General features: G+C 66.9%; 56 protein-coding genes and 1 tRNA gene (1 of these 57 running past the window's edge). 33 read left to right on the forward strand and 24 right to left on the reverse strand.

Going from position 1 to position 54,339, the window contains the following annotated elements:
• Positions 1 to 31: 31 nt before the first annotated feature.
• Positions 32 to 682, reverse strand: coding sequence for a lipoyl(octanoyl) transferase LipB (gene lipB / locus RX333_RS00285; RefSeq protein WP_316012900.1), 651 nt, complete (start codon positions 680 to 682; stop codon positions 32 to 34).
• Between the two features lie 151 nt (positions 683 to 833).
• On the opposite strand from lipB, the gene RX333_RS00290 reads away from it, so the two are divergent.
• From RX333_RS00290 to RX333_RS00325, 8 genes are all read left to right on the forward strand, one after another.
• Positions 834 to 920, forward strand: a tRNA-Leu gene (locus tag RX333_RS00290).
• Between the two features lie 150 nt (positions 921 to 1,070).
• Positions 1,071 to 1,724 (forward strand): protein-L-isoaspartate O-methyltransferase, encoded by a 654-nt coding sequence (locus tag RX333_RS00295; protein ID WP_316012901.1) that lies wholly within the window; start codon positions 1,071 to 1,073, stop codon positions 1,722 to 1,724.
• A gap of 72 nt (positions 1,725 to 1,796) precedes the next feature.
• Positions 1,797 to 3,203, forward strand: coding sequence for a TolC family outer membrane protein (locus tag RX333_RS00300; RefSeq protein WP_316012902.1), 1,407 nt, complete (start codon positions 1,797 to 1,799; stop codon positions 3,201 to 3,203).
• A gap of 37 nt (positions 3,204 to 3,240) precedes the next feature.
• Positions 3,241 to 4,296, forward strand: coding sequence for a hypothetical protein (locus tag RX333_RS00305; RefSeq protein WP_316012903.1), 1,056 nt, complete (start codon positions 3,241 to 3,243; stop codon positions 4,294 to 4,296).
• Positions 4,297 to 4,361: 65 nt separating this feature from the next.
• Positions 4,362 to 7,484, forward strand: a complete 3,123-nt coding sequence (locus tag RX333_RS00310; protein WP_316012904.1) for a valine--tRNA ligase — start codon at positions 4,362 to 4,364, stop codon at positions 7,482 to 7,484.
• Positions 7,481 to 8,590, forward strand: a complete 1,110-nt coding sequence (locus tag RX333_RS00315; protein ID WP_316012905.1) for a pyridoxal phosphate-dependent aminotransferase — start codon at positions 7,481 to 7,483, stop codon at positions 8,588 to 8,590. The genes RX333_RS00310 and RX333_RS00315 overlap by 4 nt, the downstream gene beginning before the upstream one ends.
• Positions 8,591 to 8,823: 233 nt before the next feature.
• Positions 8,824 to 8,973 (forward strand): DUF2256 domain-containing protein, encoded by a 150-nt coding sequence (locus RX333_RS00320; protein ID WP_316013231.1) that lies wholly within the window; start codon positions 8,824 to 8,826, stop codon positions 8,971 to 8,973.
• A 37-nt stretch (positions 8,974 to 9,010) separates the two neighbouring features.
• Entirely contained in the window at positions 9,011 to 10,228 is a 1,218-nt protein-coding gene (locus tag RX333_RS00325; protein ID WP_316012906.1) for an argininosuccinate synthase, read from the forward strand.
• Between the two features lie 18 nt (positions 10,229 to 10,246).
• Here RX333_RS00325 and RX333_RS00330 read toward each other — a convergent pair whose 3' ends face one another.
• Together RX333_RS00330 and RX333_RS00335 are read right to left on the reverse strand one after the other, a co-directional pair.
• Positions 10,247 to 11,968: a methyl-accepting chemotaxis protein gene (locus RX333_RS00330; protein ID WP_316012907.1), complete on the reverse strand. Its 1,722-nt coding sequence runs from the start codon at positions 11,966 to 11,968 to the stop codon at positions 10,247 to 10,249.
• Positions 11,965 to 12,174 carry a hypothetical protein gene (locus tag RX333_RS00335; RefSeq protein ID WP_316012908.1) on the reverse strand — a complete coding sequence of 70 codons (210 nt, stop codon included), beginning with the start codon at positions 12,172 to 12,174 and terminating at the stop codon, positions 11,965 to 11,967. Before RX333_RS00335 ends, RX333_RS00330 begins: the two co-directional genes overlap by 4 nt.
• Before the next feature lie 143 nt (positions 12,175 to 12,317).
• Here RX333_RS00335 and msrA point away from each other — a divergent pair, with 143 nt between their 5' ends.
• Positions 12,318 to 12,908: a peptide-methionine (S)-S-oxide reductase MsrA gene (msrA, locus tag RX333_RS00340; RefSeq protein WP_316012909.1), complete on the forward strand. Its 591-nt coding sequence runs from the start codon at positions 12,318 to 12,320 to the stop codon at positions 12,906 to 12,908.
• Here the strand turns inward: msrA and chrA are convergent.
• Together chrA and RX333_RS00350 are read right to left on the reverse strand one after the other, a co-directional pair.
• Positions 12,905 to 14,113 carry a chromate efflux transporter gene (gene chrA, locus RX333_RS00345; RefSeq protein ID WP_316012910.1) on the reverse strand — a complete coding sequence of 403 codons (1,209 nt, stop codon included), beginning with the start codon at positions 14,111 to 14,113 and terminating at the stop codon, positions 12,905 to 12,907. The genes msrA and chrA overlap by 4 nt on opposite strands.
• Positions 14,110 to 14,442, reverse strand: coding sequence for a sulfurtransferase (locus RX333_RS00350; protein ID WP_316012911.1), 333 nt, complete (start codon positions 14,440 to 14,442; stop codon positions 14,110 to 14,112). Before RX333_RS00350 ends, chrA begins: the two co-directional genes overlap by 4 nt.
• Before the next feature lie 144 nt (positions 14,443 to 14,586).
• On the opposite strand from RX333_RS00350, the gene RX333_RS00355 reads away from it, so the two are divergent.
• Complete coding sequence (locus RX333_RS00355; protein ID WP_316012912.1) at positions 14,587 to 15,186, forward strand: VOC family protein; 600 nt, start codon at positions 14,587 to 14,589, stop codon at positions 15,184 to 15,186.
• Here RX333_RS00355 and RX333_RS00360 read toward each other — a convergent pair.
• Positions 15,183 to 15,473 carry a YggT family protein gene (locus RX333_RS00360; protein WP_316012913.1) on the reverse strand — a complete coding sequence of 97 codons (291 nt, stop codon included), beginning with the start codon at positions 15,471 to 15,473 and terminating at the stop codon, positions 15,183 to 15,185. The genes RX333_RS00355 and RX333_RS00360 overlap by 4 nt on opposite strands.
• Before the next feature lie 199 nt (positions 15,474 to 15,672).
• On the opposite strand from RX333_RS00360, the gene RX333_RS00365 reads away from it, so the two are divergent.
• The 11 genes from RX333_RS00365 to RX333_RS00415 all read left to right on the forward strand — a co-directional run bounded on the left by RX333_RS00365 (position 15,673) and on the right by RX333_RS00415 (position 25,656).
• On the forward strand, positions 15,673 to 17,010 hold the full coding sequence (locus RX333_RS00365; RefSeq protein WP_316012914.1) for an MFS transporter: 1,338 nt from the start codon (positions 15,673 to 15,675) through the stop codon (positions 17,008 to 17,010).
• Positions 17,003 to 17,881, forward strand: a complete 879-nt coding sequence (gene mepA, locus RX333_RS00370; protein WP_316012915.1) for a penicillin-insensitive murein endopeptidase — start codon at positions 17,003 to 17,005, stop codon at positions 17,879 to 17,881. The genes RX333_RS00365 and mepA overlap by 8 nt, the downstream gene beginning before the upstream one ends.
• Positions 17,878 to 18,759 (forward strand): esterase-like activity of phytase family protein, encoded by an 882-nt coding sequence (locus RX333_RS00375; protein WP_316012916.1) that lies wholly within the window; start codon positions 17,878 to 17,880, stop codon positions 18,757 to 18,759. The genes mepA and RX333_RS00375 overlap by 4 nt, the downstream gene beginning before the upstream one ends.
• Before the next feature lie 68 nt (positions 18,760 to 18,827).
• On the forward strand, positions 18,828 to 19,652 hold the full coding sequence (gene dapD, locus RX333_RS00380) for a 2,3,4,5-tetrahydropyridine-2,6-dicarboxylate N-succinyltransferase (protein WP_316012917.1): 825 nt from the start codon (positions 18,828 to 18,830) through the stop codon (positions 19,650 to 19,652).
• A gap of 117 nt (positions 19,653 to 19,769) precedes the next feature.
• On the forward strand, positions 19,770 to 20,093 hold the full coding sequence (locus RX333_RS00385) for a hypothetical protein (protein ID WP_316012918.1): 324 nt from the start codon (positions 19,770 to 19,772) through the stop codon (positions 20,091 to 20,093).
• Between the two features lie 65 nt (positions 20,094 to 20,158).
• On the forward strand, positions 20,159 to 21,055 hold the full coding sequence (locus tag RX333_RS00390; protein ID WP_316012919.1) for an NAD(P)-dependent oxidoreductase: 897 nt from the start codon (positions 20,159 to 20,161) through the stop codon (positions 21,053 to 21,055).
• Complete coding sequence (locus RX333_RS00395; protein WP_316012920.1) at positions 21,052 to 22,098, forward strand: aldo/keto reductase; 1,047 nt, start codon at positions 21,052 to 21,054, stop codon at positions 22,096 to 22,098. The genes RX333_RS00390 and RX333_RS00395 overlap by 4 nt, the downstream gene beginning before the upstream one ends.
• A gap of 10 nt (positions 22,099 to 22,108) precedes the next feature.
• Positions 22,109 to 22,765 carry an HAD hydrolase-like protein gene (locus RX333_RS00400; RefSeq protein WP_316012921.1) on the forward strand — a complete coding sequence of 219 codons (657 nt, stop codon included), beginning with the start codon at positions 22,109 to 22,111 and terminating at the stop codon, positions 22,763 to 22,765.
• Positions 22,762 to 23,217, forward strand: coding sequence for a hypothetical protein (locus tag RX333_RS00405; RefSeq protein ID WP_316012922.1), 456 nt, complete (start codon positions 22,762 to 22,764; stop codon positions 23,215 to 23,217). Before RX333_RS00400 ends, RX333_RS00405 begins: the two co-directional genes overlap by 4 nt.
• The gene (gene dapE / locus RX333_RS00410; RefSeq protein WP_316012923.1) at positions 23,214 to 24,359 is read left to right on the forward strand and encodes a succinyl-diaminopimelate desuccinylase; all 1,146 of its coding nucleotides are present in this window, start codon (positions 23,214 to 23,216) and stop codon (positions 24,357 to 24,359) included. The genes RX333_RS00405 and dapE overlap by 4 nt, the downstream gene beginning before the upstream one ends.
• Before the next feature lie 103 nt (positions 24,360 to 24,462).
• Positions 24,463 to 25,656 carry an alanine--glyoxylate aminotransferase family protein gene (locus tag RX333_RS00415; RefSeq protein ID WP_316012924.1) on the forward strand — a complete coding sequence of 398 codons (1,194 nt, stop codon included), beginning with the start codon at positions 24,463 to 24,465 and terminating at the stop codon, positions 25,654 to 25,656.
• Here RX333_RS00415 and RX333_RS00420 read toward each other — a convergent pair.
• Positions 25,653 to 27,455, reverse strand: coding sequence for a 5'-nucleotidase C-terminal domain-containing protein (locus RX333_RS00420; protein ID WP_316012925.1), 1,803 nt, complete (start codon positions 27,453 to 27,455; stop codon positions 25,653 to 25,655). The genes RX333_RS00415 and RX333_RS00420 overlap by 4 nt on opposite strands.
• Before the next feature lie 110 nt (positions 27,456 to 27,565).
• Between RX333_RS00420 and RX333_RS00425 the strand changes: the two genes are divergently transcribed.
• The 3 genes from RX333_RS00425 (at position 27,566) to RX333_RS00435 (ending at position 30,151) form a co-directional block, all read left to right on the forward strand.
• Positions 27,566 to 28,342: an alpha/beta fold hydrolase gene (locus RX333_RS00425; RefSeq protein ID WP_316012926.1), complete on the forward strand. Its 777-nt coding sequence runs from the start codon at positions 27,566 to 27,568 to the stop codon at positions 28,340 to 28,342.
• Between the two features lie 42 nt (positions 28,343 to 28,384).
• Positions 28,385 to 29,590 (forward strand): serine hydrolase, encoded by a 1,206-nt coding sequence (locus RX333_RS00430; protein ID WP_316012927.1) that lies wholly within the window; start codon positions 28,385 to 28,387, stop codon positions 29,588 to 29,590.
• Positions 29,591 to 29,665: 75 nt separating this feature from the next.
• Positions 29,666 to 30,151, forward strand: a complete 486-nt coding sequence (locus RX333_RS00435) for a VOC family protein (RefSeq protein ID WP_316012928.1) — start codon at positions 29,666 to 29,668, stop codon at positions 30,149 to 30,151.
• A gap of 63 nt (positions 30,152 to 30,214) precedes the next feature.
• Here RX333_RS00435 and RX333_RS00440 read toward each other — a convergent pair whose 3' ends face one another.
• The 9 genes from RX333_RS00440 to RX333_RS00480 all read right to left on the reverse strand — a co-directional run bounded on the left by RX333_RS00440 (position 30,215) and on the right by RX333_RS00480 (position 39,276).
• Entirely contained in the window at positions 30,215 to 32,422 is a 2,208-nt protein-coding gene (locus RX333_RS00440) for a 3-hydroxyacyl-CoA dehydrogenase NAD-binding domain-containing protein (RefSeq protein WP_316012929.1), read from the reverse strand.
• Positions 32,419 to 32,994, reverse strand: coding sequence for an NADAR family protein (locus tag RX333_RS00445; protein ID WP_316012930.1), 576 nt, complete (start codon positions 32,992 to 32,994; stop codon positions 32,419 to 32,421). Before RX333_RS00445 ends, RX333_RS00440 begins: the two co-directional genes overlap by 4 nt.
• Positions 32,991 to 33,431: a DUF4440 domain-containing protein gene (locus RX333_RS00450; RefSeq protein ID WP_316012931.1), complete on the reverse strand. Its 441-nt coding sequence runs from the start codon at positions 33,429 to 33,431 to the stop codon at positions 32,991 to 32,993. Before RX333_RS00450 ends, RX333_RS00445 begins: the two co-directional genes overlap by 4 nt.
• Complete coding sequence (locus RX333_RS00455; protein ID WP_316012932.1) at positions 33,431 to 34,642, reverse strand: acetyl-CoA C-acetyltransferase; 1,212 nt, start codon at positions 34,640 to 34,642, stop codon at positions 33,431 to 33,433. Before RX333_RS00455 ends, RX333_RS00450 begins: the two co-directional genes overlap by 1 nt.
• 14 nt (positions 34,643 to 34,656) lie before the next feature.
• Positions 34,657 to 34,998: a hypothetical protein gene (locus RX333_RS00460; RefSeq protein WP_316012933.1), complete on the reverse strand. Its 342-nt coding sequence runs from the start codon at positions 34,996 to 34,998 to the stop codon at positions 34,657 to 34,659.
• A 46-nt stretch (positions 34,999 to 35,044) separates the two neighbouring features.
• A complete protein-coding gene (locus RX333_RS00465; RefSeq protein WP_316012934.1) occupies positions 35,045 to 35,671 on the reverse strand; it encodes a glutathione S-transferase in 627 nt (208 codons plus the stop codon).
• 96 nt (positions 35,672 to 35,767) lie between these two features.
• Positions 35,768 to 36,892, reverse strand: a complete 1,125-nt coding sequence (locus RX333_RS00470; protein ID WP_316013232.1) for an acyl-CoA dehydrogenase family protein — start codon at positions 36,890 to 36,892, stop codon at positions 35,768 to 35,770.
• Positions 36,893 to 37,046: 154 nt separating this feature from the next.
• Positions 37,047 to 38,819: an acyl-CoA dehydrogenase C-terminal domain-containing protein gene (locus RX333_RS00475; RefSeq protein WP_316012935.1), complete on the reverse strand. Its 1,773-nt coding sequence runs from the start codon at positions 38,817 to 38,819 to the stop codon at positions 37,047 to 37,049.
• Between the two features lie 61 nt (positions 38,820 to 38,880).
• The gene (locus RX333_RS00480) at positions 38,881 to 39,276 is read right to left on the reverse strand and encodes a MerR family DNA-binding transcriptional regulator (RefSeq protein WP_316012936.1); all 396 of its coding nucleotides are present in this window, start codon (positions 39,274 to 39,276) and stop codon (positions 38,881 to 38,883) included.
• A gap of 277 nt (positions 39,277 to 39,553) precedes the next feature.
• Between RX333_RS00480 and RX333_RS00485 the strand changes: the two genes are divergently transcribed.
• Together RX333_RS00485 and RX333_RS00490 are read left to right on the forward strand one after the other, a co-directional pair.
• Complete coding sequence (locus RX333_RS00485; RefSeq protein ID WP_316012937.1) at positions 39,554 to 40,549, forward strand: hypothetical protein; 996 nt, start codon at positions 39,554 to 39,556, stop codon at positions 40,547 to 40,549.
• Positions 40,546 to 41,355 (forward strand): glutamate racemase, encoded by an 810-nt coding sequence (locus RX333_RS00490; RefSeq protein ID WP_316012938.1) that lies wholly within the window; start codon positions 40,546 to 40,548, stop codon positions 41,353 to 41,355. Before RX333_RS00485 ends, RX333_RS00490 begins: the two co-directional genes overlap by 4 nt.
• Here the strand turns inward: RX333_RS00490 and RX333_RS00495 are convergent.
• Positions 41,352 to 41,726 carry a MerR family DNA-binding transcriptional regulator gene (locus tag RX333_RS00495; RefSeq protein ID WP_316012939.1) on the reverse strand — a complete coding sequence of 125 codons (375 nt, stop codon included), beginning with the start codon at positions 41,724 to 41,726 and terminating at the stop codon, positions 41,352 to 41,354. The two genes, RX333_RS00490 and RX333_RS00495, sit on opposite strands and share 4 nt — an antisense overlap.
• Before the next feature lie 142 nt (positions 41,727 to 41,868).
• On the opposite strand from RX333_RS00495, the gene RX333_RS00500 reads away from it, so the two are divergent.
• The 3 genes from RX333_RS00500 (at position 41,869) to RX333_RS00510 (ending at position 43,836) form a co-directional block, all read left to right on the forward strand.
• On the forward strand, positions 41,869 to 42,348 hold the full coding sequence (locus RX333_RS00500) for a PaaI family thioesterase (protein ID WP_316012940.1): 480 nt from the start codon (positions 41,869 to 41,871) through the stop codon (positions 42,346 to 42,348).
• Positions 42,345 to 42,854 carry a PaaI family thioesterase gene (locus tag RX333_RS00505; RefSeq protein ID WP_316012941.1) on the forward strand — a complete coding sequence of 170 codons (510 nt, stop codon included), beginning with the start codon at positions 42,345 to 42,347 and terminating at the stop codon, positions 42,852 to 42,854. The genes RX333_RS00500 and RX333_RS00505 overlap by 4 nt, the downstream gene beginning before the upstream one ends.
• A gap of 73 nt (positions 42,855 to 42,927) precedes the next feature.
• Positions 42,928 to 43,836, forward strand: coding sequence for a DMT family transporter (locus tag RX333_RS00510; protein WP_316012942.1), 909 nt, complete (start codon positions 42,928 to 42,930; stop codon positions 43,834 to 43,836).
• Here the strand turns inward: RX333_RS00510 and RX333_RS00515 are convergent.
• From RX333_RS00515 to RX333_RS00525, 3 genes are read right to left on the reverse strand one after another with little or no spacing between them, the layout of a single operon-like run.
• A complete protein-coding gene (locus RX333_RS00515; protein WP_316012943.1) occupies positions 43,803 to 45,110 on the reverse strand; it encodes an MATE family efflux transporter in 1,308 nt (435 codons plus the stop codon). The two genes, RX333_RS00510 and RX333_RS00515, sit on opposite strands and share 34 nt — an antisense overlap.
• Positions 45,107 to 45,970: a DMT family transporter gene (locus tag RX333_RS00520; RefSeq protein ID WP_316012944.1), complete on the reverse strand. Its 864-nt coding sequence runs from the start codon at positions 45,968 to 45,970 to the stop codon at positions 45,107 to 45,109. Before RX333_RS00520 ends, RX333_RS00515 begins: the two co-directional genes overlap by 4 nt.
• A 44-nt stretch (positions 45,971 to 46,014) precedes the next feature.
• On the reverse strand, positions 46,015 to 47,421 hold the full coding sequence (locus tag RX333_RS00525; protein ID WP_316012945.1) for a PLP-dependent aminotransferase family protein: 1,407 nt from the start codon (positions 47,419 to 47,421) through the stop codon (positions 46,015 to 46,017).
• Positions 47,422 to 47,526: 105 nt separating this feature from the next.
• Here RX333_RS00525 and RX333_RS00530 point away from each other — a divergent pair, with 105 nt between their 5' ends.
• A complete protein-coding gene (locus tag RX333_RS00530) occupies positions 47,527 to 47,715 on the forward strand; it encodes a DUF1127 domain-containing protein (RefSeq protein WP_316012946.1) in 189 nt (62 codons plus the stop codon).
• 71 nt (positions 47,716 to 47,786) lie between these two features.
• Here the strand turns inward: RX333_RS00530 and soxR are convergent, their stop codons facing one another.
• Complete coding sequence (gene soxR, locus RX333_RS00535; RefSeq protein ID WP_316012947.1) at positions 47,787 to 48,233, reverse strand: redox-sensitive transcriptional activator SoxR; 447 nt, start codon at positions 48,231 to 48,233, stop codon at positions 47,787 to 47,789.
• Between the two features lie 400 nt (positions 48,234 to 48,633).
• Between soxR and RX333_RS00540 the strand changes: the two genes are divergently transcribed.
• Together RX333_RS00540 and serA are read left to right on the forward strand one after the other, a co-directional pair.
• A complete protein-coding gene (locus RX333_RS00540; protein WP_316012948.1) occupies positions 48,634 to 49,797 on the forward strand; it encodes a phosphoserine transaminase in 1,164 nt (387 codons plus the stop codon).
• Between the two features lie 107 nt (positions 49,798 to 49,904).
• Entirely contained in the window at positions 49,905 to 51,503 is a 1,599-nt protein-coding gene (gene serA, locus RX333_RS00545; RefSeq protein ID WP_316012949.1) for a phosphoglycerate dehydrogenase, read from the forward strand.
• A gap of 252 nt (positions 51,504 to 51,755) precedes the next feature.
• On the opposite strand, the gene RX333_RS00550 is transcribed toward serA, so the two are convergent.
• The 3 genes from RX333_RS00550 to RX333_RS00560 all read right to left on the reverse strand — a co-directional run bounded on the left by RX333_RS00550 (position 51,756) and on the right by RX333_RS00560 (position 53,964).
• Positions 51,756 to 51,878 (reverse strand): hypothetical protein, encoded by a 123-nt coding sequence (locus RX333_RS00550; protein WP_316012950.1) that lies wholly within the window; start codon positions 51,876 to 51,878, stop codon positions 51,756 to 51,758.
• Positions 51,879 to 51,940: 62 nt separating this feature from the next.
• Positions 51,941 to 52,378: a peptidylprolyl isomerase gene (locus RX333_RS00555; RefSeq protein ID WP_316012951.1), complete on the reverse strand. Its 438-nt coding sequence runs from the start codon at positions 52,376 to 52,378 to the stop codon at positions 51,941 to 51,943.
• A 122-nt stretch (positions 52,379 to 52,500) separates the two neighbouring features.
• A complete protein-coding gene (locus RX333_RS00560; protein ID WP_316012952.1) occupies positions 52,501 to 53,964 on the reverse strand; it encodes a DNA recombination protein RmuC in 1,464 nt (487 codons plus the stop codon).
• Positions 53,965 to 54,072: 108 nt separating this feature from the next.
• Between RX333_RS00560 and RX333_RS00565 the strand changes: the two genes are divergently transcribed.
• Positions 54,073 to 54,339 carry the beginning of an adenylosuccinate synthase gene (locus tag RX333_RS00565; RefSeq protein ID WP_316012953.1) on the forward strand. The gene runs 1,029 nt beyond the window's last position, so only the first 267 of its 1,296 coding nucleotides appear in the window; the start codon lies at positions 54,073 to 54,075; its stop codon lies beyond the right edge, outside the window.

A 54,339-nucleotide genomic window follows, 5' to 3' on the forward strand; every position in this document is an offset into this window, starting at 1 on the left:
CGGCCTCCGGAGCGATCCGGGGGCCGTTTCGCTATCTGCCGAAGACCTGCGTGAAGCGGGACTGCAATGCGACGTCGACATCATCCATCGTCACCGGCAGGCCGAGGTCGACCAGCGAGGTCACGCCGTGACCGGAGATGCCGCACGGCACGATCCCGTCGAAATGGCTCAGGTCCGGCTCGACGTTGATCGAGATGCCGTGGAAGCTGACCCATTTGCGCAAGCGAAGGCCAATGGCCGCGATCTTGTCCTCGCGCATCGTGCCGTCGGGCAGGGGCGGCTTGTCGGGGCGCTCGATCCAGACGCCGACACGGCCGTCTCGCACGTGGCCCGTCAGGCCGAACTCGCCGAGCGTCGCGATCACCCAGGCCTCCAGATCGGCGACGAAGGCGCGCACGTCGCGTCCGCGCGCAGCCAGGTCCAGCATGACGTAGGCCACGCGCTGACCGGGGCCGTGATAGGTGTATTGCCCGCCGCGCTGCGCGGGAAAGACGGGAAAGCGGTCCGGGTCCAGCAGGTCGTCGCGCCGCGCGCTGGTGCCGGCGGTGTAGAGGGGGGGGTGCTCCAGCAGCCAGATCGCCTCGGGCTCCGTGCCCGCGCGGATGGCGGCGACGCGCCGGTCCATCTCCACCACGGCGGTGGGATAGTCGACGGGTTCGGTGGAGGTCATCCAGACAGGCATGATCGGGGACTCCGCGCGCTTGGGCTCGACGCCGATCTAGGCGATTGCGCAGGCGCGTGCCAGTGCCGTGAAGAAATCACGCCCGGAGCCGTTTTTTCCGCTTCACATCCCCGAGGCGGTTCGCTAGGAACCGCTCACCAAGTCAGGATGTGCGGTCGTGGCGGAATTGGTAGACGCGCAGCGTTGAGGTCGCTGTGGGGTAAAACCCGTGGAAGTTCGAGTCTTCTCGACCGCACCAGACACTCCCCCTACATTTTTTTCGGCATGTCGCGGCGCGAGCTTCGGGATCCATCGCGCATATGCCGACGACGACCCTCTGTGGTTGCCCAGCGCGCGGCGCTGTGGCAGATGGATTTCCGACCGATCCCTTTACGAGGACGCATTCGCCATGACCGACTTCAAGGCCGCCCGGACCGCGATGGTGGACTGCCAGATCCGCCCCTCCGACGTCACCCGCTACCCGATCATCCAGGCGATGCTGACCGTCCCGCGCGAGGTGTACCTGCCCAGCGAAGCGCAGGCCGTCGCCTATATGGGCGAGCATGTCGAGATCGCGCCGGGGCGCGTCTGCCTCGACCCGCGGGTCCTGGCCAAGATGATCGACGCGCTGGCGATCCAGCCCACGGACCTGGTGCTCGATATCGGCGCGGGGCTCGGCTACTCCACCGCCGTGATCGCGCGCATCGCCGAAGCCGTGGTCGCGCTGGAGCAGGACGAGGACATGGCCGAGGACGCCGCCGAGACGCTGAGCGCGCAGGGCGTGGACAATGCCGTGGTCGAGACCGGGCCGCTCTCCGAAGGCGCGCCCGAGCATGGACCTTACGACGTTATCCTGATGCAGGGCGGGGCGGAGCGTCTGCCCGACGCGATCGCCGATCAGCTGCGGCCCGACGGGCGGATCATGATGATCGAGATGCGCGGGGCGCTCGGAATCGTGCAGTACGGCGTGAAGGGAACCGCAGGGATCAGCTGGCGGCGCAGCTTTGATGCAACGGCTCCGATCCTTCCGGGCTTCGAGGCCGAGAAAGCGTTTGTGTTCTGATCTCGGCTGCGGTTCAGTCCGTCTAGGTGAACCCGGGGCACCAAACCCGGTGGGACAGTGACGGAGAGAGTGATGACGCGCAGCGCCGGTCGCCTGGCCACGACCCTTTGCATCGCGGCCCTGATGGCTGCAACGGGCCCGCGGGCCGAGACGCTGACGGATGCGATGGTCGCGGCCTATGCCAATTCCCCGACATTGGAGGTGGTTCGCGCAGGGCTACGCGCCGCTGACGAGAACGTGCCGCAGGCGCGTGCCGGGCTGCGCCCGCGCGTGGCGGCGACGGCCGGGGCGACACTGGCGACCAACAACGACCGCTTCTTTGGCGGTCGCGACGATTTCTCGGACCGGCAGACGGTCGGGCTGAACGGGGCCTGGACGATATTCGACGGGGGCGCGACCGATGCGTCGGTCAACGCGGCGCTGGCGGGGGTGAACGCGCAGCGCGCGCAGCTGACCTCGGCCGAGCAGAGCGTGCTGCTCGACACCGTGACGGCCTATCTCGACGTTCGGCGTGATTTGCGCTTCGTCAATCTCGCGCAGAACAACGTGCGGGTGATCTCCCGCCAGCTGCAGGCCGCGTCCGACCGGTTCGAGGTGGGCGAGGTCACGCGGACCGACGTGAGCCAGGCGCGGGCGCGCCTCGCCGCGGCTCGGACGAACCTGGTGTCCAACCAGGGGGCGCTGGAACGCTCCCGCGAGAACTATACAGCCGTAGTCGGTCGCGCGCCGGTCGACCTCGCACCGCCGCCGCCGCTGCCGCAATTACCGTCGAGCGAGGCGGAGGCGATCGAGATCGCCAATGCCACCCATCCGCAACTGGAGGCAGGCCGGGCGCAGGTCCGGGCCGCCGAGTACCGGGTGGAGCAGGCGCGTGCCGCCTATCGCCCGAATGTCGAGGTGAACGGCAACGTCACCTTCGGCAACACCTTCGACAGCGACAGCCCGGTCCGCGCCGGTCAGGTCACTAATCGGTCGAGCCAGGTCGGCGTGCAGGCGAGCCTGCCGCTCTATCAGGGCGGGGCGCTGTCGAGCGGCGTGCGCCAGGCCGTCGCCAATCAGGAGCAGGCGCAGGCACAGCTGAACGAGACGGCGCGGCTGATCCGCCAGCAGGTCGCGATCGCCTGGACGAACCTGGCCGTGGCACGCTCCTCGATCCAGTCGAGCCGCCAGCAGATCACCGCCGCCCGCGTCGCCTTCGAGGGGATCGTGGAGGAGGCGCGGCTGGGCGCGCGCACGACGCTCGACGTGCTCGACACCGAGCAGGACCTGCTGAACGCGCAGTCGAACCTCGTCTCGGCGGAGCGGGACGAGTATGTCGCGGCCTACACGCTGCTGTCCGCGATGGGGCTGCTGACGGTGGATCACCTGAACCTGCCGGTCGATGCCTATAACCCGGACGTCTATTTCCGCGCGGTCGAGGACGGGCCGTTCGCACCAGATCGCGGGGCGATCCTCGACAGGATCCTCGGGCGCAACTAGATTCGGCCCCATAGGATGATTTCGGGGGGAAATCGCGATGAGCAGTGACGACAAGGGCGGGCGTAACGTCGAGGACGTGCTCGCCGCCATCCGCGCACGGGTCCAGGCCGAGGATGCCGGGCTCGGCAAGCGGCCCGACGAGGCGCCGATGCGCCTGGGCGCGGCGCAGCAGGTCGAGGATTCGGAGGAGGTCGCGCCGCTGCGGTTGGATCGGTCTGTAACGCCCGCGACGCCCGCGCCCCTTCGGCTCGACGATCCGGTGAGCGAGACACCGCTGCGGCTGGACACGCCGGCGAAGGCTGCTCCGCTTCGGCTCGACACGCCCGCTCCCGAGGTGGAGGACGTCCCCGAGGCCCCGCATGTCGAGTTGGAGCCGGAGGAGCCAGCTACCGCCGAAGTGCGTCAGCTGTTTCCCCGTCGCGACGAGACGGCAGCACAGATGGCGCCGTCCGGTGACGGCTATGCGGCGGATGAGGCTGCGGAGGCCGAGGATCGCGGGATGGCCGACGAGGCGGAGGACGGGCGCGCGCCGGAACTCGAGGCGGACGCTCCTGCGACCGATGATGAGTGGGAGGAGGCCGCCGCCGACCGCTCCGACGAGGGGTACGATGTCTGGAGCAGTGACGAGGATGCCGACCCGCTGCCCGAGGCCGATGCGTCGCGGGTCGCCGAACTGACGGCCGCCGAACCCGAGCGGGACGAGATCGCCGATGTGGCGAGCGCGGATTACGACGTGTTCGGTCGCCAGGATCCGCCCGACGAGGATGCGGACTCGGCAGTCGCGGCCGTGGAGGGCGACGCGGCACCCGCCGAGGCGGAGTTCCCCGAACCGGCCCTCGTGCCGGAGGCGCTGGCGACGGCGGCCCCCGCGAGCGATGCCCCCGCAGCCGCCGCCGATCCCGACATGATCCGCGCCATCGTCCGCGAGGAACTGGCCGGGCAGGGCGTAGACCGCGATGCGCTGCGCGCGCAGGTCCGCGAGATCATCGCCGAGGAGATCCAGGGCGATTTCGGCAAGGAGCTCGCCCGATCGGTGCGCAAGGCGATCGGCAAGGACATCGTGCGCGCCTTCAAGGATCGCGGCCTCAACTGACGCTTTCCCTTCGCCGCGCGCCCCGCTAAACCCGCGTCCGGGAACCGGACGAGGGATTTGGCGCGATGGCACTGGACAAGAATTTCGACGCGAGCACCAGCGAGGCGGCGATCGCGACCGCCTGGGAAGCGGCGGGCGCCTTCCGCGCGGGCGCGAACAAGTCGCGCGACGAAAGCTTCTGCATCATGATCCCGCCGCCCAACGTGACGGGCAGCCTGCACATGGGCCACGCGTTCAACAATACGTTGCAGGACATCCTCGTCCGCTGGCACCGGATGCGCGGCTTCGACACGCTGTGGCAGCCGGGGCAGGACCATGCGGGCATCGCCACGCAGATGGTGGTGGAGCGTCAGCTTGCCGAACGGGGCGAGAAGGGGCGGCGCGAACTGGGGCGCGAGGCGTTCCTCGACAAGGTCTGGGAGTGGAAGGGCGAGTCCGGCGGGCGCATCATCGAGCAGTTGAAGCGCCTCGGCGCCTCCTGCGACTGGGAGCGCAACGCCTTCACCATGGCGGGCGCGCCCGGCGATCCGCGCACGGGGCATGAGAACTCCCCCGATTTCCATGCCGCGGTCATCAAGACTTTCGTCGAGATGTACGAGAAGGGGCTGATCTATCGCGGCAAGCGGCTGGTCAACTGGGACCCGAAATTCGAGACCGCGATCTCCGACCTCGAAGTGGAGAACCGCGAGGTGCCCGGCCACATGTGGCACTTCAAGTACCCGCTCGCCGGGGGCGAGACCTATGAATATGTCGAGAAGGACGCGGACGGCACCGTCACCCTGCGCGAGACCCGCGACTACATCTCGATCGCCACGACCCGGCCCGAAACCATGCTGGGCGACGGGGCGGTCGCGGTGCATCCCGACGACGAACGCTACGCCCCCATCGTCGGCAAGCTGTGCGAAATCCCGGTCGGGCCGAAGGAGACGCGTCGCCTGATCCCGATCATCACCGACGAGTACCCGGACATGAATTTCGGGTCAGGTGCGGTGAAGATCACCGGCGCGCATGATTTCAACGACTACCAGGTTGCCAAGCGCGGCGGCATCCCGATGTACCGCCTGATGAACACGGTCGCCGCGATGCGCGACGATGGGCTGAGCTATGCCGAGAGCGCGGCGAAGGCGCAGGCGTTCCTAGACGGGGCGGCGTTCACCGAGGCCGAGGTCGATCAGGTGAACCTGGTGCCCGACGAGTATCGCGGGCTGGACCGGTTCGCGGCGCGCGAGGCCATCGTCGCGGCGATCACTGCCGAGGGGCTGGCCGTCATGGTGCCGAACCCGGATGCCGAGAAGGAGCAAGAGGAGGGCGCGGAGCCGGTGCCCGCTACCATCCCGCTCGTCGAGAACAAGCCGATCATGCAGCCATTCGGCGACCGCTCGGGCGTGGTGATCGAGCCGATGCTGACAGACCAGTGGTTCGTGGATGCCGCGAAACTCGCGGGCCCCGCGATGGAGGCCGTCCGCTCGGGCGAAACGCAGATCCTGCCGGAGCGCGACGCCAAGGTCTATTTTCACTGGATGGAGAATATCGAGCCGTGGTGCATTTCGCGCCAGCTCTGGTGGGGGCACCGGGTGCCGGTTTGGTATGGTCTTCCCGTTGTCGAGGCCGTTGATGCGATGTTGGCATCTGACCTGATCGACGGCGATGTGGCTCTGCTTCGCGCCTACGCTGACACCTTACACTTCCATCCCGAGCCATCTGTCTGGCGCTCGGCTCTCTCGGCTGACGAGGCGGTGAATATGATGCGCGACCACTATGCGTCTGCGCGCACTCCTTTTGGTTCGAAAGGCTGGCAAGTTGTCGAAGTAGATTCGCCGACCGATGCCGTTGAAGTCTTTCTGCAGGGCTTGGCGCAAGGCGAGGCAGTCGCACCAGTTTGGCAAGACCCCGACGTCCTCGACACCTGGTTCTCTTCCGGCCTCTGGCCGATGGGCACGCTCGGCTGGCCGGATCAGACCGAGGAGCTGGCGCGCTACTACCCCACCTCCGTCCTCGTGACCGGGTTCGACATCATCTTCTTCTGGGTCGCACGGATGATGATGATGCAAAAGGAGATGGACCCCGCCGCCCGCGCGCCGTTCCACACCGTCTATGTCCACGCGCTCGTCCGTGACGAGAAGGGGCAGAAAATGTCGAAGTCGAAGGGCAACGTGCTCGACCCCTTGGACCTGATCGACCAGTACGGGGCGGATGCGGTGCGCTTCACCCTCACCGCGATGGCGGCGATGGGGCGGGATCTGAAACTCTCGACCCAGCGGATCGAGGGCTACCGCAATTTCGGAACGAAGCTGTGGAACGCCGCCCGCTTCGCCGAGATGAACGAGTGTCGGCCCGAGGGGCGCCCCGAGCCCCGCGCCAAGGTGAACCGCTGGATCGTGGGCGAGACGGCGCGCGCGAAGCTCGCCTTCGACGAGGCGGTCGGGGCCTATCGCTTCAACGATGCGGCGAGCGCGCTCTACGCCCATGTCTGGGGCACGGTCTGCGACTGGTATGTCGAGTTCGCCAAACCCATGCTGCAAGGCGATGACGAGGCGCTGCGGGCCGAGACGCGCGCGACGATGGCCTGGGCCATCGACCAGTGCCTGATCCTGCTGCACCCGATCATGCCCTTCATCACCGAGGAGCTGTGGAAGAGCCTCGCGACCCGCGAGGAGATGCTGGTCACGACCGACTGGCCGGACTATGGCGCGGAGCTGATCGACGCCGAGGCCGATGCCGAGATCGGCTGGATCCGCGCGCTGATCGAGGAGATCCGCTCGGTGCGCGCGGAGATGAACGTGGCGGGCGGGGCCAAGACCGGGCTGGTGCTGGTCGGGGCCGACGATGTCACCCGCCAACGCTTCGAGGACAATCGCGCGCTGGTCGAGCGGTTGGCACGGATCGAGAGCGTCGAATATGCGGACGCCGTGCCGCAGGGCGCGGTGACGCTGGGTGTGGCCGGTGCGACGGTCTGCCTGCCGCTCGCCGGTCTGGTCGACGTGGCGGCGGAGGCGAAGCGGCTCGACAAGGCGCTCGGCAAGCTTGGCAAGGAGATCGGCGGGCTGGAGAAGAAGCTCGGCAACGAGAAGTTCCTCGCCAAGGCGCCCGAAGAGGTCGTGGCCGAACAGCGCGAGCGGCTGGAGGCGGCCGAGACCGAGGCGGAGAAGCTGCGCGCGGCGCAGGCCCGGCTGGACGCGCTGGCATGAGCGCGCGGCTGACCCCGCTGGCCGAGCGTCTGCCCTCCACCGTGCCCTTCGTGGGCCCGGAAACGCAGGAGCGGGCGCGGGGAGCCGCATTCGACGCGCGGCTCGGCGCGAACGAGAGCGGCTTCGGCCCCTCGCCGCGCGCGATCGAGGCGATGGCGCGGGCGGCAGGCGACGCGTGGAAATACGGTGATCCCGAGAACCACGACCTGCGCACGGCCCTTGCCGCGCATTACGGCATCGGCATGGAGAATGTCGTGGTGGGCGAGGGGATCGACGGGCTGCTCGGCTATCTCGTGCGGCTGTTCGTGGAACCGGGCGATGCTGTCGTGACCTCGGCCGGGGCCTACCCGACCTTCAACTACCATGTCGCGGGGTTCGGCGGCGTGCTGCACACCGTGCCCTATCGCGACGATGCCGAGGATCCCGAGGCGTTGATCGCCAAGGCGCGCGAGGTCGGGGCCAAGCTGATCTACTTCGCCAATCCCGACAATCCGATGGGGTCGTGGCATCCGGCGGGTGTTGTGCAGCGGATGATCGAGGCGGTGCCCGAGGGGTGCCTGCTCTGTCTCGACGAGGCTTACGGCGAGTTCGCGCCCGATGGAACGCTGCCGCCGCTCGACATGGGCGATCCGCGCGTGATCCGGATGCGAACCTTCTCGAAGGCCTACGGTATGGCGGGCGCCCGGATCGGCTACGCGTTGGGTGCGGCGGAGGTGATCGGCGCGTTCGACAAGGTGCGCAACCATTTCGGGGTCAACCGCATCGCGCAGGCGGGCGCGCTCGCCGCGCTGGGTGACGGGGCCTGGCTGGCGGAGGTCGTGGCGCGGACACGTGAGGCGCGGGACAGAATCTCGCAACTCGTCGCGGAACTGGGGCTGACGGCTTTGCCGTCCGCCACGAATTTCGTGGCGGTCGACTGCGGCGCTGACGCGGAACGTGCAAAGGCGATTCTCGATTCGCTCATAAGGCGTGGGGTCTTCGTCCGGATGCCCTTCGTCGCACCGCAGAACCGCTGCATCCGCATCTCTACCGGGAACAAAGGTGAACTCGATAAGCTGGAGGTTGAGCTGCGTGACGTGCTCTCAACCTTTCCTAATATTCGGTAAACCGCAGGACCTTTTCTCAATATCTCGTTAACCATTGCGGGCGAATTTTATAAGCATTGTAAAAGACGCCTTAGCGGATTGCCGCAAAACCATTTTTCGAAAACATTTTTTGCTCGCACGGGGGGCGGCGTTTCCACGCCGCCCCCTGCTCTTTCCGGATCGGCGGTCCATGATGGCGGAAAGGATGGCGTCCGCTCGGCGGGTGATTCGAACCGGGGATCGATCGAATGAATATGCGCAAGAAGGCCGACCTGCCGGAGAAGATCTGTGCTGAGTGCAAGCGACCTTTCAGTTGGAGGCGCAAATGGGCGCGCGACTGGGAGGCGGTGCGCTACTGCTCGGAACGGTGCCGCCGTGCTGCTCGCTTGAACCGGTCGGAGTGATCGGCTAGGCGGTTCGCAAAACCCAGTGGAGACCGAGATGAGCGCACCCAAGAAAGTCGTCCTTGCCTATTCCGGGGGCCTCGACACCTCCATCATCCTCAAATGGCTGCAGACGGAATATGGCTGCGAGGTCGTGACCTTCACCGCCGATCTGGGGCAGGGCGAGGAACTGGAACCGGCGCGCAAGAAGGCAGAACTGCTGGGGATCAAGCCGGAGAACATCTTCATCGAGGACGTCCGAGAGGAGTTCGTGCGCGATTTCGTCTTCCCGATGTTCCGGGCGAACGCGGTCTACGAGGGGCTGTACCTGCTGGGCACTTCCATCGCGCGGCCGCTGATCTCCAAGCGTCTGGTGGAGATCGCCGCGGAAACGGGGGCCGATGCCGTGGCGCACGGCGCGACCGGCAAGGGCAACGACCAGGTGCGGTTCGAGCTGTCGGCCTACGCGCTCAACCCCGAGATCAAGGTGATCGCGCCGTGGCGGGAATGGGACCTGACCTCGCGCACCCGGCTGCTGGAATTCGCCGAGGCGCACCAGATCCCGATCGCCAAGGACAAGCGCGGGGAGGCGCCGTTCTCGGTCGATGCCAACCTGCTGCACACCTCGTCGGAAGGGAAGGTGCTGGAGGATCCGGCGCAGGACGCGCCCGACTATGTCTACCAGCGCACAGTCCATCCGGAGGATGCACCCGACACACCCCAGTTCGTCGAGATCACCTTCGAGAAGGGGGATGCCGTCGCCATCGACGGCGAGGCGATGTCGCCCGCCGCGATCCTGACCCGGCTGAACGAGCTCGGCGGCGCGCATGGGTGCGGACGGCTCGACCTGGTGGAGGGGCGCTATGTCGGGATGAAGTCGCGCGGCATCTACGAGACGCCCGGCGGCACGCTCCTGCTCGAGGCCCATCGCGGGATCGAGTCGATCACGCTCGATCGCGGGGCGGCGCATCTGAAGGACGAGCTGATGCCGCGCTATGCCGAGCTGATCTACAATGGCTACTGGTTCAGCCCGGAGCGCGAGATGCTGCAGGCCGCGATCGATCACAGCCAGGCGCGCGTGAACGGGACCGTCCGGCTGAAGCTCTACAAGGGATCCGCCCGGACCGTGGCCCGCTGGTCCGAGGACAGCCTCTATTCCGAGCAGCACGTCACCTTCGAGGAGGATGCGGGCGCCTACGATCAGAAGGACGCCGCCGGGTTCATCAAGATCAACGCGCTGCGACTGAAGCTGCTGGCGGCGCGGGACCGGCGCTAGTCCGACAGGGCCCGCGTCCTAGCTGGCGGCCCGTGTGGCGAGGTCGTCGGCGAGGCCGTCCGTCTGGGGCGATCGCCGGCGGCGGATGAGCTCGAACCGGCTGAGATTGCGTTCGATCGTCGATATCTGGCCGGCGAGCTCCCCCATCGTGCGGGCCGTGCGTTCGGCGACACTGGCGGTCGACTGGACCGAGCTTTCCATCGCCGTTATGGCGGATTCGATCTCGCCCAGGCCGGAATTCTGCTCGCGCGCGGTTTCGGCCACGTCGGCGACCTGGCGGGCCACCGTCTCCGTCTCGCCCGTGATCTCGTTCAGCATGCGGCCCGCGCGTTCGACCATCTCCACTCCGCCGACCATCGTGGCGGAGCTTTCCTCGATGAGTTTGGTGATGTCGCTCGCGGCGTCCGCGCTTCTTTGCGCCAGTCGCCTGACTTCGCTCGCGACCACGGCGAAGCCCTTGCCCGCTTCACCCGCCCGCGCGGCCTCCACCGCGGCGTTCAGCGCCAGCAGGTTGGTCTGGAAGGAAATGGCCTCGATCACGCCGAGGATTTCGCGCATCTCGCCCGAACCCTTGGAAATGCGTCCGACCGAGGCGATGGCCTGATCGGTCACGTCGCCGCCTTCACTGGCCCGCTGCGACAGACGCACCGCCATGTCCTGAACGGATTGCAGCCTGTCGCGGCTGCTGGCCAGCGCTTCGGTGAATTGCTGCGTGGTCGTCGCGGTCTGTTCGATGGCGGCGGCTTGCTGGGCGGCGCGATCCGAGACCGTGTCCGTGTCGTGCAGGACCTTCGATACCGTCTCGCGGGTCAGCTGGACGGTCCGGTCCGTCTCCATCAGGAGATCCTCGAGCGTCTCGGCGGTTCGGTTCGCCGTGGCGGCGATCTCGGCGAATGCGCCGTCCCCCGCGACGGGCATCCGGTGATCGAGCCGACCCTCGGCCAGCGCATCCAGGTGATCGCGCACGCCATCGAGGCTGGCCTCGATGGAGGCGAACATGGCGTTCATCTTGCGAGAGAAACTCTGAAAGACCTCTTCCTCGAAGGTCTCGTCCAGACGGGCGGAGAATCGCCCCTCGGCACCCTCGCTGACGACGCGGGCGAAGGAATCGTCGAATTGGCGCAGGGTTTCGTCGCGGGCCGACTTGGCCTCCTTCGCGAAAAGCATGGCCCGTTCCTCCGCCGCTCTCAGCGCCTCCGCCTCCGCCTGGGCGGTTTGGCGGGCCGCTTCCGTCTGGCGGCGCAGGATGCTGCGCACACGCAAGGCGCCGAGCATCACGCCGACCTGACTGGCCACGAAGACCGCGTGCCACAGGTTGCGTACGATCGAAGCCTCCGTCAGGTAGACCAGCTGCCCCGCGACCAGTGACAGCAGCAGGTGGTGCAGGATTATCACCAGGCCCCCGGTTACGATCGCCAGCCGGTTGTCGAGCCCGCCGATCATCGCCAGGGCGACGAAGAAATACATGTGCATGTCGACCTGGAGCGGGTGCCCGGCATAGATCGCCACCAGAAGCATGGGTTGCGCCGTGATCGCGATGGCGACCGCGATCAGTGCGGAGGTGCCGCGGCGCCTGACGAGCACCAGGGCGGGCAGCGCCACGGCGATCGAAACCAGCGGATAGATCCACCAATCGGGGACGCCGTTGAAGATGGCCAGTCCGGCCAGCGGCAGCGCGTGCAGGGCCGCGAAGACCGGAAGGAAGTGGAGCGGCGCGAAATGTCGGTCGAGCCAAGTCATGCGAGGTCTCCGCAGCCGGTCGGGATGGTGATGGCCAAGAGCACGCGCGCCCCGGCGCCCTCGATCACGCCCATGAGACCCGTCGTGATCGTCGGGCCACGGTCCCAGGTCACGAAGAGGCCGTAGTCGGTCGGCGACGGGCGATGGGTCAGCACCGGGATCGATAGCAACAGCACCGCCTGCAGGAGGATGATCGAATGGCTCACCTTGAAATTCCTTCCCTAGCCTCGCGCCACTCATCCCGCGAAAGGCTTAAGACTTCGTTTCCCGATCCCTTTCACGAGAGCGTGCATTCGCTTGTCGTACGACCGGACGCGACCCACCTGCTTGGGAAACGGGAGGATGACGAATGAAACTGCGACTGATTTTCCTGGCCGCGCTCGGCCTGCAGATCACCAATGCACAGGCGGAGGATCGTCAGACGGCGGTCTTCGCGGGCGGGTGCTTCTGGTGTGTCGAGGCCGATTTCGACAAGCTCGACGGTGTGCTCGCCACCACGTCCGGCTTCGCGGGCGGCACGGTCCCCAATCCCACCTACGAGCAGGTGGTGCGCGAGGATACCGGCCACCGTGAGGTCGTCGAGATCGCCTATGACGCGGAGATCGTCAGCTTCGAGGCGCTGGCGGAGTACCTGCTTCGCACGGTCGATCCGACGGATGCGGGCGGGCAGTTCTGCGATCGCGGCTTCAGCTACACGACGGCGATCTATGCGCAGGATGCCGCGCAGCTCGAGACCGCGCAAGCGGTCGTGGCGGAGCTGCAAGGGGAGCTCGACGCGCCGATCGTGACCGAGATCGTCGATGGCGGACAGTTCTATCCGGCCGAGGACTACCATCAGAACTACTACGAGGAACGGCCCTTGCGGTACCGCTTCTACCGTTCCCGCTGCGGGCGCGATGAGCGGGTCGAGGAGGTCTGGGGCTCGCAGATCGCGGGCTAGATCGCGCCCGCCAGCCACAGGGCGAGGCCGGTCGCGGCCCCGCCGCCAACCAGTGTGAGCACGGACGGGCGCAGTGACCAGGTGACGAGCGCGAAGAGGGCGAGCAGGCCCAGCTTCAGCCCGTCGAGCGTGCCGTCCGGGAAGAGAGCTGCCTCGGCGAGGTAGACGGCGAGGTTCAGCACCACCCCGACCACGGCCGCCGACACACCGGCCAGGGCCTGACGGATCCAGTGCTGGCGCTGCAGGGTCTCGACATGCGGCGCGGCTGCGAGGATCAGCACGAAGCTCGGCACGAAGGTGTAGAAGCAGGCGAGGCTCGCCGTCAGGACGCCGCTCGCCCCTCCGGTATGGCCCGCGAAGAACCCCGCGTAGACGTTCACCAGGATCAGCGGGCCGGGCGTCGCCTCGGCGATGGCGAGGCCGTTGAGCATCTGCTCCGCCGTCAGCCAGCCATAGGTCTCGACCGCGCGGTCGGCGACATAGGGCAGCAGCGCGTAGGCGCCGCCGAAGCTGACGAAGGCGGCGGAGAGGAACAGTTCCGCCACCCCGTCGAACGGATCGCGCCCGAGAGTCAGCCGCACCGCGAGGTAGGTTGCGAGCGTCAGGACGCCGCCGATGCCGATGATGCGGGCCGTGTTCCCGCGTGCCGTGCCCGGCGCGATGTCGGGTTGTGGAACGCGGGGCAGGGCGAAGCCCGCCAGTGCCGCCGCCGCGACGACCAGCGGAAAGGGAAGCCCCGCGAGGGCCAGCGCGAGGAACGCGGCGAGCGCGAGGGCCCTGTGCGGCCATCCGGGCAGCGAGCGCCGCGCCAGCGCGACGACCGCCCGTCCGACGATGACCAGCACTGCGGGCTGAATGCCGTAGAAGATCGCCGAGACGGGGCCGCTATCGCCCTTCGTGGCGGCGATCCAGGCCAGCAGGATCATCAACGCGGCCCCCGGCAGGATGAAGGCGAGCCCCGCCGCGATGCCGCCCCACAGCCCGTGCAGCCGCCAGCCGAGCCAGGTGGCGAGCTGCTGCGCCTCCGGTCCCGGCAGGAGCATGGCCACGTTGAGGCCCCGCTGGAAGCTGTCGGGTGCGACCCAGGCCCGCCGGGTCACGATCTCGTCCTGCATCAGCGCGATCTGGCCCGCGGGGCCGCCGAAGGACAGCAGGCCGATGCGCAGGTAGATCGGCAGCGCGTCGCGCAGGGTGGGGGTGGTCATGCCGGCACCTCCAGATCCGCGCCTGCGGCTCGCAGCGCGGCGAAGCCCCCGCCGACATAGGCCGCGTCGATGCCGTGCATCCGCGCGAGCGCGCAGGCGAAGCGGCTGACCTCGTGGCCATGCACGCAGAAGAAGGCGAGTGCCGAGCGGGTCAGCACCGGGTGCGCGTGGTCGAGCGTGTAGGGATCGATCCACTCGGCCCCGGCGATGGCGTGACTGGAGGCCGTGCGGGCCTGCGCCTTTCGCACGTCGATCAGGTGGATGGTTCCGTCGCGCGATTTGACGAGCGCATCGGCGGCGGACAGGCTAGGAAGATGATAGTCGGACATGTGTCACGCTCCCGCAATTGGGTCGCGCGATGCTTGGGCTTCGGGCGGCTGCCCTTGGCCAAGGTCCGGGAGATCGCAACACCCCGCGCGGTCAGTCTAGGCGGTTAGCGCGGATCTGTGAAGGTCATGTGACAGGAGAGCGCCATGCAGATCGACCATCTCGTCTTCGCCAGTTCGGACCTCGCCGCCGGGCGCGCCGCGATGGAGGAGCTGCTGGGCGTGCGGGCCGGGGGCGCGGGCGTGCATGCGCTGATGGGCACCCACAATGCGCTGTGGTCGCTGGGCGGGTGCTACATGGAGGTGATCGCCATCGACCCGAAAGCGCAGCCCTCGCGGCCACGTTGGTTCGGTCTCGACGACCCGGCGGTGCGGGCACGGCTGACCTCGCAGCCGCGACTGATCCACTGGCAGGTGCGGGTCGGCGATATCGATGCGGCGCGAGCATGGATGCCGCAGGGGACCGGACCGGCCATCGAGGTCACGCGCGACGATCTGAGCTGGCGGCTGACGGTGCGGGAGGATGGCGCCCTGTCGGCGGGCGGCGCGATCCCGACCCTCATCGAATGGGGTGATCCCACCCGTACGCCGGAGAAGACGCTGCCCGATGCGGGATTGCGGCTCGACCGCCTCGATGTGCCCGGCGATCCGGTGGAGCGGCTGGCGGACGTGCCGCGCGTTCGCTATGGCGCCGCGGCGCTGGCCGCACATGTAACCACGCCCGCGGGGCCGGTGCTGCTGACCTAGTAGGCGACGGCACCGAGATTGTTCGCGATGATGATGCGGATCGCGTAGATGCCGAAGATCACCACCAGAGGGGCGAGGTCGATGCCGCCGGTATCGGGGAGAACGCGGCGGATCGGGCCGTAGATCGGCTCCAGCAACCGCTGCAGGCCGGAATAGAGCTGGTAGACGAAGGGCTGGCGCATGTTCAGGACGTCGAAGCTGATCAGCCAGCTCAGCACCACGTGCGCGATGATGATCCACCACAGGATGTTGAGTGCGAGCAGGATGATGAGGGCGATCGAGGTCATGTGCGGTCTTTCGTGGCGTCCGGTTCGCGATCAGAGGTAATCGGGCGCGCGCCCCGCTGCAAGGTCATGGGGACGGGTGGACGGCATGGCGACCCGCGACGGGGCGGAGGCCATTTGCCGACATATGGTCAACGGAAAAAACGTTGCGCGATGCGGGCGGCGCATGTCCTATCGGCGCAAAGAGCGGGAGGAGGCTGGCTTGACCGATCCGAAGAAACGCGGCGTGCGCGCCTGGATGCTGGCCGACTGGGCCGGGCAGCCGTTCCACACGCTCTGCATCACGTTCGTCTTCGCGCCCTGGTTCGTGGAGTTCGGCCTGGGCGGCGGTGACGAAGCGCAGGCGACCTGGGGTTACATGACCGGGACGGCGGCGCTCATCGTCGCGGTGCTCGCCCCGGTGCTCGGCGCGATGGCGGACGTGTCGGGGCCGCGCAAGCCGTGGATCGCGGGGCTGTCGGCGATCCATGTGATCGCGGTCGCGGCGCTGTGGCTTGGGACCCCTGCGATGGAGGATCCGTGGGTCGTGCTGCTCGCCTTCGGCGTGGCGCTGATCGCGACGGAGCTGGCCTTCATCTTCCTCAACGCGATGCTGCCCGATCTGGGGTCGGAGGAGGAGATCGGGCGGATCTCGGGCTCTGCCTGGGCGATGGGATATACGGGCGGGCTGGTGAGCCTCATCGTCGTTCTTGGGTTCATGATCGGCGATCCTGAAACCGGGCTCACGCGCCTCGGGATCGAGCCGATCCTTGGTCTCGATCCAACGCAGGGCGAAGGCAGTCGGGCGTCGGGGCCGTTTTCTGCCATCTGGTATGCCGTCTTCATCATACCGCTTTTCCTTTTTACGCCGGACGTGAAGCGCAAGCCGGCAGGAGCATCGGCGAAGCAGGGTTTGAGGGAATTGGGGCAGATGATCAAAGACTTGCCCAATCGTCCGTCCCTAATGTCTTTCCTCGCCTCGTCGATGTTCTATCGCGATGCATTAGCTGCACTTTACGCGTTTGCAGGCATCTACGCCTTGGGGGTACTTGATCTCGCTCGGGACGATCTCGCTATTTTCGGCATCCTCGCGAACATCACCGGCGCGATCGGCGCATTCCTCGGCGGACGGGCGGACAGCCGGTTCGGGCCGAAGCCGGTGGTGACGGTCAGCGTGGCCTTGCTGGCGCTGTTCTCGCTGGTGCTGACGCTGACGACCGCGACATCCTTCCTTGGGATCGACCTCGGTGCCGAAAGTGGCGTGCCCACGCTGATCTTCTTCGCGCTGGGCGGGTTCATTGGCGCGATGGGCGGGTCGTTGCAGGCCGCGTCGCGATCGCTGATGGTACGGCAGGCCAGCGATCCGGCAGTGATGACGCAGAGCTTCGGGCTCTACGGTCTCGCGGGGAAGGCGACGGCGTTCCTGGGGCTGTTCCTGATCGGCTTCGTCACCGACATCACAGAGAGTCAGCGGCTGGGCGTCACGCCGGTGATCGGCCTCTTCCTTCTGGGGCTGGTGCTGCTAGTCTGGGTGAAACCCAAGGGAGACAGGTATGCGTAAACACACGAGAAAGTTCCTCGCCGCCACTGTGGCGGCCTTCATCACCGCGGCCCCCGCCACGGCACAGACGGAGGCGCGGCAGCTCTTCGGCGCGGTGGAGGACGGATCGGGCGGCGTGGCGGAACCCTTCGGTTCCTACGCGCGCGGCTGCATGGCGGGTGCGATGCAGCTGGCCGAGACGGGGCCGAGCTGGCAGGCCATGCGCCTGAGCCGCAACCGCAACTGGGGCCATCCCGAAATGATCGCCTTCATCGAGCGGCTGGGCGAGGCCGCGCAGCAGGAGGCCGGCTGGGCCGGGATCTATGTGGGCGATATCAGCCAGCCGCGCGGCGGGCCGATGCTGACCGGTCACCGCTCGCACCAGATGGGTCTCGACGCGGATATCTGGATGCTGCCGCCCGAGCGGCTGAACCTGACCCGGCAGGAGCGGGAGAACATCTCTTCCATCTCGGTGCGGACCGAGGATCAGCGGCGGATCAACGGGAACTGGACGGACGGGCACCTCGCGGTGATGCGGGCCGCGGCCTCGGACCCGGCGGTTGCGCGTATCTTCGTCGCCGCGGCGGTGAAGCAGGAGATGTGCCGCGTCGCGGGCCCGGAGGACACCGAATGGCTGCGCAAGATCCGACCGTGGTGGGGACACAACTACCATTTCCATGTGCGGTTGACCTGCCCGGCGGGGGCGGGAGCCTGCGAGAACCAGGCGCCGATCCCGGCGGGCAGCGGCTGTGACGAGTCGCTCGCCTGGTGGACCTCGGACGAAGCGCTGAACCCGCAGCCGCGCGATCCGAACGCGCCGCCACCGACGCCGCGCCGTGAATACACGCTGGCCGATCTGCCGACGCAGTGCACGGGCGTGCTGACGCGGTGAGGATCTGGTCATCGCTGGCCGCCATCCTCGTCGCGGGCTGCGCGGCGGGGCAGGCGAACACGCAGGCGCTGCCGATGCTGGTAGGGCAGGCGGGGTGGGTCGAGGATGATCCGCGCTTCGGTGGATTCTCCGCGATCGAGCTGGCCGCGGACGGGCAGTCCATGCTGGCCCTGTCGGATCGCGGCTGGCTGGTGCGCGCCTCGCTGGCGCGTGGGGCGACGGGACGGCTCGGCGGTGTCGATCTGATCGAGGAGATCGCGCTGAAGGATGTCGACGGCAACCCGCTGGCCGAGGCGCAGGTCGATAGCGAGGGACTGGCGGAGATCGGCGGGCAGCTCTTCGTCTCGCTCGAAGGGCGTAACGAGATCCTTCGCTACGCGAGCCTCGACGCCGTGCCGGACCGGGTGCCGGTTCCCGAGGGGATCGCGACCCTACAGCGCAATTCGGGGCTGGAGGCGCTGGCCGCGGACGGGCAGGGCAACCTGCTGGCCATCCCCGAGCGGTCGGGTCGGCTCGACCGGCCGTTTCCGGTCTGGCGCTGGGACGGTGCCGCCTGGGATACGGACCTTCAGGTGCCGAGGCGACCGCCCTTCCTGATCACCGATGCGGCTGTCGCGCCGGACGGACGGCTCTATGTGACGGAGCGGGATTTCACCGGCATCTCCTTCACCGTGCAGGTGCGCAGCTTCGCCGTCGGTGCCGTGCTGACGGACGAGCGTATCGAGATCGGGCCGCGCACGGATCTCGACAACGTGGAGGCCATCGATTTCTGGCAGGCGGGACCGGACGACACGCGGTTGCTACTGATGTCGGACGACAACTTCTTCTGGCTGCAGCGCACCTTGCTGTCCGAATTCCGCCTGGCGCCGTCGCGCTGATTGCGCGGCGGACCCGCGGCGTCTAAGAGGGCGCCGAACGATCCCATTCCCATCCCGGAGGCCTTGCCATGACCGCGCAACTGGAACAGACCATCGAAGCCGCCTGGGAGGCGCGCGCCGAGATCACGCCCTCCACCACCGGCGAGACCCGCGACGCGGTCGAGGAGACGCTCGACGCGCTCGAAGCCGGAACGCTGCGGGTCGCCGAGCCGACGGAGTCGGGTGTGTGGCAGGTCAACCAGTGGGCCAAGAAGGCGGTGCTGCTGTCCTTCCGCCTCAACGACATGAGCGTGCAGTCGGGCGGGCCGAACGGCGCGACCTGGTGGGACAAGGTGCCGTCGAAATTCGAGGGCTGGGGCGACAACCAGTGGCGCGAGGCGGGCTTCCGCGCGGTTCCGAATTGCGTCGTGCGCCGCTCGGCCCATATCGGCAAGGGCGTGGTTTTGATGCCCTCCTTCGTCAATCTCGGTGCCTATGTGGACGAGGGCACGATGGTCGACACCTGGGCGACCGTCGGGTCCTGCGCGCAGATCGGCAAGGACGTGCACCTGTCGGGCGGCGTCGGCATCGGCGGCGTGCTGGAGCCGATGCAGGCTGGCCCGACGATCATCGAGGACAACTGCTTCATCGGTGCGCGCTCCGAGGTGGTCGAGGGCTGCATCGTGCGCGAGGGGTCCGTGCTGGGCATGGGCGTCTATATCGGCAAGTCCACCAAGATCGTCGACCGCGAGACGGGCGAGGTCATGTACGGTGAAGTGCCGCCCTATTCGGTGGTGGTCTCGGGCTCCATGCCGTCGACCAACGGCGTGCACCTCTACTGTGCGGTCATCGTGAAGCGGGTGGACGAGAAGACCCGATCCAAGACCAGCGTGAACGAGCTGCTGCGCGATTGAGCCGCGTTCGGTTGGGATAGCTGGGGGCTGGGGGCCAGCCCCCAGACAAACCCATTTTCCGGGGGCCAGTCCCCCAGACCCCCTGGGGATATTTCGACGAAGAAGAAGGAGGCCGCGATGGCCCGCAAGGACAGCCGTCAACAGGTCTACACGCTGCTCGTCGAGGTGGGACGGTCCGAGGAGGACGATCTGCCGGAAAAGGCCACGGGCGGGGGGCTCGTCCTCTATTCCTCGGGCGTGGACGAGGCGGAGGCGGTGCGCGAGGCTGTCGCGATCCTCAAGCAGGCCGGTCTCGCTCCGCTCGACGTCACGGGCTACGGCACGCTGGCCGAACGGGAGGCGGAGGGTCACGAGATCGACGCGGAGGAGCGGGCATTGATGCAGCGCGCGCTCGAGGAGAACGCGGTGATCGTCGCGCAGATGACGCCGTATTTCGATTGATTGCACGCGGGCTGGACATTCGCGGCATGACCGTCATCCTTCGCCTCGACGGACGGAGGGCCTGAATGGGCAAGCGCATCTTCTTCACCGGCGGCACAGGCAAGGCGGGACGGCATGTCTGCCCGTGGCTGCGCGATGCCGGGCATCACGTGGTCAACGCGGACCTGACGCCGCTGGGGGCCGAGGGGATCGACGACATCTGGATTGACGTAACCGACAGCGGACAGGTCTTCGGCGCGCTGACGCAGCATGCCAATCTGGGCGAGCTGGAGGAGGGCGCACCGGGCGGATTCGACGCGGTGGTGCATTTCGCGGCGGTGCCGCGGATCCTGCTGAGATCGGACGCGGAATGCTTCCGCATCAACACCATCGGCACCTACAACGTGATCGAGGCGGCGGTGAAGCTGGGCATCCGCAAGATCGTCGTCGCTTCGTCGGAAACCGTCTATGGCACATGCTTTGCACAAGGGGACCTCCATCCCGCCAAGCTGCCGGTGACGGAGGACATGCCCGTCGCGCCGCAGGACAGCTACGCGATATCGAAGCGCTGCAACGAGGTGACGGCGGAAGGGTTCGCCGGGCGATCGGGCGCCGACATCTACGCGCTGCGCATCGGCAACGTGATCGAGCCGCACGAATATGACCTGTTCCCGGGCTTCTTCGCCGATCCGGGCGTGCGCAAGCGCAATATCTTCAATTACGTGGACGCGCGCGACCTGGGACAGATCGTCCACCGGGCGGTGGAGACGGACGGTCTGGGCTTTCGCATCTTCAACGCCGCGAACGACACCAATTCCGTCGATCGGCCCGCGCGCGAGCTGGCGGAGCGGTGGTTCCCCGGCGTGCCCTACGAAGGGCCGGGCGGGGATGCCGCGCTCTACGCGAACGACCGCATCCGCGACGAGCTCGGCTTCGTCGAACAGCATAACTGGCGACGCCATGTCGCGAAGGAGACCCAATGAAACGCAACCGTCTCGGCCGCTCCGACCTCGAGGTCAGCACGCTCTGCCTCGGCTCCATGACCTGGGGCACGCAGAACACCGAAGCCGAGGGCCACGCCCAGATCGATCGGTCGCTGGAGCGCGGCGTCAACTTCATCGACACGGCGGAGATGTATCCGACGACGCCCTTGTCCGCCGAAACCTGTACGGTGACCGAGCAGATCATCGGCAGCTGGATCGAGAAAAGCGGGCGTCGGGACGAGGTGGTCCTGGCGACCAAGGTCGTGGGTAACAATTTCTCCCACATGCGCGATGGCGGCCCGATCACGCCCGCGATCATCCGCGAAGCTGTGTCCGGCTCGCTGGAGCGGTTGAAGACGGATGTGATCGACCTCTACCAGCTGCACTGGCCGAATCGCGGTCACTACCATTTCCGCCGCCAGTGGGATTACGATCCTTCCGGACAGGATCGGGCCGCGGTGATCGACGACCTGACGCGGACCCTCGAGGCGCTCGCGAGGGAAGTCGAGGCGGGCCGCATCCGCTGGATCGGGCTGTCCAACGACACCGCGTGGGGTGTGCAGAAGATGTGCGAGATCGCCGAGCGCGAGGGCTTCCCCCGCGTGGTCTCGGTGCAGAACGAATACTCGCTGCTCTACCGGACCGCGGATCTCGACCTGGCCGAGACGCTGCATCACGAGGAGGTCGGGCTGCTGAGCTATTCGCCGATGGCGTGCGGGATGCTGAGTGGCAAATATTCAGGGGGTGCGACGCCCGAGGGGTCGCGGCGCGACGTATCCTCGGCGACGCTCGGGGACCGGACGACCGATGGCGGCCTGCAGGCGGCGCAGGATTACGTGGAACTGGCGCAGGATCACGGGCTCGACCCGATCCAGATGGCGCTGGCCTTCTGCATCTCGCGTCCCTTCATGGCGTCGACCATCTTCGGTGCGACGACGATGGACCAGCTTGATAATGCGCTCGACGCGGCCGATCTGGAGCTGGGCCGCGAGGTGATGGACGGCATCGCCGATCTGCACCGCCGTTGGCCCGCGCCGTATTGAGGGGCAGGCGATGCAGGCGATCTTCCTCGATCTCGACGGCACGCTGGCGGACCCTTCGGAAGGGTGGTTCGCGGCCCTGTCCCATGCGCTGAAGGCTGCCGGGGCCGAAGTGCCGCCACGGGCGGAGCTGCGTTGGACCATCGGCCCGCCGATCTGGGAGGTGCTGGCGATCCTGCTGGGCGACAGCGCCGATATCGGCGAGGCGGTGACGGATTTCTTCGCCGCCTACATGGCCGGCGGGGTCGAGGAGGTCGAGCTGGTCGAGGATGTGGGCGAGATGCTCGAGGACCTGCGCGATCTCGACATCGCGGTCTACCTAACCTCAGTCCTGCCGACGCCGGTGGTCGAGCGGCAGGCGGAGGTGCTGGGGCTCGACGCGCATGTCGACCGGATCTTCGGCTCGGAAATCTCGGGCGAGAATGCGGACAAGACGGCGCTCTACGCCTATGTGCTGGATGAGACGGGTCACGATCCGGCGCGTTGCATCGTTCTGGGCGACCGGCGTCACGACATGGACGGGGCGCGCAACAACGACATACCGACTATCGGGGCCCTGTGGGGCTTCGCCGACGAGGAGGAACTGCACATGGCCGAAGCGGACGGACTGGCGGGCGCGCCCGAGGACGTGGTGGAGATCGCCGCCGATCTGATGGGGCTGGAGCTGTGAGGGCGCTCAGGGCTGCCCTGCTGGGCCTGAGCCTCGCCGCGGCTATGCCGGCCGCAGCGCAGGACGGGGTGGAGATGCGCGTGGTCGGGGACTTCACCCCGGACCGGGCACAGTCGCTGGCCGTGCTGCAGGCGACAACGCGGTTCTGGGTGCTGCGGGACGCCGGTGACGCGGCCGCCGCGCGGGCGATGATGTCGCCCGAGCTGCAGGCCGTGGTGACAGAAGCGCAGCTGGCCGAGATCTTCGCCCAGACGCCGCCCTTCTCGGTCCAGCGTCGCCCGACCAAGCTGACCTGGTATCACCAGCAGCCGCAATGGCCCGGCACCTCAGCCGCCGTCGACTGGCGCGCGGGCGCGGGCGAGGGTCTGCAGGGCGGCGGTTACCTGATCTGGACGGTGCAGCCGGGCGGAGGCTTGGCGCTGCAACGGCTCGACATGACCGACCTGCGATGAGCGTCGATCCCGTCGCGCTGACGCAGGAGCTGATCCGCTGCCCCTCCGTGACGCCCGAGGAGGGCGGCGCGATCGTTCTTCTGGATAAGCTGATGTCGGAGGCCGGGTTCAGGACAGAGCGGGTGGATCGCAACGGGATCGCCAATCTCTTCGCGCGCTGGGGCGAAGGGCGCAACGGGCGCACCTTCGGCTTCAACGGGCATACCGACGTGGTGCCGGTCGGAGATCCCGCGGACTGGACGCACGATCCGTTCGGCGCGGAGATCGTGGATGGCATCCTCTACGGACGCGGAGCCTGCGACATGAAGTCGGGCGTCGCCGCCTTCGCCGCCGCGGCCATCGACTTCGTGCGCGATACGCCGCCCGACGGCTCCATCGTGCTGACCATCACGGGGGACGAGGAGGGCGACGGCGTCGACGGTACCGCCGCGATTCTCGACTGGATGGACGCGCAGGGCGAGCGGATGGATCATTGCCTGGTGGGCGAGCCGACCTGCCCGGAGCGGATGGGCGAGATGATGAAGATCGGGCGGCGCGGTTCGATGACCGCCTGGATCACGGCGACCGGGCGGCAGGGTCATGCCGCCTATCCGCACCGCGCGCTCAATCCGCTGCCGCCGCTCGTGCGCTATCTCGACCGTCTGGCGAGCCGGGACCTGGATGGCGGGACGGACCATTTCGACCCGTCCACGCTGGCCATCGTGACGGTGGACACCGGCAACCCGGCCAACAACGTGATCCCGGCCAAGGCGACGGCTTGCGTCAATATCCGGTTCAACGATGCGCACCACTCGGACGACCTGAGCGCATGGCTGAGACAGGAGGCGCAGCAGATCGCACGCGAGAGCGGCGTCGCGATGGACCTGCGGATCAAGGTGTCCGGCGAGAGCTTCGTGACGCCTCCGGGAGAGCTCTCCGACCTGATCGGCGCCGCGGTCGAGGCGGAGACCGGCGTCGCCCCTACGCTGTCGACAACGGGCGGCACCTCGGACGCGCGGTTCGTGAAGGATCACTGTCCGGTGGTCGAGTTCGGACTGGTCGGACAATCCATGCATCAGGTCGACGAACATGTCGCGGTCGCGCATGTGCATCAGCTCAAGGCAATCTACACGCGGATCCTCGAAGGCTATTTCGCGCGCTGACCCATCGCGATGCCTTGCCCCGAGCATCATCAAAACTGATCGCACTTGCGCTGGACAGGCGCGCGCGCAGGGCCTCAGATGCGGGGGATCAGGAGAGATGCCCATGACCCTTGCCTTCGGACAACAGATGCTCGCCATTCCCGGCCCCAGCCCCGCGCCGGAACGGGTGCTGCGCGCCATGCATCGCAGCTCGCCCAATATCTATGACGGTGAACTGCCGGACATGCTGCCGGGGATCGTGGAGGATCTGAAGACCGTTGCGCGAACCGAGCATGACGTCTCGATCTATATCTGCAACGGGCACGGGGCGTGGGAGGCCGCGCTGAGCAACACCCTGTCGCGCGGCGATCACGTGCTGGTTCTGGCGACGGGTCGCTTCGCGCAAGGATGGCGCGAGATGGCGGGGCGGCTCGGCATCACCTCCGACCAGATCGACTTCGGCCCTGATGCGCCTGCCGATCCTGCGCGGGTGGAGGAAGCGTTGCGCGCCGATGACGGGCGGATCAAGGCTGTGCTCTGCGTGCAGACCGATACCGCATCCTCGGTGCGCAACGACATCGAGGCGATCGGCAAGGCGATCCGGGCCTCCGGTCACGATGCGTTGTTCATGGTCGACTGCATCGCGAGCCTGGGCTGCGAGCGGTTCGAGATGGACGCCTGGGGCGTCGACCTGATGATCACTGGATCGCAGAAGGGTCTGATGACCCCGGCTGGAATGGCCTTCGTCTATCACGGTCCCCGCGCTTGGGAGGCCTACGAGACCGCGGATCTGCGCAGCGGTTACTGGGACTGGGGCCTGCGCGCGCGGCCCGAGATGTTCTACCAACGCTTCTGCGGCACGGCGCCGACCCACCACCTCTACGGCCTGCGCGAGGCACTGACGATGCTGGTGCACGAGGAAGGGGTGGAGGCCGCGTGGGCGCGGCACGAGACCTTGGCGCGCGCCGTGTGGGCGGCGGTCGATCGGTGGGCGGAAGGCGGCGTCCTGCGCGCCAACATCGCCGATCCCGATCATCGGTCGCGGGCGGTGACGACCCTGCGTCTCGACGGGATCGATGCAGAACCGCTGCGGCGGTGGTGCGAAAAGCAGGTCGGCGTGACCCTCGGCGTGGGTCTGGGACTCGATATCGGCTCGGCCCGTAGCGTCGGCGTCTTCCGCATCGGTCACATGGGGCACTTGAACCCGCATTCGCTGCTCGGCACGCTCGCCTGTCTCGATGCAGGCCTGCGCGCGCAAGGCATCGCTGCGGGGCAAGGCGCCCTCGATGCCGTCATCGACGTCATCGCGAAGGCTTAGGGCGTCAGCACGACCCTCCAGTCGTGCCAACCATCGCTGGTGCTTCCCAGATGCTGCAGCTCCGCGCCGGTTTCCGGTGGAGGCTCGCCCGCCCCGGTCCGCAGGATCGCGCTCACCGGATGGCTCGGTCTGAATGTCCAGGATGGGCCGGGAAGGGGCAGGCCCCGCGGATGGGCTGCCATCCAGTCTGCGACCAGTTCGTGGGTCAGCCCCAGGTCCCCGGTGAGTGGGGGCAACACGTCGAGACCCGGAAAATTCCCGCCTCCTGCAAGGCGGTAGGTCGATGCGACGATTGCGACCGGGCGATCGTCGGCCAGTGCCTCGCCGCCCAGACGCAGATCGACGATGCGGTGCGCCTCGGGGTTCGCGAGCCGACCCGACGCGTCGAACCGATGCGGTCGTGTGGGATCGATCGCGTAGGTGACGCCGAGCGCACCGTCGAAGCTGTAGCCGGGCATGTCCGGGTTCACGAAGGACTGCGCAGGCCGGGTCGAGTGGAGCTGCGCAATATGCGTGCTGCCCATTTCGAGCCACCGCCGCAGGTCGCCTCCGGTTGCCGCGACCACCATGTTGTGATTGGCGAAGGGGCACAGATCGGCGACCGCACGCTCGGTCAGTTCACCCGCCGGGATGCGGGTGAAATGCTGGGGTCCGCCGCGCCCACCGTTGCGGACCGCCGCCGTGACCGCCACCAGTGGCAGGTCGGCCTCGACCTCCGGCCGGGCCTTCCACCACATCGCGGCCTGGACGGCCCTGACGGCTGCGACATCCGCGACGGAGGCGAACGTGGTGTCGAGCGGTTTTTCCGTTCGGGAGATGACCGTCGAGAGACGCGTCCGCGTCCGCGCGACATGCGGGGCTGCGATCGCTTCTATGCAGGGATCGGCTTCGACGGCAGCGCGCCGAAAACTCGCATCATGCGACCCGACCCGCCAGGCACCGTCGTCGACGCGTTCGAGCAGCAGATCGAGGACGCCGATCCTGTCGCCCTGCCAGCCCGGCATGATGCAGGGCTTGCCATTCACGACACCTCGGATCGGGTCGATGCCCTCGATCGCCCTGAAATCGGCGCCGGGAAAGAGGCGATGCTGATGACCGCACAGAATTGCGTCGACCTCGTCTATCGCCGAGATGGCGAGCACGGTGTGCTCGTCCTCGTCCGGATGCCCATGAGGAACGATGCCGGTATGGGCGAGGATGACGACGATATGGGCCCCTTCCTCGCGCAGCGCGACGGCCTCCCGCCGGATCGCCGGCGCGATCTCCTCGACCGTTACGCGACCGCACAGATGGTGACGGTTCCAGCGCATCACCCGCGGTGGCAGTGCGCCGGTGAACCCGACGAGAAGGGATTGCCCGCCATCGGTCTGCACCCGCTGCATGGCCCGCGTCGGCAGCACGGGGCCACCGTCGATCCAGTGCAGATTGGCGCAGACCATGGGCGTGCGTGCCGTCTTGCGAATGGCTCGAAGGTAGGAGAGCCCGAAATCCAGATCGTGATTGCCGAGGGTCTGGCCGTCGAAACCCAGCGCGTCGATTGCCTGTTGCATGGGATGACCGGCGCCGATGCTTTCGACATCCAGGTCATCGGTCAGAGGCGAGCCCTGAAAGGCATCCCCCAGATCGAACAGGAGTGACGCGCCGACTTCTGCGCGGGCCTGCAGGATCGGCCGGGCCAAGGCCGCCAATCCAAGTTGAGCGTTCCCGTCGGCAAGCAGTCGCGAGCCGTCGATCGCCATATGCAGATCGCTGGTGCACAGGAGCCGCAGCCCCGTCGTCACCTTCGCATCGTCGCGCATCAGTCAACCATTTCCCGCCGGGGCAATTCGGCGGTATGAGGACAAGGTCGGGAAGAAGGACGCCGTCCTCCGACCGCTGCACGACCAACTTGACCACCCGGAGATCGAAAATGCCAGCAATAACCTTGTCGCAAGTCGTGCAGGACGGACCGGAGGACGGGGTGCAGCCGCCGCTGCTGATCGCGCACGGGCTGTTCGGTTCGGCCCGGAACTGGGGTGCGATCTCGAAACGTCTCTCGGCCGAGCGCAGTGTCGTTGCCGTCGACATGCGAAATCACGGTGACAGTCCGCGCGGCGACCACGACTACCGCAATATGGCGGAGGATCTCGCCGCAACGGTCGAGCGCTCTGGAACGGCGATGGACGTGCTGGGGCACTCGATGGGCGGCAAGGCCGCGATGATGCTGGCGCTGACACGACCGGATCTGGTGAACCGACTGATCGTCGCCGATATCGCGCCTGTGGCCTACGACCATTCCCACACCGCTCATATCGAGGCGATGAGGTCCCTCGACCTCAGCGGGATCGAACGGCGGTCGGAGGCGGACGCGCGGCTCGCGCAGACGCTCCCGGATGCGGGCCTGCGCGCCTTCTTCCTGCAGAGTCTCGACCTGCGGGATGGACCGCGCTGGAAGCTCGACCTCGACCGGCTCGAGGCGGGGATGCCTGCATCCGTCGGCTGGCCGGATGTGGAGGGGCGGTTCGATGGTCCGGCGCTGTTCCTTGCGGGCGGCGCCTCGACCTATCTCACCGCCGGGCATCACGACGCCGTGCGGTCCTATTTTCCGAACGCGACGTTCCAGACGCTGGACGGCGCGGGCCACTGGCTGCATGCCGAACAACCGCGCCCCTTCGTTGACGCTGTCGCACGGTTCCTGTCTGATTGATCCCAACGGGCGCGTGTGACGCCCGATTGAGGGAGAACTAACATGCGCAAGGCGTTGAAATGGGCCGGGATCGGCCTTCTGGCTCTATTCGTGATCGCTGCGGTGGCGGTAGCGTTGAATTGGGAGCGGGTGGAGCGGCTGTCGCGGGTGAATTCCCTGTTCTCCGAGGAACTGATCGTCTCCAACTTCTCCGCGATGGACACGATGTTCGAGACGGCGCCCATGTCGCGCGGCGAGGGCGGGGTCACGGAATTGCCGGCGGCCGCGCGCGACCTGCCGGACGGTTTCGAGCATGACGGCCAGAGCTACGAAATCGCCGAGTGGCTGCGCGATCAGGCCGCGACGGGTCTCGTCGTGCTGGAAGACGGCGAGTTGGTCCACGAAGCCTACTTCCAGGGAACCGACCCAGAGGATCGGCGCATTTCCTGGTCGGTCGCCAAATCGTTCCTGTCGATCCTCTTGGGAACCGCGATCGAGGCGGGCGAGATCGCGTCGCTGGACGATCCGGTCGAGGACTATGCCCCCGATCTGGTCGGATCCGCCTACGAAGGCGTCACGGTCCGGCAGGTCGCAAACATGGCCTCGGGCGTGACTTTCGACGAGGACTACATGGATTTCAACAGCGACATCAACCGGATGGGCCGCGTTCTTGCCCTCGGGGGCTCGATGGACGAATTCGCCGCTGGGCTCAGCGAGCGGAACCGGGAGGCTGGCGAGAACTGGCAATACGTCTCGATCGACACCCATGTGCTGGGCATGGTGATCCGCGGCGCGACGGGCCGCTCGGTGGCCGATCTGATGCAGGACCGGCTGATCGCGCCGCTGGGGCTGGAGGCCGATCCCTACTACGTCACGGACGGCTACGGCACGGCCTTCGTGCTGGGCGGGCTCAACCTCACGACACGTGACTATGCGCGGTTCGGCCTGATGGTCGAGCAGGGCGGGGTGATCGACGGGCGGCGGATCGTGTCTGAGGACTGGATCGCCCGGTCCACATCCGCGTCCGCCCCTGCACCGGTGCCGGGTGGGCGCGAGACGCATGGCTACGGGCTGCAATGGTGGCTGCCCGAGGATGCGGCGCCCGGCGAGACCTATGCCGTGGGTGTCTATGACCAATATGTCTACATCGATCCGCAACGGGACGTCGTCGTCGCGCTCAATTCGGCCAATCGCGGCTTCCGCGAGCCGGGGGTGCGCGACGGACAGATCGCGATGTTCCGCGCGATCGCCGAGCATGTTTCCGATTGAGCGACAGTTTCTGCGCGCATTGATGGATTGTTGAGAAGGTGCTGGACAGCCAGATTGGCGGTGAAGGAGATCGCCATGTCCAACTTGCCTGCATCCACCACCATAGGCCACGTCCATCTGAAGGTCGCCGACCTCGACCGTTCGCTCGCCTTCTGGGAAGGCGTGATCGGGTTCGAGGTCCAGATGCGGATCGGCGACGAGGCGGCCTTCCTCTCGGCGGGGGGCTACCACCACCATATCGCCCTGAACACCTGGATGAGCCGCGGTGCCACGCCGCCGCCGAACGGGCATACCGGGTTGTTCCACGTGGCCATCCTGCTGCCGGACCGTCGCGGTCTCGCGCAGGTTCTGCACCGTCTGCGCGCGGCGGGGCACCCGCTGACGGGCGCATCGGATCACGGGGTGAGCGAGGCGATCTACCTAAACGATCCCGATGGGAATGGCGTTGAGCTCTATCGCGATCGGCCGGTCGAGGACTGGCCCCGCGATGCCGAGGGCGGGTTGGCGATGGTCACGAGGCCGCTCGATCTGAAGGCTCTGCTGGCCGAAGTCGACAGCTGAGTCCTGCCACGAAAAAGGGGCCTTTCGGCCCCTTCTCCTTCATTTGAATTTGCCCTTCGGGGGTCAGGCGGCCGCCTGCGCCTCCGGCCCGAAACGACCGTAGAAGCTCTCGCCGTTCTGAGCCATCTCGCGCAGCAGGGCGGGGGTCTCGAACCGCTCGCCGAAACGCTCGGTCAGGTCGTCGCAGATCTCGACGGCCTTCTCGGCCCCGAGGATGTCGAGCCAAGAGAAGGGGCCGCCCGACCACGGCATGAAGCCCCAGCCGAGGATCGCGCCGACATCGCCCTCGCGGATGTCCATCAGCACGCCTTCCTCCAGCGCGCGGACCGCTTCGAGCACCTGGCTCATGGCGAGGCGGTGCTGGACGGTGATGAGGTCCGGCTGGTCCTCGGCGGTCGGCCAGGTGTCGCGCAGGCCCTGCCAGATCATGCCGCGCTTGCCCTTCTCGTCGTACTCGTAGAAGCCCGCGTTGGACTTGCGGCCCAGACGCTCACCTTCGTAGAGCTTCGTGATCACGTCGTCGGCACCCGATTGCGGGTAGGCGTCGCCCATCGCGGCCTTGGTCGCCTTCATGATCTTGTAGCCTAGGTCGATCGAGGTCTCGTCCGTCAGCTGAAGCGGGCCGAGCGGCATGCCGAGCTGCTTGGCCGCCCCTTCGATCAGTGCGGGTTCGACGCCCTCGGCCACCATCCGCGCGCCTTCGTTGACGTAGGGGATGATGCAGCGGTTGGCGTAGAAGAAGCGCGCATCGTTGACGACGATCGGCGTCTTGCGGATCTGACGGACGTAGTCGAGCGACTTCGCCACCGCACGGTCGCCGGTCTCTTCACCCTTGATGATCTCCACCAGCAGCATCTTGTCGACGGGCGAGAAGAAGTGGATGCCGATGAACTGCTCTGGCCGCACGCTCGCCTTCGCCAGCTCGCTGATCGGCAGGGTCGAGGTGTTGGTCGCGAAGATGCAGTCATCGCCGACGATGGCCTCGACCTTCTTGGTGATCTCGGCCTTAACGCCGACATCCTCGAACACCGCCTCGACGATGAGGTCGGAGCCTGCAAGTGCTTCGAGATCGGTGGTCGCGGTGATGCGGCCCAGCACCTCGTCCTTCTTCTCCTGCGTGACCTTCTTGCGGCTCATGCCCTTGTCGAGCAGCCCTTCGGAGTAGCTCTTGCCCTTGTCGGCGCTCTCTTGTTGCTGGTCGATCAGCACGACCTCGATCCCGGCCATCGCGGAGACATAGGCGATGCCTGCGCCCATCATGCCCGCGCCGAGGATACCGACCTTCTTGACCGTCTGGTCGGGCACGCCCTCGGGACGCACGGCACCCTTCTCCAGCGCCTCCTTGTTGATGAAGAGCGAACGGATCATCGCGGCGGAGGAGGGGTTCATCAGGACCTTGGTGAACCAGCGCGCCTCGATCTTCAGCGCGGTGTCGAAGGGCACCATGGTCATCTCATAGGCCGCGGCCAGCAGCGCCTTGGCCGCCGGGAAGGCACCTTGCGTCTTGCCGTGCACCATCGCGGCGGCACCGACGAAGGTCTGGAAGCCGGCGGGGTGGTAGGCGGAGCCGCCGGGCATCTTGTAGCCCTTGGCATCCCACGGCTTCACGATGTCGGCGTCGGTGGCGTTCTTGACCCACTCCTTCGCGCGCGACAGCAGCTCGTCACCCGGTACGACCTCGTCGATCACGCCTGCGGATTTGGCTTTCGCGGGCGCGTTCATCTTGCCTTCGAGCAGCAGCGGAGAGGCCGCCATCACGCCCAGCATGTGGACGAGCCGCGCGGTACCGCCCGCACCGGGGAAGATGCCGACCATGATCTCGGGCAGGCCGATCTTGGCCTTGGGGTTGTCCGCGACGAAGCGGCGGTGACAGGCGAGACCGATCTCAAGCCCGATGCCCGCGGCGGTGCCGGGGGACGCCCACGCGACCGGCTTGCCGCCCTTGTTGGTCTTCTTGTCCATCGTGTTGCGCTCGATCTTGCGCAGCAGGTGGTGCATCTGCATCGTGCCTTCGAACAGGCCCTTCGCGGGATCGTCGCCGGCATCCTCCTTCATCTTCGAGAGGATGTTGAGGTCCATGCCCCCGGCGAAATCCTTTTTCGCCGAGGTGATGACGATGCCCTTCACGGCATCGTCCGCGATGGCCTTGTCGATGCCGTCATTGAGCTCCTCGAGCCCTTCGAGCGTCATCACATTCATGGACTTGCCCGGCAGATCCCAGGTCAGCGTTGCGATGCCGTCCGCATCGACGTCGTAGTGGAAAATGGTCATGAGCTTTCCTCTTTCATGGTTCCTGTCGGCCCCTGGGCCGTAATTTCGTCGGGATGGGCGTCACGGATCACGGTCCTTACGCCCATGAGGATGCGGCCGAGCAGGTTCTTGCCCGGCCATTGATCCGATGGTGTCTGCGATGCATTGGTGGCATCGAGCCCGATGCCCCAGATGAAATCGAGCGGGCTGGCCTCCGCCATGGGCTGCTGCCCCGTGTTGAGAAGCCTGCGTCGCAAGCCACGATTCTGCTCGAATTTGGCGAGGTTTACCTCGGCAACGATCCGGACCCGCTCGGCGTCCCAGATGGCGTCGTCGAAGCCGCGGACCTTTCGGCCCAACGCCTTCTGCCGGCCCGGTTCGTCGGCGCGAAGAATCTCGCCCGCGATATTGCCGTCGCCGAACAGGTTTGCCTTTGCGTACATCATGGCCTGCTCGGCACATGCGAACTTCTTGCCCCAGAGCTTGAAGTTCGACATGTGCCACTGGCTGAACGGACCCTTCCAGAAGAAGATCCACTGACTCGGTTCCACATCGAAATCGGCCGGAGGCGGAGCGAGTTGAAAAGCGCTCATATCACCCCCCCGATCAGCAGGTCGGGATCCTCGCTTTCGAGGAAGACCGGACGCCGTGCCGCCTCGTTGTGGGTGATGTGCAATCCAATCCGGTAGCCGCCCGCGCGACGCCGCATCCCGTAGGTGCAGTCATGCGCGATCAGCTCGACGTTCTCGCCGTTCACGTAGCGCCAGGTCACGTCCGCCATCACGATGCCCGGATCGAAGCCGCGGATCTCGCGAATGTCGAGTTCGACCCGCTCCAGCCCCAGCTTGGCGTAGCTGTCGCGGATATTGCGGCCGATGGCGAGCATCTCCGGACCTTCGTGGACCAGCGTCTGGTGCGGGCGCATCAGCACGACCTGGGTGTCGTAGAGCGACGCCCAGGTTTCGTGCTCGCCGGCCTCGAAGGCCGCGCGGAAGGTTTCGAGAACCTCTCTGACGCCCGCACTGACCATCAGACCCGCTCGATCACGGTGGCAGCACCCATGCCCGACGCGACGCAGAGCGTGCAGAGCGCGGTGCCCTTGCCTGTCCGCTCCAGCTCGTCGAGCGCGGTGCCGATGATCATCGCGCCGGTGGCCCCCAGCGGGTGACCCATCGCGATCGCGCCACCGTTGACGTTGACCTTGTCGTGATCGACGTCGAAGGCCTGCATGAAGCGCAGGACGACAGCGGCGAAGGCCTCGTTGACCTCGAACAGGTCGATGTCGGAGATCGACATGCCGGTATCGGCCATCAGCTTCTCGGTCACCGGAACCGGGCCGGTCAGCATGATGGTCGGATCCGTGCCGATCTTGGCGGTCGCCTTGATCCGGGCGCGCGCTTTCAGCCCGTGCTTCTCGCCGAACTCCTTGGAGCCGATGAGCAGGCCGGCAGCACCGTCAACGATACCCGAGGAGTTCCCGGCGTGGTGGACGTGGTTGATCTTCTCCAGATGCGGGTATTTCAGCATCGCGACATTGTCGAAGCCGGGCATGACCTCGCCCATCTCCTTGAAGGCGGGCTTGAGCGCGCCGAGCGACTGCATGTCGGTCTCGGGGCGCATGTACTCGTCACGGTCGAGGATCGGCAGGCCGTTCTGGTCGCGCACGGTCATGACGGAGTTGGCAAAGCGGCCTTCCTCCCAAGCACGCGCGGCGCGTTTCTGGCTCTCCATCGCATAGGCATCGCAATCGTCGCGGGAAAAGCCGTACTCGGTCGCGATGATGTCCGCCCCGATGCCCTGCGGCACGAAATAGGTCTTCATCGCCACGGTCGGATCGGCGGCGATGGCCGCGCCGTCGGACCCCATCGGCACGCGGCCCATCATCTCGACGCCCCCGGCGACATAGGCGTCTCCCGCCCCGCCGCGCACCTGGTTGCCCGCGAGGTTCACCGCTTCCATGCCCGAGGCACAGAACCGGTTGATCGACAGGCCTGGCGCGCGCTCGTTGAAGTCGGAATAGAGCACGGCGGTCCGTGCGAGGCAGCCGCCCTGTTCGCCGACCTGGGTGACGTTGCCCCAGATCACGTCCTCGACTTCCTCGGTCTTGAGGTCGTTGCGGCGCTTGAGTTCGTTGAGCACCTCGGCGGACAGCCGCACCGAGGTCACCTCGTGCAGGCTGCCGTCCTTGCGTCCCTTGCCGCGCGGCGTGCGCACGTGGTCGTAGATATAGGCTTCGGTCATATGATCCGCTCCTTCTAGCTGATCCAGGAATACCACAGACGGGCGGCGGCGAAGGTGCCGCCCGCGGCGATGGCGAGTTGCCACCGGTAGAAAGGTTTGAGCGCGCCGGTATGGCGCACGAGCTTGTAGGCCGCGGCGAAGGCGACCAGTGCCAGCGCGGGCAAGACGACGCCATGTGACATCAAAAGCAGCAATGTGACGGAGGTCAGCGCGATGCCCGCGATGACCTGCGCGGCCGCATGGGCCAGCGGGTTCTCGGGCTCCATGTCGCCGTTGTCCGGATGCGCCATGCGCGCGGGCTGGATGACCAGCGCAAGCGCGGGCAGGGCAAGTGCGGCGATCCACCAGAGGGTCATGGCGCGACCTCCGACGGCAAGGCGACCCGACGTGTCCGGCCCGAGTTCATTTGCGCCCCGGCATCAGGTCATAGGGATGCTGCCAGCCATCGAGCGCCGCGATCCGGTCGAGCCAGGCCGCGATGTTCGGCCAGTCCCCCCGGTCGAAGCCGAAGGGCTCGGGGTAATAGAGGTAGGAGCAGCAGGAAAAATCGGCATAGGTTGGATTGTCCGTCGCTACCCACTCGCGCCCGTCGAGCCGCCGTTCCAACACGGTCAGTGCCGCCTTGAGACGACCCTGCAGGAAGCCGATCACCTGCTCGGGCCGCTTCTCCTCGGGGACGAAGTTCATCAGGAACCGGGTCACACCCGCCTGGCTCGACATCTTGTGATTGTCCCACAGGACCCAGCGCAGCACCTCACGCCGCTCGACCGCCGATCCCGGCGCGAACTTGCCCAGCGAGGTCGCGAGATAGTCTAGGATGACGCCCGATTGTGTCAGTCGCACGCCCTTGTGGTCCAGCACCGGGGCTTCGGCCATTTCGTTGAGCTCGAGATATTCGGGCGCGCGGACCGCGCCGTTCATGAAATCGACGAAGACCGGCTCCCAATCGGCGCCGGACAGCTCCAGCATCAGGGCGGCCTTGTAGGAATGGCCGCTTTCGGCGAAGCAGTGCAACTTGTAGTCGGCCATCTCGATCTCCCTGTCGTCTTCCCTGTCGCGGTCCCGCGCGCTGGGACCGCTTCGATCGGTGCGGCCCCGGATCGGGTCCGGGGCATCGGGCGGGCCTCAGAGGCCCCGCCCGATGATCTCCTTCATGATCTCGTTCGTGCCGCCATAAATCTTCTGCACGCGTGCGTCGGCCCACATCTCGGCGATGGGATATTCCATCATGTAGCCATAGCCGCCGAAGAGTTGCAGGCACTCGTCGATCACCTTGTTCTGCATGTCGGCCAGCCAGTACTTGTTCATCGCCGCGGTCTCGACACTCAGCTCGCCCTTGATATGGGCACTGATGCACTGATCGTTGAAGGCCCGTGCGGCGATCGTGTTCGTCTTGCACTCGGCCAGCTTGAAGCGGGTGTTCTGGAACTGCAGCAGGTTGCCGCCGAAGGCCTCACGTTCCTTGCAATAGTCGATGGTGCGTCGGACGGCGCCTTCCATCGCGCCCACGGCGCCGGTGCCGATGACCAGACGCTCCTGCGGAAGCTGCTGCATCATCTGGTAGAAGCCCTGGTTCTCCACCCCGCCCAGCAGGTTCTCGGGCGCGATCTCGACATCGTCGAAGAACAGCTCGGAGGTGTCCGCGGCCTTGAGGCCTACCTTGTCGAGATTGCGGCCCCGGCGGAAGCCCTCGGCCCCGTCCGTCTCCAGCACCATCAGCGAGATGCCCTTCGCGCCCTGGCTCGGATCGGTCTTGGCGGCTACCAGGATCAGGTTCGCGTGCTGGCCATTGGTGATGAAGATCTTGGAGCCGGTCATGCGGTAGGCATTGCCCGACTTGATCGCGCGGGTCTTGATGCGCTGCACGTCCGAGCCGGTCGAGGGTTCGGTCATGGCGAGGGCGCCGACCAGTTCGCCCGTCACCATCTTGGGCAGCCAGCGCGCCTTCTGCTCGTCTGTGCCGTAGGACAGGATGTAATGTGCTACGATCGGCGTGTGAATGCCGAAGCCCCAGCTGGCGAGGTTCGCGCGCGACCCTTCCATCAGGATCACGGCGTCATGGCTGAAATCGCCGCCCGATCCGCCGAATTCCTCCGGAATCGAGGCGCCGAGCAGGCCCAGCTCGCCCGCTTCGTTCCAGGTCTCCCGCTCCATGATGCCGTCATGGCGCCATTTCTCCATGCGGGGCGCCCATTTCTCGGCGATGAACTCGCGCGTCATGTCCTCGAGCATCACGTGCTCGTCGGTCATCCAGTCGGATTTCAGGTTCTGGAACGTCACGGTTCTCACTCCCTTGGCGGCCCGTGCGGGGCTCTTGATCGTTCGGATCCGCGTCTTGGCGCGCGGTGTCCGGTCTGGCTGCCTCCGCGGGCGCACCCGCGGAGGCCGGAATCGTGGCCTGCGATCAGAAGTTCGCGACGTCGAGGCCCATGACGTTCGCTCCGCCGGCCTGCACACGCTGCAGCAGCAGCGAGGTCTCGGGCAGCTTGCGGGTCATGTAGTAGCGTCCGGTGACGAGCTTGCTCTCGTAGAACTCGGTGTCGCCGGTGCCCGCGTCGAGGGCGGCATATGCGGCCTTTGCCGACCGCGCCCACATCAGGCCGAAGCAGACATGGCCAAAGAGATGCATGAAGTCATGCGCCCCCGACAGGGCGTCATCCGGCTTGCCCGCGTTCTGCATGAAGTACATGCCCGCGGCCTGAAGGTCCTTCGACGCGGCCTTCAACGGCTCGACGAACTCCTTCATGCGCTCGTCCTCGGCGTTCTCCTTGATGAAGTTCTTCACCAGGTCGAAGAATGCCATGACGTGCTTGCCGTTGTCGGAGGCGAGCTTGCGGCCCACGAGGTCGAGCGCCTGGATGCCGTTGGTGCCTTCGTAGATCAGCGCGATGCGGCAATCGCGGACGAACTGCTCCGCACCCCACTCGGTCGTGAAGCCCGAGCCGCCATAGACCTGCTGGGCGGAGATCGTCGCGTCGAGACCCTTGTCGGTCAGGAAGCCCTTCACGACCGGGATCAGCAGAGAGACCAGACCTTCCGCATCCTCGTCGCCATTGCGGCGCGAGCGGTCGATCATGGTCGCGGCCCACAGCATGAAGGCGCGCCCCCCTTCGACGAAGCTCTTCTGGTCCATCAGCATCCTGCGCACGTCGGGGAAGTGGATGATGCTGTCGGCGGCCTTCTCGGGCTCCTTCGGGCCGGTCACGGCACGGCCCTGGATACGGTCCTTCGCGAAGGCCAGCGCGTTCTGGTAGGCGACGGATGCCTGCGCGAGCCCCTGCATCCCGACGCCGAGGCGCGCTTCGTTCATCATGGTGAACATGGCGCGCAGGCCCTTGTGCTTCTCCCCGATCAGGAAGCCGGTGGCGCCGTCATAGTTCATCACGCAGGTCGCGTTGCCGTGGATGCCCATCTTGGACTCGAGGCCGCCGCAGGACACCGCATTTCGTTCACCCAGGGAGCCGTCGTCCTTGACCATGAACTTCGGCACGATGAAGAGGCTGATGCCCTTCACGCCCTCGGGCCCGCCGGGAATCTTGGCCAGCACCAGGTGAATGATGTTCTCGGCCATCTCATGCTCGCCCGCGGAGATCCAGATCTTCTGGCCGGTGATCTTGTAGGTGCCGTCGTCCTGCGGCTCGGCCTTGGTGCGGATCAGGCCCAGATCGGTGCCGCATTGCGGCTCCGTCAGGTTCATGGTGCCGCCCCATTTGAAGCTGACGAGGTTGGGCAGATAGGTCTGTTTCTGCTCGTCGGAGCCATGCGCGTGGATCGCGGCATAGGCGCCGTGGGTCAGGCCGGGATACATCATCAGCGCCATGTTGGCGGCGGAGTGCATCTCGCCAACAGCGACCGACAGCGTGTAGGGCATGCCCTGGCCACCATATTCGGGATCGCAGTCGAAACCGGTCCAGCCGCCGTCGCGCAGCGTGTCGATCGCACCCTGGAACCCTTCCGGCACGCGCACCACGCCGTTCTCCAGCTTGCAGCCCTGTTCGTCACCGACGACGTTCAGCGGCTGCAGCACGTCACGCGCGATCTTGCCCGCTTCCTCCAGCACCGCGCCGGTGAAGTCGCGGTCCAACTCGTCGAAGCCGGGAATGTCCTGCGCAGACACGTTCAGCACGTCATGCAGGACGAAATCGATATCCTTGGTCGTCGGCTCGTAGAAGGGCATTTCTCTCTCCGTGTGGTCGTCTCGGCGGCTTGTCGCCGCGCATTGATATGAAGGGCAGGGGTCAGGCCGCGATCGACACGCCCCGCGATTTCAGGATGTCGCGCGCGTCTGCCATCTTGGCTTCGAGATCGGCGATCGCGGCGTCGAGCTCGTCGCGCTGCGCGCGCATCGCCTCCAGCCGCTCCTGCGCGACGCTGTAGGTCCGGGCGAGCTGCGTCCGTTGCTGGTCGCCGATATCGTAGAGGTCGAGAAGCTGTCGGATCTCCTCGAGGCTGAAGCCGAAGCGCTTGCCTTGCAGGATCAGTTTCAGCCGCGCGCGATCGGAGCGGGTGAATAGCCGACGCGAGCCTTCGCGGCGCGGGAACAGCAGTTCCTTGCTCTCATAGAAGCGAAGCGTGCGCGGGGTCACCGCGAACTCCTCGCACATCTGGCCGATGGTGCTGAGCGTATCGGACATGACGAAACCCTCCCTGATCCCGTTGAGTGGGAAACTGTCGTCGTCGCCTCCCGGTTTCAACCGTTAACTTGACGCGAACGTAAACTGTCACGCAACGTCAATTTTGGGGAGGGCCATCGATGGCGATCGCGTGACCTCGCGGAGAGCGACGCCACCCGCTGCAATCTGATGCGGATGATGGAAAAGTCACCTCCGCACGATAGGTCCGAACGGGGTGCCGTCGGGGCTTGAGAAGCTTCCAGCCGACAGGCTAGATCGGGGCGGCAGGGAGAATGCGATGCGCAACTGGCTGCGTGCGGCGCGCCTGAACAGATCCGGACGACGCCCGCGCGATCTGGCGCTGATCTGGGTGATCGACGCGGGCAAGTTCGAATGGCAGGCGGTCCTGCTGCTGATCTCCATCCTCGAACGGTTCGCACCCGAGGAGCGGCCCGCCCTCCATGCCTATCTGCCTGCTGATGCGGCGGATGCGGTCTCTCCCGATGTGCTCGATTTCCATCGCAGGAACGGTGTCACGGTCCAAGTCCTGCCGCCGATGGCGGATGCTCTGGATCCCGACTATCGGCACGGGCACAAGATCCTCGCCTGCGCGATGCCGCGACGCGTGGACGCGACGATGTTCCTGGATACCGATACGGTCATCCTGCGCCGATGCGATCCGCTGTCGGTGCTCGAAAAGGTCGATCTGGCCGCGATGCCGTCGCATCACACGCCGTGGGCACCGCATCAGAGCGCTCGCTGGCGCGACCTCTATCGGCAGGCCGGGTGGGACTGGGATGCGGCGGCGCTCTTGCAGGGTGCGCACCCGCATTTCAACGCGGGCGTCATCCTGTTTCGCGAGGGGCCGATCATCGGGCGGCGCCGCTTCGGCGAGGCCTGGCGCGATACGGCGCGCCAGATCGATGCCCTCGATGGGTTGGAGGAGCGCCGCCCCTGGCTGGACCAGATCGCACTGGGTGCGCTGGCCGCACAGCTCGACCCCGACCGGATCGCGCCGCTGGATGCGGGCTGGAACTATCCGATCACGCAGGTCGACGAGGAGATTCCCGTGACCGCTCGGATCATCCACCACCATTCGGGCAGTCGGCCGTTGCGACTGATCCGGGCCATCGGCCATGTCCCGCTGACCCAGATGCTACGCGGCCATCCGCCCTATGAGGACATCGAGAAATTCCGCGGTCTGGTCGAGGAGAGCTTTACCCGATTCCACGTGCCCGCCTACAAGGCCGAGCGGCGCCACGGCCGCATCGCGCGGCGGGGAGAGGCGGAATGATCGGCGTTTTCGACAGCGGGCATGGCGGCCTGACCACGCTCGCGGCCCTGCAGGCCCGACTGCCCGCGCAACAATTCGTCTATCTCGGCGACCACGCCAATGCCCCCTACGGCCCCCGTACGCGGGGGGAGATCGTCGAACTGACGCGCGCGGCGCTCGACAGGCTGTTCCGGCGGGGTTGCACCCTCGTCGTCATCGCCTGCAATACCGCAGCCGCGGTCGCCTTGCGCGATCTTCAGCAAGGCTGGCTGGCCGAGGCCTGGCCGGACCGCCGCGCGCTCGGCGTCTTCGTGCCGGTCATCGAGGCCTTGAGCGGGCGGGACTGGGCCGACGACTCGCCGCCGGATGACCTCACCGGCACCCGGATCGCGCTGTTCGCGACGCAGGCCACCGTCGATAGCGGTGCCTTCGCGCGCGAGATGCGGTTTCGGGCGCGCGGAATGGAGATCGTGCAGGTCGCGTGTCCCGGCCTCGTCGATCTGCTGGAAGCCGGACGGATGGAGGAGGCCAGAGCGCTGGCAGGCGGCTTCGCCGACACGGTCTCGGAATTCGCGCCGTCGCGCGCCTTCCTCGGCTGCACGCATTATCCCCTGGTCGCCGATGCCTTCACCACGTCGCTGGGGCCTGAGGTCGAGATCATCTCGCAGCCCGACTGCGTCGCCGACAGCCTCTTTGACTACCTCGGGCGCCATCCGGCGCATCGCGCGGCGGGCGGAACCGAGTATCTCACGACGGGTGATCCGGGAAAGGTGAGAGCGGCCGCATACACACTGACCGGGCGTGATCTCGCCTTTTCGAAACTCTAGGACTTGAGGGAGGCTTCGGCCACGTCGCGCAGCCGCTTCAACTCGTCGATCGCGTCGTCCAGTTCCGCCTTGCGCTGTTCCAGCTCGTCGATCTGGCGGGTCGACAGCTCGATCCACTCACGGTTCTGGGTCGTCTGGTCGTCCTCCAGCTCGTAGAGCTCCAGCCATTGCCGGATCTCTTCCAGGCTGAAGCCGAAGCGGCGCCCGCGCAGGATCAGCGTCAGGCGCGCCCGCTCGCGTGCACCGTAGAGGCGTTTGCGCCCGTCGCGCTCTGGCGACAGCAATTCGATGTATTCGTAATAGCGCAGCGTGCGGGGGGTCACGTCGAACGCCTCGCACATCTCCTGCAATGTCTGCTTGGCCTCTGACATCCCGATCTCCCCACGTTCCGGTCTTTTCGCCGCTCTTGGGTCATTTTCGGTCCTGGCGAGATAAAATCAAGGCTGGAACGCCGCAGAGGCTTGCGCGAGGTCAGGCGCGTCCCTCCCATTGCCCAGCCGCGTGTCGCCCCATATGACAGGGCAGGACGACAGAAAGGGCGATGGCATGGATGCCGAGAAGATGGAGACGATCGCCAAGCAGATGATGCAGGCGATCCCGCATTCGCAGGCACTGGGCATGGAGCTGGACGAGATCGGGCCGGGCACGGCGGTCGCGCATGTGCCCTATGCCGAGAAGCTGATCGGCGATCCGCGCACGGGCGTGGTGCATGGCGGCGTCATCACGGCGCTGCTCGACGGGACCTGCGGGACGGCGGTGATGACCCATCCCAACGCGCCGGGCGGCACCGCGACGATCGACCTTCGCATCGACTACATGCGCGCGGCCAAGCCCGGCCGCACCATCACGGCACGCGCCGAATGCTACCGCGTCACGCGGTCCGTCGCCTTCGTGCGGGCGATCGCGGACGATGGCGATCCCGACGATCCGGTCGCGCAGGCCAACGGCGCCTTCACGATGGAGGCTCACCGTCGCAAGGGAGCGAAGGCATGAGCCGCCCGCGCAACGAACCCGTGCAGGAAGTGAAGGCCCGGCGCGACGCGGCCCTGTCACGGATGACCGACGCGGTGCCCTACATGCGCTTCATCGGCCTGCGCTTCGACCGACGCGGCAACGAGCTGACGGCGATCCTGCCCTTTTCGCAGCACCTGATCGGCAATCCGGTCCTGCCTGCCCTGCACGGCGGCGCGATCGGCGCGTTTCTGGAGTCGGCGGCCATCGTCGAGCTGATGTGGTCGCGCGTCTGGGCTCGCATGGAGGCGGGCGGCGCGGAGGCCGACGCCATCGAGGCCGGCGAATTCGGCGACTGGCCCAAGGTCGTGGACATTACCGTCGACTACCTGCGCTCGGGTCTGCCGCGCGACGCCTATGCGCGTGCGACGATCACGCGGGTCGGGCGGCGCTACGCCTCCGTCCGGGTCGAGGCCTGGCAGGACGACCGCGCCAAGCCCTTCGCCGAGGCGATGGTTCATTTCGTGATGCCGCGCGACCCGGACTGATCGGTCCGCACCGTAACATCGCGTCGCGGATACCGGTCAGGGTCGCGCATCGCAGCCCAGACCGGATGACCAGATGCCCCGGCAAGATATTCCCTCCTACCTCGCCATAGCCGCGCTGACCGTGATCTGGGGCTCGGCCTTCGCGCTGACCGCGGTCGCGCTGCGCGGGTTCGGCCCGGTGGCGGTCGTGACGGGGCGCGCGGGGCTCGCGGCGATCGTCTTGGTCGCGGCAGCCTTCGCGGTGGGGCAGGGGCTGCCGCGCGACAGGGTTGCGTGGGCATGGTGCGCGGTAATCGGGATCACCTCGCTGGCGTTGCCCTTCACCTTGCTGACCTGGGCGCAGCAGTTCATTCCCAGCTCGCTCGCCGCCGTGCTGATCTCGACCTCGCCGCTGTTCATCCTGCTGCTGGCGCGGTTGATCCTCGCGACTCGGATCGGCGCGCGGCAATGGGTTGGGTTCGCGACGGGCTTCGCCGGCCTCGTCTGGCTGATCGGTCCGGATGCGATGACGCTGGCCCGCGCCGACCTTCTGCCGCAGCTCGCCTGCCTCGCGACCGCGTTCTGCTACGGGCTGTCCTCGGTGCTGGTCCGGCGGATGCCGCCGGTGCCGCCCGTCCAGGCGACTGCGGCAAGTCAGCTGGTCGCGGCGATCGTTCTCGTCCCCTTCGGCCTCAGCTCGCTGCTCGACGCGGCTCCGGTGGCGGGATGGGGCGCGCTGCTGGCGCTCGCCGTGCTGGGCCTCGTCCAGACCGGTGGCGCGCAGCTGTTGCGATACTGGACGGTCAGGCGGGCCGGGCCGGTCTTCACCTCGTCGGTCAGCTACCTGATCCCCGTCTGGGCGGGCGTGGTCGGCATCGTTCTGCTGGACGAGCCGCTGACCTGGAGGCTTGTCGGCGGCTTCGCCCTGATTCTCGCAGGGTTGACCGTGGCGCGCAACCGGCCCGAGCCTCAGCCGACCGCGGCCCGCTCCAGCGCTGGGTAGCGCACTCCTAGCGTCAGGCCCCGCAGCACGAAGAAGCTCATCAACGCGCCCCACAGTCCGTGATTGCCCCAGATCGGCACGGCAAGCGTCAGGATCGCGAAATAGGCGAGGGCGGAGACGATCATCATGTTGCGCATGTCCCGCGTGCGCGTCGCGCCGATGAAGATCCCGTCGAGCATGAAGCAAGGCAGCCCGACGAGCGGCGCGAGGACCATCCAGGGCAGGTACTCGCGCGCCGCGGCGATCACCGGCTCCGCCGTCGTCATGCCCTCGATGAATGCACCGCCAAGGATCGCGTAGACGCCGGTCAGCAGCAGCACGACGCCGAGCGCCCAGAAGCTCGTCAGCCAGGCCGACCGCCGGATGCGCGCACGATCCCCCGCTCCGAAGGCCGACCCGACCAGCGCCTCCGCCGCGAAGGCGAATCCGTCGAGCGCATAGGCCGAGAGGTACAGGAATTGCAGCAGGATCTGGTTCGCCGCCAGCGTCACGTCCCCCAGCGCCGCCGCGCGAAAGGTGACGGACATGAAGCAGACCTGCAGCAGGACCGACCGGATCAGGATATCCGTGTTGGTCGCGATCAACGGCTTCAGCCGAGCCGGGTCGAGGACCCGCGCGCGATCCCGCCAATGGGCGGCGGCAAAGACTTCGCGGCACAGGGCCAACCCGATCAGCGCGCCCATGATCTCGGCGATGACGGTCGCGAGTGCGACGCCCGTCACACCCCAGTCGAAGCCCAGCACGAAGAGCAGCGACAGCGCGATATTCGTGCCGTTCATCGCCAGCTGCAGGACGAGAACGGCCCGCGTCCTCTCGACCGCGATCAGCCAGCCGGTCAGCGCGTAGACGGCGATGGCGAAAGGCGCGCCCCAGATGCGCAGCCCCAGATAGCCCTGGGCGAGGGTCTCGACCTCGGCACTGCCGTCGGAGATCGTGAGCGCGGCGGCGAAGATCGGAACCTGCAATGCGATCAGCGCGAGTCCCCCGCCCACCGCGATGATCAGCGCCCGTGCCAGGTGTGCATCCCGTTCCGCGATATCGCCACGCCCCGCCGCCTGCGCGACCATGCCGGTCGTACCCATCCGCAGGAAGCCGAAGATCCAGTAGATCGCCGACAGGATGATGGCCCCGAGGCCCACAGCGCCGATCGGCTCCGCCCGCCCGAGTTGCCCGACCGCGAATGTGTCGACCAGTCCCAGCAGCGGCACCGTGGCGTTCGACAGGACGATCGGCAGCGCGATCCCGAGGACCCGCCGATGGGTGATCGGCGTCATGGGCGGATCCTCTGCAGCTTGGGACGGCTGACGAGCATACCGCCGACGATCAGCGCCAGCGCCCCGAGGAAGGCGGCGGGCAGCCGCTCGCCCAGCACTGCCGCACCGAGGATGACGGCCCAGACCGGCACCTGGTAGTTCACGAGGCTCAGGAAGGACGGCCCGGCGCTGCGCGTCACGCTGACCAGCATCACGGTGGCCAGTGCGGTGGGAAACAGCCCCAGATAGAGCACCCCGCCGAGCGCGGTCGCGTCGGGCACGGATGGCACGCCCTCGATCAGCAAGGCGGCCGGAATCATGATCGCCGCCGCCAGTCCCAGCCCAGCCGCCGAATAGGCGACCAGCCCGACCGGCGGGCACAGCCGCGTGTTGATCGAGCCGATCGCGTAGCAGCACGACGCCGCGACGCAGGCGAGGCGCGCCAGATTGCTGCCGCTGCCCTCGGGCAGCCCGATCAGCACGACCACGCCGACGAAGCCGATCAGGAAGCCTGCCAGCTTGCGCCGGGTCATCTGTTCCCCCGGCACCATCAGATGCGCGAGCGGCAGCACCAGAAGCGGCACCACGGCCATCGTGATGCCCGCGAAACCGGAGGTGACGGATCCTTGCGCCCAGCTCAACAGGGCGAACGGCACGGCGTTGGTGAAGAGTGCGAAGATCACGAGGTGCAGCCAGATCCGCGGCCCCTTCGGATCGGACAGCCGGGGCACGGCATCGCCGCGCCAGCGGACCAGAATCCAAAGCAGCACGGCCGCGAGCGCGATCCGGCTCGCGGCCAGGGTGACGGGCCCGAATCCGGTCAGGGCGAGCTCGACGCCCAGAAAGCTGCCACCCCAGATCAGGCCGAGGGCGAACAGCATCGTCCAATCCCTCAGCGAAGGCCCGGAGGTGGAACCGACCGCGATCATGCCATCAGTTCCGTGGGCGGATGCGCGAGGATCCGGTCGATGCGCTGCAGGCAATCGACGAAGACCGCATCGGACAGACCCATTCCCAGCGCGATCCGGATCTTGTTCGGCACGTCCGCGCCCGGCAGGACATAGGCCCCCGCCGTGGCGATACGCACCCCGGCCTCGGCGCAGGCGCGGTCGAACGCGGCCAGATGCCACCCAGCCGGCAGGCACATCCACGCGAAGTTCGCGCCCTGCGCCGTCCGGATTCCCCAATGACCCAGATGCTTGCGGGTCAACTCCGCGCGCTCCTCCAAGTTGTCGCGGGCGCGCATCTGGATGTCGGCGACGATGCCGGAGCGGATCAGCTCGACCGCGGTCTGGCCGATCAGCGAGGACACGCGGTAGTTCATGGCCTGAATGATGCCTTGCCCCACGGCCCCCCGTCCGGGCGGCGTGACCAGACAGCCGAAGCGCAGCCCCGCCGCCACGCATTTCGACAGCGAGGTGGCGTACCACGTCCGCTCCGGCGCGTAGCTGGGGAAGCTCGGGAGCCGTTCGTCGAGAAGCCAGCCATAGACGTCGTCCTCGATGATCTGCACGTCGTGACTGCGCGCCAGCTCCGCGATCCTGGCGCGCCGCTCGTCGGTCATGGTGATGAGCGTGGGGTTGTGCAGGTTGGGGGTGACGAGGATGGCCTGCGGCCGTGCCTGCCGACAGGCCGCTTCGAGCGCATCGAGGCACAATCCTTCCTCATCCTGCTGTATCGGATACAATTGTACCCCGGCAAGCTTGGCCGCCTGCATGAAGCCGGGATAGACGAGGTCCGAAACCAGCAGCACTGCGTTCGGCCCCGAACAGCAGGCCAGCATGGCCACCAGAACCGCCTGCTGGGTGCCGTAGGTGGGGATGATCGATGCGACCTCCGACGGGACACCGCCGGTGGCGAGCCAGTCACTCAACGCCTCGCGCGTCGAAAGGTCGTTCGTGGCACGGGTGTAGTCGTCCAGCACATGCGATCCGCGGCTCAGCACACGTTCGATCGCCGCATTGATCAACGTCTCCTGCCCGACCATCGGGGACCGGGAGTTGCGCAGGTCGATCTGCCCCTCGGCGGCCTGGTTGGTCAACGGATGCAGGGGAATGATCGTCCCGGTCTCCCGGTGATCACGCACGAAGGTCCCCTGTCCAACCGTCGCGCGCAAGGCGCCCGCATCGGTCGCCTCGCGATAGGCGCGCGCGACGGTTCCGGGCGTCACGCCGATCGCCCAGGCAAGCTCCCGCACGGGGGGCAGCTTCGCACCGGGCGCGAGCGCACCTGCCCGGATCGCGTCCTCAATCCCCACGGCGAGCGCGCGGTATTTCGGCGCGGGTTGCGCTTCGAGGTCCGGAACCCAGCTGGTGTCGAATCTTGTACCCATGACAAAACTCCCGTGGAAAATCTCCTGTCCCGTTTGTACCTGTAGGCCGTCGCAAGAAGCGACACAAACTACGAATTGTACCGATACACCGGAAGGAGTGTTCCCATGTCCAGCCTCAGCCTCTCGCGTCCCGTCGTTGCCCCCGCGCGCAACCGTGCCGCCAAGGTGGCGGCATGGATGAAGCGCGCCCGCACACGCCGCCAGCTCGCGCGGCTCGACCCGCACCTGCTGGCCGATGTCGGGCTCGATGCCGCGCAGGCACATGCGGAGGCCGCGCGCTTCTTCTGGGACTGAATGCCGATCCCTCTTCCCGACGGATGGCTGACCTGGCCCCCGGCGCGTGGCGTCGGGGGCTTTTTTGCGTCTCAGAGCGGGTCGAGATTGCGTGGGCCCGGGCCAGCGTCTGACAGTTGATCATCGGGATTCAGCAGAGCGCAGCGGTCTACCGACAGGCAACCGCAGCCGATGCAGGTGCCCAGATCGTCGCGCAGTGTTTGCAGCCGCGCGATCCGCTCGTTCAGATCGGCCCGCCAGACACGGGCCATCTGCTCCCAATCCGCAGCCGTCGGTGTCGAGTTCGACGGCAATGTCGCGAGCGCCTCGCTGATCGCTGACAGCGACAGGCCCAACCGCTGCGCCACCTTGATGATCGCGACACGCCTCAAGGTCGCACGCGGATAGCGACGGTGGTTGGCAGCCGTTCGCTCGGCGGCGATCAGCCCTTCCGCCTCGTAGAAATGCAGCGTCGAGACGGGCAGGCCCGACCGCACGGACAATTGGCCGACCGTGAGTTCCTGTGGTTGTTTCGGCATCGCTTGACCTCAAGTTAGCTTGAGGTCCGACAGTGGCGGCGAATCGCATAGTTCGCAAGGAGGATCGAATGTCCCAACGCCGCTGGCGGAAGCTCTGCGCATTTCTGCACTGGCTCGCACGCCGCAGGGTGCGTGTCACAGAGCTTAGCCCTCAAATGCTGCGCGATATCGGGATGGAGGGAGGCATGCACCACCGGCGGGATCCGGCGAGTTTGCGGGGATCGGCCCGTTTCGTATTGGAAACGCCGAACGGCCAAAACCGACATCCTGCGATCCCTCGGCGTCATTTCCTCGATTGACGCCCCGCGCGCCGCGCCATATCCGATTCCCTGGGTGGCACGCCGGATTAAGGGCGAGCGGTGCGTCACTCAGGAATTTCGCCCTGACGACGGAGCCGTCCATGAGCCTCCCCGACATGCCGCAGGCGAAGCCTGCGCGCCCCGAATTTTCCTCCGGTCCCTGTCCCAAGCGTCCCGGCTGGTCTGCCGAGGCGGTCGCCGCGCGCTTCCACGCGGGCCGCTCGCACCGCGCTGCCGGTGCCAAGGCGCAGATCAAGGGCGTGATCGACAAGATCGCCAACCTGCTGGATGTGCCGTCCGACTTCCGCGTCGGCATCGTGCCCGCTTCGGACACCGGCGCCTATGAAATGGCGATGTGGTCCATGTTGGGCGCGCGTCCCGTCGACATGCTGGTCTGGGAAAGCTTCGGCAAGGGCTGGGCGACCGACGCGACCAAGCAGCTGAAGCTCGACGACTGCCGCGTGATCGAGGCGGAATACGGCGCGCTGCCCGATCTCGCCTCCGTCCGACCCGAGGCCGACATCTGCTTCACCCAGAACGGCACGACCTCCGGCGCGCGCATCCCGAATTTCGACTGGATCGCCGCCGATCGTGAGGGGCTGACCTTCGTCGACGCGACCTCCGCCGTCTTCGCGCAGCCAGTGGACTGGTCGAAGGTCGACGTGCTGACCTTCTCGTTCCAGAAGGTGCTGGGCGGGGAGGGCGCGCATGGCGTCCTGATCCTCAGCCCCCGCGCCGTCGAGCGGCTGGAGACGTTCGACGCGGGCCGTCCGCTGCCCAAGATCTTCCGCATGACCAAGGGCGGCAAGCTGATCGAGGGCATCTTCACCGGCGCTACCATCAACACGCCGTCGATGTGGGCCATCGCGGATGCCGAGGACGCGCTCGACTGGATCGGAGACATGGGGCCCGAGGCCGCGATGGAGCGGGCTCAGGACAACTACTCTGCCCTGCAATATTGGGTGGATGACACCGACTGGGTCGCGAACCTGGTCGATAATCCGCTCGAGCGGTCCAACACCTCCGTCTGCCTCAAGATCGTGGATCCGGCGGTCGCGTCGCTCGACGACGATGCGCAAAAGGCTTTCGTCAAGAAGATGGTCAAGATGCTGGAGGCCGAGGAGGTCGCCTACGACATCAACGGCTATCGCGACGCGCCCGCGGGTCTGCGTATCTGGTGCGGTGCGACGGTCGATGCCTCCGACATCCGCAAGCTGACGCCTTGGCTCGACTGGGCCTTCGCGAAGGCCAAGGCCGACCTCTGATTCATCTCCAACGCCGTTCCGGGCTCCACCCGGAACCTCGCATGACATGCGACGAGGTCCCCGCCTTCGCGGGAACGGCGATGTACTCTCCTGCAAGGACACGACACATGCCCAAGGTTCTCATCTCCGACAAACTCTCCGAAGCCGCCGTCCAGATCTTCCGCGACAACGGTGTCGAGGTCGATTTCCAGCCCGGTCTCGGCAAGGACCCCGCGAAGCTGGCCGAGATCATCGGCGACTATGACGGGCTTGCCATCCGCTCCGCCACCAAGGCGACGGCGGACCTGATCGCCAAGGCCGACAACCTCAAGGTCATCGGCCGCGCCGGTATCGGCGTCGACAATATCGACATCCCGGCCGCCTCCGCGAAGGGCATCGTGGTGATGAACACGCCCTTCGGCAACTCGATCACCACCGCCGAGCATGCCATCGCCATGATGTTCGCCTGCGCCCGCCAGATCCCCGAAGCCGATGCCTCGACCCGCGCGGGCAAGTGGGAGAAGTCCCGCTTCATGGGGGCCGAGATCACGCGCAAGACGCTGGGCCTGATCGGCTGCGGCAATATCGGCTCGATCGTCGCCGACCGTGCGCTCGGCCTGAAGATGAAGGTCGTCGCCTACGATCCCTTCCTCAGCCACGACCGCGCACAGAAGCTGGGCGTGACCAAGGTCGAGACGCTCGAGGAACTGCTGCCCCAGGCCGATTTCGTGACCCTTCACCTGCCCAAGACGGACAAGACCGCCAACCTGTTGAATGCCGATCGGATCAAGTTGATGAAGAAGGGCGCGCGCCTGATCAACTGCGCCCGCGGCGGGCTGGTCGACGAGGCTGCCGTGGCCGAGGCTCTGAAATCGGGTGCACTGGCCGGTGCCGCCTTCGACGTGTTCGACAAGGAGCCGGCGACCGACAACGTCCTCTTCGACGCGCCCAACATCGTCTGCACCCCACACCTTGGCGCCGCGACCACCGAGGCGCAGGAGAACGTCGCGCTGCAGGTGGCCGAGCAGATGAGCGACTACCTGATGAAGGGCGCGATCTCGAACGCGATCAACGCACCTTCCGTCACCGCCGAGGAAGCACCTCTTCTCAAGCCGTGGATCGCGCTGGCGGAGATGTTGGGCGGCTTTGCCGGGCAGGTGACCGAGAACGCCATCACCGAGATCGAGATCGAGTATGTCGGCCGCGTCGGCCAGCTGAACCTCAAACCGCTGACCTCCGCGCTGACCGCCAGCCTGCTGATCCCGCTGGTGGGCGAGGGCGGCGTCAACATGGTCTCCGCCCCCATCGTGGCGCGCGAGCGCGGGGTGAAGATCGCCGAGACGCGCAAGGACGAGCAGGGCGCCTACGGCTCCTATATCCGTCTGATCGTCACGACCGAGCACCAGACCCGCTCCGTCGCGGGCACCGTGTTCTCGGACGGCAAGCCACGGTTCATCCAGATCAAGGGCATCGGGCTGGAGGCGGAGCCGCAGCAATTCATGCTCTACACCACCAATGACGACACCCCCGGCTATATCGGTGCGCTTGGAACCAAGCTCGGTGCGCTCGGTGTGAACATCGCGACCTTCGCGCTCGGCCGGTCTGCCAAGGATGGTGAGGCCATCGCCCTGATCGGGGTGGACGAGGAGCTGAATGCTGACACCCTCAAGGAGATCGCCGAACTCTCCCAGGTCACGCAAGCCAAGGCGCTCGCCTTCCGGGCCTGATCGCGGGATCCGACAAACGAAAAGGCTCCGCCGATTGTCCGGCGGAGCCTCTTGCGTGTCAGCATCGAGGGACGGCGCAGCCGCGCCCGAGCTCACAGGGGTGTCCTCTATAAACAATCATCGCGGCAAATGGTTTCAATATGGTGACCGCCGACGGGAGCGCCCTCGCGCAAGCAGGGGGACATGTACAAGAAAAAGGCCGCCATTCCCGCGAATGGCGGCCTTGCGGTCCGACGAGGGTGGTCCGTCGGGTCAGTCCTCGCTGGACTCCTGGCCGGATCCCTTGGTCTGGTGCGCGGGGGAAGGGCGGGTCATGGCGAAGACGATGATTGCCGTAGTCAAAACGACGAACCCCATTACGATCGCGATATCCATCTACCCAACTCCCTACCTACCGTTTTCATGCCATCAACTGGAGCCGAGCGGCTCCGGTTCCATCAGGCAGGGCGCTCGATCGACACGATTTTATACGAAAACGTGAGATCTTGGCCTGCAAGCGGGTGGTTTGCGTCGAGAGTGACATTTTCGTCACCCACTTCCTTCACCACCAGCGGGATCGTCTGACCCTGCGGGGTCTGTGCCTGAAGCTGCAACCCCTCCTCGAGCGGAATCTCCGCGGGAATGGTCTCACGCGGCACGACTTGCACCTGCTGCGGATCATGCGCGCCATAGGCTTCGGCGGCGGGAATGGTCACGCTGTCCTGCGCGCCTTCTTCCTTGCCCATCAGGGCGTTGTCGAGCCCTGCGATGATCTGGCCGGCACCCAGCGTGAAGGTCAGCGGGTCGCGCCCTTCGGAGCTGTCGAAGCGCGTGCCGTCGGTGAGGGTTCCGGTGTAATGCATGGCGATGGTGTCGCCGGTCTGGGCCGTCTTCATGTCTGGCCTCCTGAATTCTCATTCCGCGTCGAGACCTCGGCCTCGGGATGGCGGCGACCCCGCCATCGCTTGAAGGGGCCTACCTAAGGGCTGAGTCTCGAATGTAAACCCCGCGGGCCCGATCAATCGCCGTCCCGCAGTTCTGCGGCGGTGATCTCCCGCACCTCGGTCTCGAGCATGTCGAGCGGCTCGATGCTCTTGCCCGCGGGCGCGATCGACAGGGCCTCGAACTTGCGCGCCTGTGGCAGAAGGTTGCGCTCCGCCGATCCGATCGTGGCGTTGTAGTCCCGCACGGTGTTCGAGATCGACTTGCCCAGCTTTCCCAGCTTGTCGCCCAGCACCGAGAACCGATTGTAGAGCTCCTGCGCATTGTCGATCGCGGCCTGCGCGCTCGCGCCCATGCGCTCCTGCTGCCAGCCGTAACTCGCGGATTTCAACAGCGCGATCAGCGTGGTGGGGGAGGCGATCAGCACGTTGCGCGCCAGCGCGTCCTCGATCAGCGCGGGGTCGGAGGTGAGAGCCGCGGAATAGAACGCCTCCCCCGGCACGAACAGCACGACGAAATCAGGCGAGCCCGCGACCGCCTCGAAATAGGCCTTCTGCGACAGCGCCTTCATCTGGTCCCGCAACTGGCGCGCGTGGTTTGCGAGAACAGCGTCCTTTTCGGCGCCTTCCTCCATCTCGATCGCGTCGAGATAGGCCTCGAGGTTGGTCTTCACGTCGATGACGATCCGCTTGTCGCCGGGCAGGCGGACGATGGCATCCGGGCGGCGCGACTGGCCGTCGACCTCGATCGCGCGCTCCATGTGGAAGTCGACATGGTCGACCATGCCGGCCATCTCCACCACCTGCCGCAGCTGGAATTCCCCCCAGTTGCCGCGGGTCTTCGGCCGCCGCAGCGCGGTAACCAAACGCTGCGTCTCGGATGTCAGGCGATGCTGTCCTTCGGCAAGCGTCGCGACCTGCTGGCGGATCTGGTGATAGGCACCCTCGCGGGCCTTCTCCATCTCCTGGGTCTGGCGTTCGAACCGGGCAAGGTTCTCGCGGATCGGCTGCAACAACGCCTCGATCCCCTGTTGCCGCGCGGCGAGATCGGCATCCGCCGTTTCCTTGTGCGTCGCGAACCGCTCCGTGACGGTGGCGAGGAAGCGCTGCGAATTGCCCTCCAGCACCTTTCGCGCGAGCCCGTCGAACCGCTGGTCCAGTTCCGCGAGCCGCGCCGCGTGATTGTCCCGCTCTGCCGTCAGGGCGGCGGCGAGGCTCGCCGCCCGGCTCTCCGCGGTCCGGCGTGCTTCGTCGAGCGCGTCGACCTTTGCCGAAAGGGTGTCGAGATAGGCCGCGCGCTCCTGCAAACGGGCGAAATCGGTGGCCTGTGCCTGCCGCGCCGTCGCGGCCTCTTCGGCAGCGGCGCGATGCCCGTCGACCTCTTGGCGAAGCGTCGCCACGCTCCGGCGCAGACGGCGCACGCTGACGAGCCCGCGCAGTAGCCAGCCGAGCAGCAACGCGACGGCGGCGATCATCCACCAGGCCGTCAGCCAGGTATATTGCGCGGTCAACGCCTGCGCGCGAAGGAGAAGCTCGTCCATGTGCGGGACCATAGCGGGAACATCCATCCCCCGCACCCGCTATTTGCGGTTTCGCGCGGTCGCACGGCCCGCTATACCGCGTCGCGGGACCAGAGCAGGAGAGCGGATATGGCCAACGTCGTCGTCGTGGGCGCCCAGTGGGGCGATGAGGGCAAGGGCAAGATCGTCGACTGGCTCAGCGAACGGGCCGACGTCATCGTCCGTTTCCAGGGCGGGCACAATGCGGGCCACACCCTCGTCATCGACGGCAAGGTCTACAAGCTGCACGCGCTGCCCTCGGGCGTGGTGCGCGGCGGCAAGCTTTCAGTGATCGGAAACGGGGTCGTGCTCGACCCCTGGCACCTGATGAACGAGATCGCGACCGTGCGCGAGCAG

It is taken from the genome of Roseobacter sp. HKCCA0434, from assembly GCF_032464675.1.
Classification (GTDB): Bacteria; Pseudomonadota; Alphaproteobacteria; order Rhodobacterales; family Rhodobacteraceae; genus Pontivivens.

What these genes read in the sequence shown, in the direction of transcription:
- lipB (WP_316012900.1), bottom strand. Translation starts at nt 682, where the DNA reads ATGCCTGTCTGGATGACCTCCACCGAACCCGTCGACTATCCCACCGCC.
- RX333_RS00295 (WP_316012901.1), top strand. Translation starts at nt 1,071, where the DNA reads ATGACCGACTTCAAGGCCGCCCGGACCGCGATGGTGGACTGCCAGATC.
- RX333_RS00300 (WP_316012902.1), top strand. Translation starts at nt 1,797, where the DNA reads ATGACGCGCAGCGCCGGTCGCCTGGCCACGACCCTTTGCATCGCGGCC.
- RX333_RS00305 (WP_316012903.1), top strand. Translation starts at nt 3,241, where the DNA reads ATGAGCAGTGACGACAAGGGCGGGCGTAACGTCGAGGACGTGCTCGCC.
- RX333_RS00310 (WP_316012904.1), top strand. Translation starts at nt 4,362, where the DNA reads ATGGCACTGGACAAGAATTTCGACGCGAGCACCAGCGAGGCGGCGATC.
- RX333_RS00315 (WP_316012905.1), top strand. Translation starts at nt 7,481, where the DNA reads ATGAGCGCGCGGCTGACCCCGCTGGCCGAGCGTCTGCCCTCCACCGTG.
- RX333_RS00320 (WP_316013231.1), top strand. Translation starts at nt 8,824, where the DNA reads ATGCGCAAGAAGGCCGACCTGCCGGAGAAGATCTGTGCTGAGTGCAAG.
- RX333_RS00325 (WP_316012906.1), top strand. Translation starts at nt 9,011, where the DNA reads ATGAGCGCACCCAAGAAAGTCGTCCTTGCCTATTCCGGGGGCCTCGAC.
- RX333_RS00330 (WP_316012907.1), bottom strand. Translation starts at nt 11,968, where the DNA reads ATGACTTGGCTCGACCGACATTTCGCGCCGCTCCACTTCCTTCCGGTC.
- msrA (WP_316012909.1), top strand. Translation starts at nt 12,318, where the DNA reads ATGAAACTGCGACTGATTTTCCTGGCCGCGCTCGGCCTGCAGATCACC.
- chrA (WP_316012910.1), bottom strand. Translation starts at nt 14,113, where the DNA reads ATGACCACCCCCACCCTGCGCGACGCGCTGCCGATCTACCTGCGCATC.
- RX333_RS00350 (WP_316012911.1), bottom strand. Translation starts at nt 14,442, where the DNA reads ATGTCCGACTATCATCTTCCTAGCCTGTCCGCCGCCGATGCGCTCGTC.
- RX333_RS00355 (WP_316012912.1), top strand. Translation starts at nt 14,587, where the DNA reads ATGCAGATCGACCATCTCGTCTTCGCCAGTTCGGACCTCGCCGCCGGG.
- RX333_RS00360 (WP_316012913.1), bottom strand. Translation starts at nt 15,473, where the DNA reads ATGACCTCGATCGCCCTCATCATCCTGCTCGCACTCAACATCCTGTGG.
- mepA (WP_316012915.1), top strand. Translation starts at nt 17,003, where the DNA reads ATGCGTAAACACACGAGAAAGTTCCTCGCCGCCACTGTGGCGGCCTTC.
- dapD (WP_316012917.1), top strand. Translation starts at nt 18,828, where the DNA reads ATGACCGCGCAACTGGAACAGACCATCGAAGCCGCCTGGGAGGCGCGC.
- RX333_RS00385 (WP_316012918.1), top strand. Translation starts at nt 19,770, where the DNA reads ATGGCCCGCAAGGACAGCCGTCAACAGGTCTACACGCTGCTCGTCGAG.
- RX333_RS00390 (WP_316012919.1), top strand. Translation starts at nt 20,159, where the DNA reads ATGGGCAAGCGCATCTTCTTCACCGGCGGCACAGGCAAGGCGGGACGG.
- RX333_RS00395 (WP_316012920.1), top strand. Translation starts at nt 21,052, where the DNA reads ATGAAACGCAACCGTCTCGGCCGCTCCGACCTCGAGGTCAGCACGCTC.
- RX333_RS00400 (WP_316012921.1), top strand. Translation starts at nt 22,109, where the DNA reads ATGCAGGCGATCTTCCTCGATCTCGACGGCACGCTGGCGGACCCTTCG.
- dapE (WP_316012923.1), top strand. Translation starts at nt 23,214, where the DNA reads ATGAGCGTCGATCCCGTCGCGCTGACGCAGGAGCTGATCCGCTGCCCC.
- RX333_RS00415 (WP_316012924.1), top strand. Translation starts at nt 24,463, where the DNA reads ATGACCCTTGCCTTCGGACAACAGATGCTCGCCATTCCCGGCCCCAGC.
- RX333_RS00420 (WP_316012925.1), bottom strand. Translation starts at nt 27,455, where the DNA reads ATGCGCGACGATGCGAAGGTGACGACGGGGCTGCGGCTCCTGTGCACC.
- RX333_RS00425 (WP_316012926.1), top strand. Translation starts at nt 27,566, where the DNA reads ATGCCAGCAATAACCTTGTCGCAAGTCGTGCAGGACGGACCGGAGGAC.
- RX333_RS00430 (WP_316012927.1), top strand. Translation starts at nt 28,385, where the DNA reads ATGCGCAAGGCGTTGAAATGGGCCGGGATCGGCCTTCTGGCTCTATTC.
- RX333_RS00435 (WP_316012928.1), top strand. Translation starts at nt 29,666, where the DNA reads ATGTCCAACTTGCCTGCATCCACCACCATAGGCCACGTCCATCTGAAG.
- RX333_RS00440 (WP_316012929.1), bottom strand. Translation starts at nt 32,422, where the DNA reads ATGACCATTTTCCACTACGACGTCGATGCGGACGGCATCGCAACGCTG.
- RX333_RS00445 (WP_316012930.1), bottom strand. Translation starts at nt 32,994, where the DNA reads ATGAGCGCTTTTCAACTCGCTCCGCCTCCGGCCGATTTCGATGTGGAA.
- RX333_RS00450 (WP_316012931.1), bottom strand. Translation starts at nt 33,431, where the DNA reads ATGGTCAGTGCGGGCGTCAGAGAGGTTCTCGAAACCTTCCGCGCGGCC.
- RX333_RS00455 (WP_316012932.1), bottom strand. Translation starts at nt 34,642, where the DNA reads ATGACCGAAGCCTATATCTACGACCACGTGCGCACGCCGCGCGGCAAG.
- RX333_RS00460 (WP_316012933.1), bottom strand. Translation starts at nt 34,998, where the DNA reads ATGACCCTCTGGTGGATCGCCGCACTTGCCCTGCCCGCGCTTGCGCTG.
- RX333_RS00465 (WP_316012934.1), bottom strand. Translation starts at nt 35,671, where the DNA reads ATGGCCGACTACAAGTTGCACTGCTTCGCCGAAAGCGGCCATTCCTAC.
- RX333_RS00470 (WP_316013232.1), bottom strand. Translation starts at nt 36,892, where the DNA reads ATGACCGACGAGCACGTGATGCTCGAGGACATGACGCGCGAGTTCATC.
- RX333_RS00475 (WP_316012935.1), bottom strand. Translation starts at nt 38,819, where the DNA reads ATGCCCTTCTACGAGCCGACGACCAAGGATATCGATTTCGTCCTGCAT.
- RX333_RS00480 (WP_316012936.1), bottom strand. Translation starts at nt 39,276, where the DNA reads ATGTCCGATACGCTCAGCACCATCGGCCAGATGTGCGAGGAGTTCGCG.
- RX333_RS00485 (WP_316012937.1), top strand. Translation starts at nt 39,554, where the DNA reads ATGCGCAACTGGCTGCGTGCGGCGCGCCTGAACAGATCCGGACGACGC.
- RX333_RS00490 (WP_316012938.1), top strand. Translation starts at nt 40,546, where the DNA reads ATGATCGGCGTTTTCGACAGCGGGCATGGCGGCCTGACCACGCTCGCG.
- RX333_RS00495 (WP_316012939.1), bottom strand. Translation starts at nt 41,726, where the DNA reads ATGTCAGAGGCCAAGCAGACATTGCAGGAGATGTGCGAGGCGTTCGAC.
- RX333_RS00500 (WP_316012940.1), top strand. Translation starts at nt 41,869, where the DNA reads ATGACAGGGCAGGACGACAGAAAGGGCGATGGCATGGATGCCGAGAAG.
- RX333_RS00505 (WP_316012941.1), top strand. Translation starts at nt 42,345, where the DNA reads ATGAGCCGCCCGCGCAACGAACCCGTGCAGGAAGTGAAGGCCCGGCGC.
- RX333_RS00510 (WP_316012942.1), top strand. Translation starts at nt 42,928, where the DNA reads ATGCCCCGGCAAGATATTCCCTCCTACCTCGCCATAGCCGCGCTGACC.
- RX333_RS00515 (WP_316012943.1), bottom strand. Translation starts at nt 45,110, where the DNA reads ATGACGCCGATCACCCATCGGCGGGTCCTCGGGATCGCGCTGCCGATC.
- RX333_RS00520 (WP_316012944.1), bottom strand. Translation starts at nt 45,970, where the DNA reads ATGCTGTTCGCCCTCGGCCTGATCTGGGGTGGCAGCTTTCTGGGCGTC.
- RX333_RS00525 (WP_316012945.1), bottom strand. Translation starts at nt 47,421, where the DNA reads ATGGGTACAAGATTCGACACCAGCTGGGTTCCGGACCTCGAAGCGCAA.
- RX333_RS00530 (WP_316012946.1), top strand. Translation starts at nt 47,527, where the DNA reads ATGTCCAGCCTCAGCCTCTCGCGTCCCGTCGTTGCCCCCGCGCGCAAC.
- soxR (WP_316012947.1), bottom strand. Translation starts at nt 48,233, where the DNA reads ATGCCGAAACAACCACAGGAACTCACGGTCGGCCAATTGTCCGTGCGG.
- RX333_RS00540 (WP_316012948.1), top strand. Translation starts at nt 48,634, where the DNA reads ATGAGCCTCCCCGACATGCCGCAGGCGAAGCCTGCGCGCCCCGAATTT.
- serA (WP_316012949.1), top strand. Translation starts at nt 49,905, where the DNA reads ATGCCCAAGGTTCTCATCTCCGACAAACTCTCCGAAGCCGCCGTCCAG.
- RX333_RS00550 (WP_316012950.1), bottom strand. Translation starts at nt 51,878, where the DNA reads ATGGATATCGCGATCGTAATGGGGTTCGTCGTTTTGACTACGGCAATC.
- RX333_RS00555 (WP_316012951.1), bottom strand. Translation starts at nt 52,378, where the DNA reads ATGAAGACGGCCCAGACCGGCGACACCATCGCCATGCATTACACCGGA.
- RX333_RS00560 (WP_316012952.1), bottom strand. Translation starts at nt 53,964, where the DNA reads ATGGACGAGCTTCTCCTTCGCGCGCAGGCGTTGACCGCGCAATATACC.